The organism is Providencia sp. PROV174 (genome assembly GCF_028480685.1).
In the GTDB taxonomy this organism is placed as follows: Bacteria; Pseudomonadota; Gammaproteobacteria; order Enterobacterales; family Enterobacteriaceae; genus Providencia; species Providencia rettgeri.
In genome coordinates this window covers 1-57,671 of sequence record NZ_JAMPOT010000020.1, presented here as the reverse complement: position 1 = coordinate 57,671, position 57,671 = coordinate 1, and the positions used below count along the sequence as shown (strand labels likewise).

Annotated in this window: 51 protein-coding genes and 1 pseudogene (1 of these 52 running past the window's edge); 24 read left to right on the top strand and 28 right to left on the bottom strand. The window is 42.9% G+C overall.

The features are described from left to right. The 3 genes from PSE60_RS16660 to PSE60_RS16650 all read left to right on the top strand — a co-directional run. A protein-coding gene (locus PSE60_RS16660) for an efflux RND transporter permease subunit (protein ID WP_272666135.1) crosses the window boundary here: on the top strand, window positions 1-2,498 show its 3' portion. It extends 589 nt beyond the left edge of the window; only the last 2,498 of its 3,087 coding nucleotides appear in the window; the start codon falls outside the window, past its left edge; its stop codon occupies window positions 2,496-2,498. Window positions 2,499-2,985: 487 nt separating this feature from the next. Continuing rightward, window positions 2,986-4,158, top strand: a complete 1,173-nt coding sequence (gene emrA, locus PSE60_RS16655) for a multidrug efflux MFS transporter periplasmic adaptor subunit EmrA (RefSeq protein WP_272666133.1) — start codon at window positions 2,986-2,988, stop codon at window positions 4,156-4,158. 16 nt (window positions 4,159-4,174) lie between these two features. Then, a complete protein-coding gene (locus PSE60_RS16650; RefSeq protein ID WP_210838524.1) occupies window positions 4,175-5,698 on the top strand; it encodes a DHA2 family efflux MFS transporter permease subunit in 1,524 nt (507 codons plus the stop codon). A 37-nt stretch (window positions 5,699-5,735) separates the two neighbouring features. Here the strand turns inward: PSE60_RS16650 and paaY are convergent, their stop codons facing one another. From paaY to paaA, 13 genes are all read right to left on the bottom strand, one after another. Further along, window positions 5,736-6,329: a phenylacetic acid degradation protein PaaY gene (gene paaY, locus PSE60_RS16645; RefSeq protein ID WP_210838526.1), complete on the bottom strand. Its 594-nt coding sequence runs from the start codon at window positions 6,327-6,329 to the stop codon at window positions 5,736-5,738. Between the two features lie 21 nt (window positions 6,330-6,350). Continuing rightward, on the bottom strand, window positions 6,351-7,289 hold the full coding sequence (gene paaX / locus PSE60_RS16640) for a phenylacetic acid degradation operon negative regulatory protein PaaX (RefSeq protein ID WP_272666130.1): 939 nt from the start codon (window positions 7,287-7,289) through the stop codon (window positions 6,351-6,353). Between the two features lie 150 nt (window positions 7,290-7,439). Further along, a complete protein-coding gene (gene paaK / locus PSE60_RS16635; protein WP_272666128.1) occupies window positions 7,440-8,750 on the bottom strand; it encodes a phenylacetate--CoA ligase PaaK in 1,311 nt (436 codons plus the stop codon). A 118-nt stretch (window positions 8,751-8,868) separates the two neighbouring features. Next, window positions 8,869-10,071, bottom strand: a complete 1,203-nt coding sequence (gene pcaF / locus PSE60_RS16630; RefSeq protein ID WP_272666127.1) for a 3-oxoadipyl-CoA thiolase — start codon at window positions 10,069-10,071, stop codon at window positions 8,869-8,871. Further along, window positions 10,068-10,508 (bottom strand): hydroxyphenylacetyl-CoA thioesterase PaaI, encoded by a 441-nt coding sequence (paaI, locus tag PSE60_RS16625; protein ID WP_004266152.1) that lies wholly within the window; start codon window positions 10,506-10,508, stop codon window positions 10,068-10,070. Before paaI ends, pcaF begins: the two co-directional genes overlap by 4 nt. Beyond that, entirely contained in the window at window positions 10,505-12,055 is a 1,551-nt protein-coding gene (locus PSE60_RS16620) for a 3-hydroxyacyl-CoA dehydrogenase (RefSeq protein WP_272666126.1), read from the bottom strand. The genes paaI and PSE60_RS16620 overlap by 4 nt, the downstream gene beginning before the upstream one ends. A gap of 2 nt (window positions 12,056-12,057) precedes the next feature. Then, window positions 12,058-12,852 (bottom strand): 2-(1,2-epoxy-1,2-dihydrophenyl)acetyl-CoA isomerase PaaG, encoded by a 795-nt coding sequence (paaG, locus tag PSE60_RS16615; protein ID WP_272666124.1) that lies wholly within the window; start codon window positions 12,850-12,852, stop codon window positions 12,058-12,060. Window positions 12,853-12,854: 2 nt separating this feature from the next. Then, complete coding sequence (paaF, locus tag PSE60_RS16610) at window positions 12,855-13,628, bottom strand: 2,3-dehydroadipyl-CoA hydratase PaaF (protein WP_272666122.1); 774 nt, start codon at window positions 13,626-13,628, stop codon at window positions 12,855-12,857. 8 nt (window positions 13,629-13,636) lie between these two features. After that, a complete protein-coding gene (paaE, locus tag PSE60_RS16605; protein WP_272666119.1) occupies window positions 13,637-14,695 on the bottom strand; it encodes a 1,2-phenylacetyl-CoA epoxidase subunit PaaE in 1,059 nt (352 codons plus the stop codon). 10 nt (window positions 14,696-14,705) lie between these two features. Continuing rightward, a complete protein-coding gene (gene paaD / locus PSE60_RS16600; RefSeq protein WP_210838540.1) occupies window positions 14,706-15,215 on the bottom strand; it encodes a 1,2-phenylacetyl-CoA epoxidase subunit PaaD in 510 nt (169 codons plus the stop codon). Window positions 15,216-15,219: 4 nt separating this feature from the next. Next, a complete protein-coding gene (gene paaC, locus PSE60_RS16595; RefSeq protein WP_272666117.1) occupies window positions 15,220-15,978 on the bottom strand; it encodes a 1,2-phenylacetyl-CoA epoxidase subunit PaaC in 759 nt (252 codons plus the stop codon). Between the two features lie 10 nt (window positions 15,979-15,988). Further along, entirely contained in the window at window positions 15,989-16,276 is a 288-nt protein-coding gene (paaB, locus tag PSE60_RS16590) for a 1,2-phenylacetyl-CoA epoxidase subunit PaaB (protein WP_004262911.1), read from the bottom strand. Window positions 16,277-16,307: 31 nt separating this feature from the next. After that, the gene (paaA, locus tag PSE60_RS16585) at window positions 16,308-17,246 is read right to left on the bottom strand and encodes a 1,2-phenylacetyl-CoA epoxidase subunit PaaA (protein WP_247605394.1); all 939 of its coding nucleotides are present in this window, start codon (window positions 17,244-17,246) and stop codon (window positions 16,308-16,310) included. A 322-nt stretch (window positions 17,247-17,568) separates the two neighbouring features. Here paaA and paaZ point away from each other — a divergent pair, with 322 nt between their 5' ends. Both paaZ and PSE60_RS16575 read left to right on the top strand, forming a co-directional pair. Continuing rightward, entirely contained in the window at window positions 17,569-19,632 is a 2,064-nt protein-coding gene (gene paaZ, locus PSE60_RS16580) for a phenylacetic acid degradation bifunctional protein PaaZ (protein WP_272666115.1), read from the top strand. An 89-nt stretch (window positions 19,633-19,721) separates the two neighbouring features. Further along, window positions 19,722-20,492: pseudogene (locus tag PSE60_RS16575) on the top strand (class I SAM-dependent methyltransferase); the annotation flags it as partial. 34 nt (window positions 20,493-20,526) lie between these two features. Here the strand turns inward: PSE60_RS16575 and PSE60_RS16570 are convergent. From PSE60_RS16570 to proP, 3 genes are all read right to left on the bottom strand, one after another. Continuing rightward, window positions 20,527-20,838, bottom strand: coding sequence for a monooxygenase (locus PSE60_RS16570; protein ID WP_115166374.1), 312 nt, complete (start codon window positions 20,836-20,838; stop codon window positions 20,527-20,529). Window positions 20,839-20,917: 79 nt separating this feature from the next. Next, window positions 20,918-22,360: a deoxyribodipyrimidine photo-lyase gene (gene phrB / locus PSE60_RS16565; RefSeq protein ID WP_272666114.1), complete on the bottom strand. Its 1,443-nt coding sequence runs from the start codon at window positions 22,358-22,360 to the stop codon at window positions 20,918-20,920. 170 nt (window positions 22,361-22,530) lie between these two features. Further along, a complete protein-coding gene (proP, locus tag PSE60_RS16560; RefSeq protein ID WP_004262894.1) occupies window positions 22,531-24,033 on the bottom strand; it encodes a glycine betaine/L-proline transporter ProP in 1,503 nt (500 codons plus the stop codon). A gap of 821 nt (window positions 24,034-24,854) precedes the next feature. Here proP and poxB point away from each other — a divergent pair. Continuing rightward, window positions 24,855-26,579 (top strand): ubiquinone-dependent pyruvate dehydrogenase, encoded by a 1,725-nt coding sequence (gene poxB, locus PSE60_RS16555; protein WP_109912383.1) that lies wholly within the window; start codon window positions 24,855-24,857, stop codon window positions 26,577-26,579. Between the two features lie 57 nt (window positions 26,580-26,636). On the opposite strand, the gene PSE60_RS16550 is transcribed toward poxB, so the two are convergent. Further along, window positions 26,637-27,536, bottom strand: coding sequence for a DNA-3-methyladenine glycosylase family protein (locus PSE60_RS16550; protein WP_272666113.1), 900 nt, complete (start codon window positions 27,534-27,536; stop codon window positions 26,637-26,639). 151 nt (window positions 27,537-27,687) lie between these two features. On the opposite strand from PSE60_RS16550, the gene PSE60_RS16545 reads away from it, so the two are divergent. From PSE60_RS16545 to PSE60_RS16535, 3 genes are read left to right on the top strand one after another with little or no spacing between them, the layout of a single operon-like run. After that, the gene (locus tag PSE60_RS16545; RefSeq protein WP_272666112.1) at window positions 27,688-28,200 is read left to right on the top strand and encodes a DUF2569 domain-containing protein; all 513 of its coding nucleotides are present in this window, start codon (window positions 27,688-27,690) and stop codon (window positions 28,198-28,200) included. A 39-nt stretch (window positions 28,201-28,239) separates the two neighbouring features. Further along, on the top strand, window positions 28,240-28,596 hold the full coding sequence (locus PSE60_RS16540) for a DUF488 domain-containing protein (protein ID WP_272666204.1): 357 nt from the start codon (window positions 28,240-28,242) through the stop codon (window positions 28,594-28,596). 15 nt (window positions 28,597-28,611) lie between these two features. Continuing rightward, complete coding sequence (locus tag PSE60_RS16535; protein WP_272666111.1) at window positions 28,612-29,136, top strand: DUF2569 family protein; 525 nt, start codon at window positions 28,612-28,614, stop codon at window positions 29,134-29,136. Window positions 29,137-29,178: 42 nt separating this feature from the next. On the opposite strand, the gene PSE60_RS16530 is transcribed toward PSE60_RS16535, so the two are convergent. The 7 genes from PSE60_RS16530 to PSE60_RS16500 all read right to left on the bottom strand — a co-directional run bounded on the left by PSE60_RS16530 (window position 29,179) and on the right by PSE60_RS16500 (window position 36,256). Continuing rightward, window positions 29,179-30,750 (bottom strand): ATP-binding cassette domain-containing protein, encoded by a 1,572-nt coding sequence (locus PSE60_RS16530; RefSeq protein WP_272666110.1) that lies wholly within the window; start codon window positions 30,748-30,750, stop codon window positions 29,179-29,181. 334 nt (window positions 30,751-31,084) lie between these two features. Next, window positions 31,085-32,575 carry a glycerol-3-phosphate dehydrogenase gene (gene glpD, locus PSE60_RS16525; RefSeq protein WP_272666108.1) on the bottom strand — a complete coding sequence of 497 codons (1,491 nt, stop codon included), beginning with the start codon at window positions 32,573-32,575 and terminating at the stop codon, window positions 31,085-31,087. A gap of 294 nt (window positions 32,576-32,869) precedes the next feature. Beyond that, the gene (locus PSE60_RS16520) at window positions 32,870-33,628 is read right to left on the bottom strand and encodes a DeoR/GlpR family transcriptional regulator (protein ID WP_004262881.1); all 759 of its coding nucleotides are present in this window, start codon (window positions 33,626-33,628) and stop codon (window positions 32,870-32,872) included. A gap of 28 nt (window positions 33,629-33,656) precedes the next feature. Next, window positions 33,657-34,502, bottom strand: coding sequence for a rhomboid family intramembrane serine protease GlpG (gene glpG / locus PSE60_RS16515; protein WP_004266132.1), 846 nt, complete (start codon window positions 34,500-34,502; stop codon window positions 33,657-33,659). A 16-nt stretch (window positions 34,503-34,518) separates the two neighbouring features. After that, complete coding sequence (glpE, locus tag PSE60_RS16510) at window positions 34,519-34,842, bottom strand: thiosulfate sulfurtransferase GlpE (RefSeq protein ID WP_004266131.1); 324 nt, start codon at window positions 34,840-34,842, stop codon at window positions 34,519-34,521. An 88-nt stretch (window positions 34,843-34,930) separates the two neighbouring features. After that, complete coding sequence (gene nfuA, locus PSE60_RS16505; protein WP_004266130.1) at window positions 34,931-35,509, bottom strand: Fe-S biogenesis protein NfuA; 579 nt, start codon at window positions 35,507-35,509, stop codon at window positions 34,931-34,933. Between the two features lie 63 nt (window positions 35,510-35,572). Continuing rightward, complete coding sequence (locus PSE60_RS16500; protein ID WP_042851463.1) at window positions 35,573-36,256, bottom strand: hypothetical protein; 684 nt, start codon at window positions 36,254-36,256, stop codon at window positions 35,573-35,575. A 54-nt stretch (window positions 36,257-36,310) separates the two neighbouring features. Between PSE60_RS16500 and bioH the strand changes: the two genes are divergently transcribed. Next, on the top strand, window positions 36,311-37,090 hold the full coding sequence (bioH, locus tag PSE60_RS16495) for a pimeloyl-ACP methyl ester esterase BioH (protein WP_272666106.1): 780 nt from the start codon (window positions 36,311-36,313) through the stop codon (window positions 37,088-37,090). A 47-nt stretch (window positions 37,091-37,137) separates the two neighbouring features. Here the strand turns inward: bioH and PSE60_RS16490 are convergent, their stop codons facing one another. The 4 genes from PSE60_RS16490 to PSE60_RS16475 all read right to left on the bottom strand — a co-directional run bounded on the left by PSE60_RS16490 (window position 37,138) and on the right by PSE60_RS16475 (window position 42,637). Further along, window positions 37,138-37,371: a FeoC-like transcriptional regulator gene (locus PSE60_RS16490; protein WP_272666104.1), complete on the bottom strand. Its 234-nt coding sequence runs from the start codon at window positions 37,369-37,371 to the stop codon at window positions 37,138-37,140. A gap of 11 nt (window positions 37,372-37,382) precedes the next feature. Then, window positions 37,383-39,701, bottom strand: coding sequence for a Fe(2+) transporter permease subunit FeoB (feoB, locus tag PSE60_RS16485; protein WP_272666102.1), 2,319 nt, complete (start codon window positions 39,699-39,701; stop codon window positions 37,383-37,385). 29 nt (window positions 39,702-39,730) lie between these two features. Next, the gene (feoA, locus tag PSE60_RS16480; RefSeq protein WP_272666099.1) at window positions 39,731-39,961 is read right to left on the bottom strand and encodes a ferrous iron transporter A; all 231 of its coding nucleotides are present in this window, start codon (window positions 39,959-39,961) and stop codon (window positions 39,731-39,733) included. A gap of 345 nt (window positions 39,962-40,306) precedes the next feature. Further along, on the bottom strand, window positions 40,307-42,637 hold the full coding sequence (locus tag PSE60_RS16475) for a Tex family protein (RefSeq protein ID WP_272666097.1): 2,331 nt from the start codon (window positions 42,635-42,637) through the stop codon (window positions 40,307-40,309). 168 nt (window positions 42,638-42,805) lie between these two features. Between PSE60_RS16475 and greB the strand changes: the two genes are divergently transcribed. The 14 genes from greB (at window position 42,806) to hemN (ending at window position 57,587) form a co-directional block, all read left to right on the top strand. Continuing rightward, on the top strand, window positions 42,806-43,291 hold the full coding sequence (gene greB / locus PSE60_RS16470; RefSeq protein ID WP_109912392.1) for a transcription elongation factor GreB: 486 nt from the start codon (window positions 42,806-42,808) through the stop codon (window positions 43,289-43,291). A gap of 116 nt (window positions 43,292-43,407) precedes the next feature. Continuing rightward, window positions 43,408-44,127 (top strand): osmolarity response regulator transcription factor OmpR, encoded by a 720-nt coding sequence (ompR, locus tag PSE60_RS16465; RefSeq protein WP_004266122.1) that lies wholly within the window; start codon window positions 43,408-43,410, stop codon window positions 44,125-44,127. After that, window positions 44,124-45,455 (top strand): two-component system sensor histidine kinase EnvZ, encoded by a 1,332-nt coding sequence (gene envZ, locus PSE60_RS16460; protein ID WP_210837202.1) that lies wholly within the window; start codon window positions 44,124-44,126, stop codon window positions 45,453-45,455. The genes ompR and envZ overlap by 4 nt, the downstream gene beginning before the upstream one ends. A 542-nt stretch (window positions 45,456-45,997) precedes the next feature. Next, complete coding sequence (gene pstS, locus PSE60_RS16455; RefSeq protein WP_210837204.1) at window positions 45,998-47,047, top strand: phosphate ABC transporter substrate-binding protein PstS; 1,050 nt, start codon at window positions 45,998-46,000, stop codon at window positions 47,045-47,047. Window positions 47,048-47,177: 130 nt separating this feature from the next. Next, complete coding sequence (gene pstC, locus PSE60_RS16450; protein ID WP_004262847.1) at window positions 47,178-48,134, top strand: phosphate ABC transporter permease PstC; 957 nt, start codon at window positions 47,178-47,180, stop codon at window positions 48,132-48,134. Between the two features lies 1 nt (window position 48,135). Then, window positions 48,136-49,017 (top strand): phosphate ABC transporter permease PstA, encoded by an 882-nt coding sequence (pstA, locus tag PSE60_RS16445; RefSeq protein WP_115166380.1) that lies wholly within the window; start codon window positions 48,136-48,138, stop codon window positions 49,015-49,017. Window positions 49,018-49,055: 38 nt separating this feature from the next. Further along, window positions 49,056-49,832, top strand: a complete 777-nt coding sequence (gene pstB, locus PSE60_RS16440) for a phosphate ABC transporter ATP-binding protein PstB (RefSeq protein WP_004262838.1) — start codon at window positions 49,056-49,058, stop codon at window positions 49,830-49,832. Between the two features lie 13 nt (window positions 49,833-49,845). Further along, window positions 49,846-50,559, top strand: a complete 714-nt coding sequence (phoU, locus tag PSE60_RS16435) for a phosphate signaling complex protein PhoU (protein WP_036958602.1) — start codon at window positions 49,846-49,848, stop codon at window positions 50,557-50,559. A gap of 399 nt (window positions 50,560-50,958) precedes the next feature. Beyond that, on the top strand, window positions 50,959-51,798 hold the full coding sequence (locus PSE60_RS16430; protein WP_219245366.1) for an ABC transporter substrate-binding protein: 840 nt from the start codon (window positions 50,959-50,961) through the stop codon (window positions 51,796-51,798). Window positions 51,799-51,908: 110 nt separating this feature from the next. Beyond that, a complete protein-coding gene (locus PSE60_RS16425; RefSeq protein ID WP_272666092.1) occupies window positions 51,909-52,661 on the top strand; it encodes an amino acid ABC transporter permease in 753 nt (250 codons plus the stop codon). A 1-nt stretch (window position 52,662) separates the two neighbouring features. Further along, the gene (locus PSE60_RS16420) at window positions 52,663-53,415 is read left to right on the top strand and encodes an amino acid ABC transporter permease (RefSeq protein ID WP_004266115.1); all 753 of its coding nucleotides are present in this window, start codon (window positions 52,663-52,665) and stop codon (window positions 53,413-53,415) included. 185 nt (window positions 53,416-53,600) lie between these two features. Then, a complete protein-coding gene (locus tag PSE60_RS16415) occupies window positions 53,601-54,935 on the top strand; it encodes an NCS2 family permease (RefSeq protein ID WP_004266114.1) in 1,335 nt (444 codons plus the stop codon). A gap of 430 nt (window positions 54,936-55,365) precedes the next feature. Beyond that, window positions 55,366-55,881, top strand: coding sequence for a Der GTPase-activating protein YihI (gene yihI, locus PSE60_RS16410; protein WP_272666090.1), 516 nt, complete (start codon window positions 55,366-55,368; stop codon window positions 55,879-55,881). Between the two features lie 332 nt (window positions 55,882-56,213). Then, window positions 56,214-57,587: an oxygen-independent coproporphyrinogen III oxidase gene (gene hemN, locus PSE60_RS16405; RefSeq protein ID WP_272666088.1), complete on the top strand. Its 1,374-nt coding sequence runs from the start codon at window positions 56,214-56,216 to the stop codon at window positions 57,585-57,587. Window positions 57,588-57,671: the final 84 nt, after the last annotated feature.

Sequence of the window (57,671 nt, the reverse complement as noted above, 5' to 3'; positions counted from 1 at the left end):
CAATGCAGTTATCGATAGCGAGCATCAATGAAGTATTGAAAAATAATCATCAAAACTCTGCTGGGGGAAATGCGAAATACAATACATTACAACATACCATTCGTGTGTTAGGGGAAAAACAGGCAGTAGATGATATTAAAAACATCATGTTACCCATTAATAACCAAAAATCAGTCAGGTTGGGGGAAATTGCTAATATTTATGATGGCCATAAAAATGTGAAATCTATTTCTCAGCTTAATGGTAAAGAGGTCGTTGGGTTTGCGGTATATCGCGCAAAAGGCTCCAGTGATACTCAGGTGGCACAAGGTGTCGCACACGCATTAGAAAAACTGCAAAAAGCAAATTCAAATGTTGAAATAAGCTTGGTTTCATCAACGGTAAAATACACGGAATCGAGTTTTACGCTAACTATTCAAACCTTACTAGAAGGGGCATTTTTAACGGTTATTATCGTATTTTTCTTTTTGAAAAGCTGGCGAGCCACTTTGGTGGCAGCAGTGGCACTTCCTCTGTCGATATTACCCACCTTTTTTATTTTGCTGTTATTTGATTACAGCTTAAATAGCATCACATTATTGGCTCTGACGTTGGTGATTGGCATCTTAGTGGATGATGCTATTGTTGAAATTGAGAATATCCAAAAATATATTGAACATGGTGAACGGCCGTATCTTGCCGCATTGAAAGCTTCTGATGCAATAGGCTTTGCGATTGTCGCCATTACGCTCACGATTGTTGCGGTATTTTTACCTGTTAGCTTTATTGGTGGCTTTGTGGGGCAATATTTTGTGCCATTTGGTATTACGGTTTCTGCCGCTGTGTTGTCTTCGTTATTGGTGGCAAGATTAGTCACACCATTAATGGCGGCATATGTACTATTGCCACAAAAAGGTGTTCATGAAGGCGTTAAAATGCCAAATTGGATAGCGCGTTATACCCGTTTTTTATTGATGACACTGAAACACCGTAAGTTAGCATCAACGTTAGCGGGGGGCTTTTTGATTGGCTCAGTGGCGATCACCCGTTTTTTACCGGTCGGCTTTATGCCTGATGGGGATATCAGTGTTAGCCAAATTAACATTGAGCTACCACCGGGAACTTCTGTGGAGCAAACACAACAAAAAATTAATGAAATCGCTAAACAGCTAAAAGATAGGCCGGAAATTTTATCGACCTATACGATTGCAGGGATTGCCGATGATTCAGAGGGCGTTGCTCAGCACAAAGGAATGATGATTTTAACCCTCACCGAGCCGAATGAGCGAAAACTTTCCCAAAAGGAGTTTGAACTGGCTATCTCTGAGTGGTTAAGCCAAAAAACGGATGCGCGCTATACCTTCAGCAACAGTAATGGTGGCAAAGAGTTTTCGTTAATGTTTACAGGGAGTGACCCTGAGCAACTCGAAAAGTCGATGCAGAAATTGCGTGATGCAATAGCAAAAATTGACGGATTTAAAAACGTCCAAGTTATGAAACCATTATTACGTAAGGAATTGATTGTTAAGCCTAATGAGGTAGACATTGGTCGAACGGGTGTCAGTGTGGAAGAGATTGCGAACACACTACGTATTGCGACCATGGGGGAGGCTAATTCACGTAGCGCTAAGTTTAATTTGCCGGATAGGCAATTGGCCGTACAAGTGATTTTACCGGAACCTCAGCAACATAATATTGATGTGCTGAATAATTTGTATGTAAGAAGCCAAAATGGCCAAAATGTCCCGATCAAATCTGTCGCTAATATTGACTCCAGTGATGGGCCTTCCCTGATTGAGCGAATAAATCGTCAAAGACAAATGTCGATAGAAGCCAATTTGGAAGGGCTCACACTAGGGGAAGCGTTAGATATTGTGGCACAACTTCCTGAGTATCAACAAATTCCGCGCAGTGTTTCCCAAGTAGAATATGGGGATATGGAATATATGATTGATATGTTTGAACGTTTTGGTACCACGATGGTATTCAGTGTGTTATTGGTTTTCGCCATTTTAATTGTGCTGTTTAAAGATTTTATCCAGCCGATTACCATACTGGTTGCTTTACCCTTTTCGATTGGCGGCGCAATTATTGCTTTAGTGTTATACGGTGCGATGATCGATTTACCTGTCATTATTGGTATTTTAATGTTGATGGGAATTGTGACAAAAAACTCGATTTTGCTGGTGGAATTCATTCTTGAAAAACAACGTTCAGGTATGGCGCGTGAAAAAGCCATTATTGAGGCAGGGCAAGAGCGTGTTCGCCCTATCATTATGACAACCTTTGCCATGATTGCAGGGATGATCCCATTAGTGTTAACCAGCGGTGCAGACGCCGGGTTTCGAGCCCCTATGGCTATTGCTGTGATTGGCGGCTTACTAAGTTCCACTATCCTTAGCTTGTTATTTGTCCCTGTGATTTATAGCTTGATGGATGATTTAAAACATAAATTATTACCTCAGCTTGCCAAATTAACTTCAGTGACACAAGAAGACCGCAATACTAAGCATTGGTAAAGAGATAAAAGCTGGCCGAAAGGCCAGCAGAGATTGTTGATAAAGCGGGATAAAAGCGTAATTTTGCCACTTTGTGTTAAGCCCATATTTAATTGATTAATCGAGAGCTAACTTTACTCGCATGGCTTCAAATTAAAATTAAGAATTACAAATTAATAAATCATAAATATGGTCTAATAAATAGAAATATTTAATCAAAAAAAGAATATCAATAATTGAGTTACGGAATTTTTATCATAATAAATATCATTTTAACTATTTCATTAATTTTTATCGTTAATCTAATTAAGAATGAATTTCATTGTTTTGATAATAAAAATTAATCTAATGCTGAACTCTAATTTCCTTTAATGACTTGTTTTATATCAATGAATTAATTTTTTTGTTGGAATTAATTTAATTGTAAATTATTAACTATTGCTTTATTACATATACTTCGTAAATATAGAGGGAGAATTAATATTGATTTCAGACCTTGAGAGTTATTATGAGTCAAGAAACCCATTCAGAAACACATAATCAAAAAACGACTAATGAAAAACGTAGAACAATATGGATAGTGATAGCCACAATAATTATTATTCTATTATTTGTCGCCTACGGTGTTTATTGGTTTTTAGTTTTACGCTTTCAAGAATATACCGATGATGCTTATGTATCTGGCTTACAGATCCCGATAATTGCGCAAACAACAGGTAATGTCACTCAAGTTAATTTTGAAAATACTGACTTGGTAAAGGCGGGGGATGTATTGGTTGTATTGGATAACACGAATGCGCGGTTGGCATTTGAACAAGCCAAACATGATTTAGCGACCACCGTACGCAAAACCAAAGAACTGTATATCAATGGTGATGAGTATCAAGCGCAAATTCAAAAAAACCGGGTGACACTTGCGCAAGCGCAAAAAGATTATCAACGTCGTGTGGCTTTAGGCCGCAGTGGTACCATTTCGAAGGAAGACCTGCAGCACGCCCAAGAAGCTGTGCAACTTGCGCAAGCGGCTCTGGATATTTCTATTCAACAATATAATGCCAACCGTGCATTGTTGCGTAATACAGAGCTCAAAAAACAACCTGCAATTCAGCAAGCCGCTGATAGCGTACGCAGTGCATGGATAAACTTACAACGTACTGAAATTAAAAGCCCAATGACGGGATATGTTTCACGGCGTAATGTGCAAGTCGGCTCTCAAGTCAGTCCGCAAAGTTCTTTAATGGCGATCGTGCCTGTTCAGCCTGTTTGGGTTGATGCGAACTTCAAAGAAACCCAACTAGAAAAAGTCCGTATTGGACAACCTGTGACCATCAACAGTGATTTTTACGGGGCAGATATTGTTTATAACGGTACCGTAGTTGGGCTCGATATGGGAACCGGTAGTGCTTTCTCATTATTGCCTGCCCAAAATGCGACAGGGAACTGGATTAAAGTCGTACAGCGTTTGCCTGTACGTGTTGAATTAGACCCTGAACAAGTGGCAAAACACCCATTACGCATTGGGTTATCCATGAATGTCACGATAGACATTAAAGATCAAAACGGCCCTGTTTTAGCGGAAGTTCAGCGTACAGCACCTGCATTTGAAAGTGATGTGTTGGTTTTAAAATTAAGTGATGTCGACCACATCATCGACACCATTATCAGCGATAACGCAGACTAGCTTGAAAGGAGCCGTTGTGGCAGATATTCAACCACTTAAGGGTGCAAAACTGGTATGGGCAACCATTGCGTTGTCCCTTGCGACCTTCATGCAGGTGCTTGATTCCACGATTGCTAACGTGGCTATCCCGACTATTGCGGGAAATCTCGGGGTTTCCATGTCACAAGGAACATGGGTAATTACCTCGTTTGGCGTATCGAATGCGATTTCTATTGCGATTTCAGGTTACTTAGCGAAGCGCTTTGGTGAAATCCGTGTTTTCTTATGGGCAACGGCGCTTTTCACCTTATTTTCATTACTTTGTGGCTTTTCAGATAGCCTGGGTATGCTAATTTTATACCGCGTATTGCAAGGTGCCGTCGCAGGGCCGGTGATCCCTCTTTCGCAAAGCCTTATCATGCGTTGCTATCCACCAAAAATGCAAAACATGGCGTTAGCGTTTTGGTCGATGACCATTATTTTAGCCCCAGTATTCGGTCCTATTTTTGGTGGCTATATTAGTGATAATTTCCATTGGGGCTGGATATTCTTTATGAATGTGCCTTTGGGAATTTTTGTCATTATCGTCGGCTCTATTATCTTCAAAGGGATGGAGTCCAAGGTTGTGAAAGTGCCATTCAATGTGATTGGCTTGGCGCTGCTTTCAGTGGGAGTGGGTTGCTTACAAGTTTTGCTCGACAAAGGTAAGGAGCTGGGATGGTTGGCATCTAATGAAATTGTCATCTTAGCCGTTGTTTCAGCTATTGCGTTGGTATTCCTCGTTATTTGGGAACTCACAGATAAAAACCCAATTGTCGAATTATCGTTATTTAAATCGCGCAATTTTACCATTGGAACGATTTCTGTCAGTTTAGCGTATATGGCCTATTTCGGCGCTATTGTCTTGTTGCCGCAACTTTTGCAGGAAGTTTATGGCTATACAGCAACATGGGCTGGGCTCGCATTGGCGCCCATAGGCTTATTGCCAGTGTTGTTTTCGGCTCCAGTGGCAAAATTATCCGATTTTCTCGATATCCGCTGGATAGTGACCTTTAGCTTTGTATTTTATGCGATTTGTTTCTTCTGGCGTGCATATACTTTTGAACCGAGCATGGGCTTTTCTGCTGTAGTTTGGCCACAATTGGTACAAGGAATGGCAGTAGCTTGCTTCTTTATGCCACTGACCACATTAACCCTTTCAGGTTTACCGCCAGAAAAATTGGCTTCGGCATCGAGTTTAGCTAACTTTTTCCGTACGTTAGCGGGGTCAATCGGTACCTCAATTACCACAACGCTGTGGAGCGATAGAGAAGCCGTGCACCATAGCCAGTTAACGGAATTTATTACCGATTATAATCCTGAATCCCTAGGGATGTATCAAGAAATGGCGACTCATGGATTGAGTACCGAACAGACTTCCGGGTTTATTGCTCAGCAAATTACGAGCCAAGGGTTAATTATTGCTGCAAATGAGATTTTCTGGTTGTGTGGTTGGGTGTTTATTGCGCTAATTATTACTGTTTGGTTTGCTAAGCCGCCATTTGGCAGCAAAGCGAAATAATTGGTGGCTGGGGCTAAGTATTTTAGCCCCACCAAGCTTATAGCTGGGATTTAGGAATTACATTCTCAAAACTCAAGACTGGTCGGTTAGTTTCGATTTCTTTGAGTGGCTCGACTTCTTTAAAGGTGTTTAAACAGCGCGTGACTAAGTTTTGATAATCTTTGGTTCCGCTGGTTTTCCAGGCAATTTCTTTTTCTGATAAGGTGCGAAGTACTTTTGCAGGCGTACCCACGATAAGGCTATTATCGGAGAATATCGCTTCGGCTTTGATGAAGGCACAAGCACCGACGATAGAGTTTTCGCCAATAATAGCGCCATCCATAATCACACTGTTCATCCCGACTAAGGCATTACGCTTAATGTGGCAGCCATGTAAGATAGCACCATGGCCGATATGACCATTTTCTTCAATAATGGTGTCAAATTGCGGGAAGCCATGCATGACACAGTTATCCTGCACATTGGCGCCATCTTTAATGATTAAGCGACCAAAGTCCCCACGTAAGCTGGCGTTTGGGCCAATATAAACATTTTTGCCAATAATGACATCACCAATCACCACCGCAGTAGGGTGGACAAAACTTTCAGGGCTGACGACGGGCGTAATACCATCGATTTGATAAAAAGGCATACCGGCTCCTGTAATGTGTGTTTAGGCGGCTATATCTCTGAGCACTCCACCAAAGCGGCGATAATAAGCGCTTGATGGTTGAGGAAGCTCCCCGACAGTGGTTTCGCATTGTTCAGAAACATACTGAGTTGCGGCTTGGTCGATACGTTGATAAATGTTGGTACAAAGATGGCGTGCAATATGACCTTCCCATTGTGTAGGAAGGAGTTCATCAGGTAATAACGGGTCTTTAAGCGTGACACGGCGGTAAAAGTGAATCAGTAGTAAACGTAGCTGAAAACAGTGTTCAGGGGAAATTTGTGCTGCTGTGCTTTCTTTAAGAAGTAACGCGAGAGGCCTAAATAATGATATAAACTGATGATAATGTTCTGAAATATCTTGCAAAGACCAAGCATGAGAAACCAGTTCTTTGAGGTTTTTTTCTGATCGGCTATAGGGGTAATCTGCGTGAAAATAGATGGCATTTTCAGTGGCATTAAGTTCATTGAGTAGTGTCGGTACATCACTTTGTGCGCAACTGGGTGCTGCCATGAGTGACGTATTAAATTGCCCGAAACCGAGCCAGCTCAGTTCCTTTTTTAACCTGATCTTTTCGTCTTTATCCGCTGTTTCAAGGAGTAGTAAATCCCATTTACCATCCCAATCAGGCTGCCCTACGAGGTAAATTTTATTTTCTGCACGGCGAAAGCGACTTTGCCCGCGCTCAGAAATACGGTAATAGCTGCGACGGCCAATTTTTTCGACATCAAGCCAACCTTCTTTCTGTAAGCGGAAAACGGAAGTTCGGACAAAGCGGTCAGTAAAACCCATCGGTTCTAACAGTTTAGTTAAGCTTCCTAGCCACACTTCACCACCACGATGATGCAAAGCATCACCATAGAGTGAGCTAATTAGAGACGTACCACTAATGGGTTGGCTTGCTATTGCATGTTGTATGAACTGGTTAAGTTTATTTTCCATTTATATTTCATCTATAAAATTTATGTATCAGAAGGCTTACTGAATAGTAGACATAAATTTAAAGGTTGTCTTCCATTACCTGTTTTCGCACGATTTCAGAGATTAAGGCATATCAGAGTCGTTCATTCCAATATGCCTTAATAAATTGAATTAAATCGCTATTCTAGTATCAATTACCCGTTCGGCTTTACCTTGAGAACGTGGGATATCACCACAATTTACAATACTAATACGGGTGCTAATACCCACCATCGATTTGATTCGATGCTTTAAATGGTGGCAGATATTACAGCGTTCATCATAAGTGAGCTGTTCAGGGTGTTTGAGCTCAACACGAACAGATAAGTTGTCCATATTGCCTTGGCGACCAATTTCTAATTGGTAATGAGGGGAAAGCTCCTTAAATTGCATGATTTGTTCTTCAATTTGAGAAGGAAACACATTCACGCCACGAATAATCATCATGTCATCGGAACGTCCGGTGATTTTACCAATTCGACGCATGTTACGATTGACCCCCTGCATCAGGTGGGTAAGGTCGCGAGTTCGGTAACGAATCACAGGCATGGCTTCTTTTGTCAGGGTAGTAAACACTAACTCACCATGCTCACCCGCTCCTAATGTTTTTAAGGTATTGGGGGAAATAATTTCTGGATAAAAATGGTCTTCCCAGATAGTTGGGCCACTCTCTCCTGAGTCCGCGCACTCCATAGCGACACCGGGCCCCATCACTTCAGATAAGCCGTAAATATCTAATGCTTTGATACCAAGGCGGGTTTCAATTTCTGTTCTGAGGGATTCAGTCCAAGGTTCAGCACCAAAGACACCCAATCTAAGTGAGCACTTACTAGCGTCTCCACCCATGATTTTTTCTAGCTCATCAATAATACTCAAGCAGTAAGAGGGTGTTACCATGATCACATCGGGTTTGAAATCAGCGATCAGTTGTGCTTGTTTTTCAGTTTGCCCGCCTGACATAGGAATGACTGCGGCTCCTAGGCGTTCTGCACCATAGTGGGCGCCTAGCCCTCCGGTGAATAAACCATAGCCGTAAGCAACGTGGACTTTATCGCCTCGGACAGTGCCTGCAGAACGTAAACTACGCGCAATCAGGTCAGCCCAGTTATCGATGTCTCGTTGGGTGTAACCGACCACAGTTGGGCGCCCAGTTGTTCCTGAAGAGGCATGAATACGGATGATTTGGTCCATTGGCACGGCAAAGGTGCTAAATGGGTAGTTTTCACGTAAATCCTGTTTGGTCGTGTAAGGGAATTTTTCGATATCACTCAGTTGTTTGAAATCGTCAGGGTGGACCCCTGCATCATCGAATTTTTTGTGATACATGGGGACATTTTCATAGGCGTGAGTGAGTGTCCACTTCATTCGAGAGTACTGTAAAGACTCGATTTCATCCCGCGATGCAAATTCAATTGGGTCGACGCTATCTTGTATATTGCTCATAATTGCCTGTCCTCATAATTATTATGGTTACCAGTTCACGCTAATGTATGACGTTCCTGGTATTTGCCTGAGCAGGTGTTGGGTTTTCAGGCTGTTTTTATTTGTATTAAGACGTTGTTCATACTCGTTCAATAATCATTGCTATCCCTTGGCCAACCCCGATACACATGGTGCATAATGCATAACGACCTTGTCTGCGGTGTAGCTCATTGATAGCGGCAATAACAAGCCTTGCTCCACTCATTCCAAGTGGATGGCCTAGCGAAATTGCCCCACCGTTAGGGTTGACGTGTGAGGCATCATCAGATAAACCAAGTCCCCTTAAAACGGCAAGTGCTTGTGCGGCAAAGGCTTCGTTTAGTTCAATAACATCCATTTGTTCGATGGTGAGCCCTGCCATTTTTAATACTTTTTGCGAGGCAGGAAGTGGACCGATCCCCATCAACCTTGGCTCAACGCCACAAGTGGCTGTAGCGATGATACGAGCCCGTGGTGTTAACCCTTGTTGTTTGGCGATGGTGTCAGATGCGATAATCAGTGCGGCAGCTCCGTCATTAACGCCGGAAGCATTACCTGCTGTAACAGTCCCGTTATCGCGAAATGGTGTTTTTAGCTTTTGTAGTTGTTCAAATGTCGTTTCTGCTCTTGGATGCTCATCTTCGCTGACGATGTATTCTTTTTTACGTTGTTTAACCGTTACAGGGATGATTTCTTGCGCAAAAATACCGTTAACTTTGGCAGTTTCAGTGCGTTGTTGGCTACGTAATGCAAAAGCATCTTGGTCTTCACGGCTAATTTGGTAAGTTTCTGCCACATTTTCTGCAGTTTCTGGCATCGAATCTGTGGAAAATTGTTGTTCCATCAGTGGGTTGATAAACCGCCAGCCAATAGTGGTATCAAATACTTGCGCTTGACGTGAGAATGCAGATTCTTGTTTGCCCATCACAAATGGCGCTCGGCTCATGGACTCGACGCCTCCGGCAATCATAAGTCCAGACTCCCCAGCTTTAATACTTCTCGCCGCTAATGCAATGGCATCAAGCCCAGAACCACATAAGCGGTTGATGGTGGTACCAGAAACGGAAACAGGGAGCCCAGATAACAGCCCCGCCATACGTGCAACATTACGGTTGTCTTCTCCTGCTTGATTTGCGCAACCTAAAATGATGTCGTCAGTTAATGACCAATCGAGTTGCGGATGCCTTTCCATTAAGGCTTTTAATGGAACAGTGGCAAGGTCATCAGGACGCAATGATGATAAAGCGCCACCGTAGCGGCCAATTGGAGTACGGACACCATCACAAATAAACGCATCTATCATGATTGTTCCCCTGTTAAACGATGGCCTAACCGATGAGAACGACCGTGGAACAGCGCAAGCGTTTTGCCATCTTGGTTAGTTATCTCGACTTCATATAAACCGTTACGTTTACCTTGGTGCTTCATCGTGGCAGTCGCGGTAAGCAGGTCACCCTCAAAACCGGGACGAATAAAATCAATGGAGCACATGGAAGCAACGGCAGCATGCCCTTGGCTATTACAGGCGTAGGCAAACGCGGTGTCGGCAAGGCTAAATAATTGCCCTCCGTGGCAGGTTTTATGGCCATTAAGCATCTGTGCTGTGATTGGCATTTTCAATTGCGCAAAGCCCTCCTCGACTTTTTCAATGGACATCCCCATCGCTTTTGCGCATGCATCATCACGGTACATAATGTGAGCTGATTGCTGAGCCAGCGTAATGTTTGGCAATGAAATCATGGTAGCTCCTTGAAAGTTAAAGATTGATAACCTGCGGCTAATTGCCTTAAAAGTGGGTTTGGCCGATAACGGCTGTCGCCATAAAACTGAGCCAAATTTTCAAGTACTGATAGCACACGTTGCCAGCCTAGCTGCATGCCCCAAGCGAGTGGACCTTTAGGGTAATTCACGCCAAAACACATGGCATTATCGGTATCTAACGCCGTTGCGATTCCCTTATTGACGATATCTAACGCTTCATTGCATAACATCGCGACTGTCCTCATGGTTAACAGCGCTGGGTAGTCTGGTAATACAATTACGTGTTTACCTAATGATTGAAAAAACGCGATAGCTTGTTGGTTTTGTTGCGCATTATTTTGCGATGCACAGCTTAACGTGATGGTTGTTGCGGCAAGGTAATTTACCGATAAGTCAAAATGCACGACGGCTTGTTTTTGTGTTTGCGCATGTAACGATACCAATTCACCATTCGTTAACATAATAATAACGTCATTAACAATAAGTGTCGGGGATTGATCAGAATGTTGTGTTAATCCTTCGAGAGAGATCCCATTTTCAGTTAAAAGCTGCGCGAACTCAGGAAATATCTGCCAATCGCCATACGCTTTTATATTTTGGGGCTGGTCAAGATGAATTTTTTCTGCAACAGAAGGTAAAGGCTGAGATTTATTATCATCATAATGATAAAACCCTTGCTTCGATTTACGGCCTAAATGGCCTGCTTGGACTAGTTCCAATTGCATTAATGAGGTTTGAAAGCGTGGGTCATAACCGAAGGCCTGAAATACTGATTCAGTCACCGCATAGTTTACATCATGGCCAATTAAATCAGTTAGTTGTAATGGTCCCATGGCAAAACCACCAGCGTCACGTATTGCGCTGTCTAATGTGGCAGGAGACGCAATCTGTTCTTCAAGGGCGCGCATTGCTTCGGCGTAGAAAGGCCGAGCCACTCGGTTGACAATAAAACCGGGGGTGGAACGGCAAATCACGGGGACTTTTCCACATGATAAAGTCAGGGCTTTTAACTGTTCAATGACGGTGTTAGATGTTTCTAACCCTCGAACGATTTCAACTAATTTCATCACGGGGGCAGGGTTAAAGAAGTGCAGACCCGCAAGGCGCTCGGGGTGTGTTAATTGCCGCCCAATAGCGGTAATTGATAATGAAGATGTATTACTGGCAAATAGCGTATTTTTGCTGCAAATCGCTTCTAATTCACTAAAAATTGCCTGTTTTATTTCCAGCTTTTCAGCAACGGCCTCAATGATTAATTGCGCATCGGACAGTGCCGAGAGGCTTTTTACCACTGCGATTTTGGCGATAATTGCCTCAGTGGCCTCTGGTTTTGCTTTCCCTTGCTCAACACGTTTGCGTAAACGTTGGGTCATTGTTGATAAACTACGGCTTAATACGTCTTGGTTCACATCAAATAGTAAGACAGATAGCCCCGCTGTTGCTGCCACTTGCGCAATGCCAATTCCCATGGTTCCAGCGCCAATCACCGCGATGGTGTTGATAGTCTGATTCAAAGGTAATGTCATGGTTAGCATCCTTTGAACTGGGGTTCACGTTTATTTAAAAAAGCATTGACCCCTTCGCGATAATCTTCACTTCGACCGCCAAGGCGCTGTAAGTCACGCTCAAGGTTGAGTTGCTCATCGAGAGTATTGGTTGCCGCGGCATAAATGGCTTTTTTGATAAGCCCTAAGCCATAAGTCGGTTGGGTTGCAAGGTGTTGTGCGAGCTGTTGAGTGGTATTAATGAGTTCATCATTTTCAGTGACCTGCCAAATCATTCCCCACTGTAATGCTTGCTCCGCACTTATTTTATCGCCTAATAATGCCATCCCCATTGCCCGTGCATGGCCTGCTAATTGAGGTAAAAACCAGCTTCCTCCTGAGTCAGGAACCAAGCCAAGGCGGCAAAAAGATTGAATAAAACTGGCATTTTTTGCGGCAATGACAATATCGCCTGCGAGTGCAATGGCGGCGCCTGCACCTGCGGCCACACCATTGACCGCGCAAATAATCGGTTTCGGTAATGCGGTTAGGCGGCGGATCAAGGGGTTATAGTAAGTTTCAACGGAGAATCCGAGATCAGGAGCGTCACTGCCCACGCTCACATTGCGATCATTCAGATCTTGTCCGGCACAAAATCCACGGCCTGCACCGGTGATCACTAAACAGCGTACGGTTTCATCGCGTTCCGCTATTTTGATAGCTTCACTGAGCTGGCAATGCATTTCATCATTAAAGCTATTCAGCCTATCAGGGCGGTTGAGAGTGACGGTGAGAACCCCATTTTCTAACGTAGTGAGGATCATTGCTTCATTATTCATGATTATTGTCCTGTAAATTGAGGTTTTCGTTTTTCGAAGAATGCCTCGATCCCTTCACGTCGATCGTTGGTACCCGCTAAAGTCACAAAATATTGGCGCTCAAGTTGTAACCCCTCGGTAAGATGGTTTTCTTGAGAATGCACCAGTGATGCTTTTGCGGCTTGTACGGCTAAAGGCGCATGCATTGCGATGTGCTCTGCCAGTTTTTGGGCGCGTTCTAGCACCAATTCATCCACACAAATTTCACTGATTAACCCTGCTTGCAACGCATGTTTAGCACTGATTGGTTCACCCGTTAGTACCATTTGCATAGCGAGGGATTTGCCCACGGCACGAATTAAACGTTGTGTCCCCCCCGCTCCGGGCATTAAACCCAGAGTAATTTCGGGTAAACCGAAACGAGCTGATTCACCGGCAATAATGATGTCGCTGGCGAGTAATAATTCAAAACCTGCACCCAGTGCATAACCATTTGCAGCACTAATGATGGGTTTTGATATCATGGATAACCTGCGCCAAACTTGGGGGCGTTTATCGGTGATCGCATTAGCAACGGTTTGTTGCTGTAGTTCTTTAAGATCAGCGCCTGCGGCGAAAAAACGCGGATTTCCGGTGACCACAATCGCACCAATTTCATCATTGATTTGTGCTTGCTCGAGGTGCTGAACCAGCAACTCTAAACAGGCGGTACTCAGGGCATTACGCACTTCTGGGCGGTTTAACGTCAGCGTCAAAACCCGGTTATGTTGTTGTGATAAAATCCAATGGTTTTCCATTAAAGTTCCTACACGTCAAAGTCTAAAACAACGCCATCGCCTTTTGGCCATGCTTGGCAGCTAAGAATGTACCCTGCAGCGATTTGGTCGGGCTCAAGGCTGTAATTGACCCCCATTTCCACTTCACCAGAGCGCAATTTACATTTGCAGGTTGCGCAAACGCCGCCTTTGCAGGCGTAGGGTAAATCTGCGCCTTGGCGCAGTGCGGCATCCAAAATACTGTCGTCTTGGCTATCCATGGCGATGTCCATGGTTCTACCATCAAGGTGAATGCTGACTTGGCGTGTTTCGCTAGTCATGGCGATTGCAGGTTTGAATTTAGTGCCTGAAGTATTGAAGCGCTCGGTGTGAACATATTCTTTAGGCATGCCATAACCGACTAAAGTGTCGTGAACCTCATCCATCATGCTGTCGGGCCCACAAATAAATGCCCGATCAAATTGTTTAAAATTCAATAAGGTGTTATTTAAGGCACTGAGTTGTTGTTGGCTGACTCTACCGCTGAGTAGTTCGCTATCTTGCTGTTCTTGGCTGAACAGGTAGAGAACTTGGAAACGCGTTGCAAAACGATTTTTTAGGTCTGAGATGCTTTCTTTAAACATCACTGAGCGGCTATTTCGATTACCATAAATCAGCACAAAACTGCTTTTTGGCTCAGTTTGTAATGTGGCTTTAATGATAGATAGCAATGGCGTGATCCCAGAGCCAGCCGCGACGGCAAGGTAATGTGCGTGGGTATCTGCTGCGGGTTGATAACCAAATTGCCCCTGTGGAACCATCACATCAAGGCTATCACCAACTTGTAATTCTTGATTAACGAAATTAGAGAAACGCCCTTCGTAAATCGCTTTCACCCCAATTTTTAGCGTGTTTTCATCCGGTGAGCTGCAAATGGAATAACAGCGGCGTAGGTTTTCACCATTGATAGCAGCTTTTAATGTCAGGTGTTGCCCTGGACGGTAATGATATTGCTCTCGTAATGCATCGGGTACATTAAAAGTAATGGCGACAGCATCAGGGGTGTCACGTTCAATGGCAGCAATACTTAAACGATGAAATACAGTCATATGGGTGCCCCTAAATACATTTAAAGTAATCAAACGGCTCTAAGCATTCAGTGCATCGATACAATGCCTTACATGCAGTGGAACCAAATTCACTAATTTTTTCAGTCTGCTCGCTGTCACAACGTGGGCAACGAACCGCACCTTTGTGTTCTGGGTGCTCGCAGGACGTACCTTGCGGTGGTGCGATACCAAATTCACGCAAGCGTCTTTTCGCATCTTGGTTCATCCAATCCGTTGTCCAAGCGGGTGTTAACAGAATTTCGATGTCGATGTTTGGAAAACCGGCATGACCGAGAACAGTTTTGATTTCATTGATTAAAAATTCAGTTGCTGGGCAACCTGAATAAGTAGGTGTAAAAATAACTTTCCAGCCCTGAGCTGCCGGTAGCACATTGCGGATCATGCCAAGATCAGTAATAGAGAGTGCGGGTAGTTCAGGATCGGGTATTTGGTGGAGCTGTTGCCAGATCTGGTGAACCTGGGGCGATTGGAGCTCGCGATGTTGCAGTCTCTGTTCCATAACATCACCACTGACAGTTTGGGTAAGCACGTTGCACAAACTGCAATTGTGTTAATAACAAACCCAAGTGCTCGGTATGGCTGCCTTGCTTGCCGCCTAAGCGATATGCTTTTTTCTCTGGCACAGCGAGGGTTGCTTCAGTGAATGTTTCGTTAATGGTGTTTAACCATGCGGCTTGTAAAGAACGTGGGTCAACAGCGATACCTGATTCACTAAGTGCAATTTCAACGTCATCAGCATGGAAAAGTTCACCAGTAAAACGCCATAACTCATTGACTGAATGTTGAATTCGTTGATGGCTTTCTTCACTGCCATCCCCTAAACGGATTATCCAGCCACGGCTAAAACGTAAGTGATAAACGGCTTCTTTGAGGGATTTCTCAGCGATTGCCGACAGTTGTTTATCACCGCTGTGAATTAGCGCTTCATATAATGGAACATGATAAGCATCCATAAAGAATTGGCGTACTAAAGTGTCATCAAAGCCATTGTTGGGTTGTTCAACTAATAATAAATTGCTGAACTCTCGTTCATCGCGCAAAAAGGCAAGGGTGTCTTCATCGCATTCAGGCCCTTTTAATTGCGCGGCATAGTTTAAAAAGTTACGCGCTTGCCCTAGCAAATCTAAGCCGATATTGGATAGCGCAAGGTCAATTTCGAGTTCAGGAGCATGGCCGCACCATTCGCACAGGCGCTGCGCTAAAATTAAGGGGGTATCGCCAAGGCGTAGTGTGTAATCGTGGAGCTGTTCTTGTTGGTTCATGGCAAGCCCCTTACATGTTTTTGATACCATCAGGAATGGTATAGAAGGTTGGGTGACGATAGACCTTGGTATCCGCAGGGTCGAAAAATGTGCTTTTATCTTCAGGCTGTGAGGCAATTAAATGTGCGGCTTTCACCACCCAAATTGAGCAGCCTTCACTGCGCCTTGTGTACGCATCGCGGGCATTTTCCAGCGCCATTTGGTCATCAGCCGCATGTAAACTGCCAACATGGCGATGCGCAAGCCCTTGCTTACTACGGACAAAAACTTCATATAAAGGCCAATCTTGATTGCTCATGGTGTTTTCCTTTTTGTAAAATGGTCAGTGATTAAGCCGCTGTTTTAACGGATTTTTGCTTGCGGCTATGTGCCATTGCACCTTCACGTACCCATGCGCCGTCTTCCCACCCTTTGCGCTTTGCACTAAGGCGTTCGTGATTACAAATGCCATTGCCTTTAATCACCTGATAAAACTCTTCCCAGTCGATTTCGCCAAAACGGTAATGGCCAAGGTCTTCATCCCAAACTAGATCAGGGTCAGGGATCGTCATACCTAACGCTTCTACTTGCGGAACGGTGTTATCAACAAATTTTTGCCGCAGCTCATCATTACTGAAGCGCTTGATTTTCCAAGCCATGCTTTGAGCGCTGTGTGGGGAGTCCGAATCATTTGGACCGAACATCGTGAGAACGGGCCACCAAAAGCGGTTTATCGCATCTTGCAGCATGGCTTTTTGCTCATCGGTGCCTTGCGCAAGCGCCATCACCGCTTCATAACCCTGGCGTTGGTGAAAACTTTCTTCTTTACAGATTTTCACCATCGCTCTGGCGTAGGGACCATATGAGGCACGGCACAGTGCTACTTGGTTCACTATTGCCGCACCATCGACAAGCCATCCAACCACACCTACATCTGCCCAACTTAATGTCGGGTAGTTAAAAATGGAGGAATATTTCATTTTTTCATCAAGTAACTTTTGGTAGATATCTTGACGAGAGCAACCGAGAGTTTCGGCCGCGCTATACAGGTATAAACCATGGCCTGCTTCATCTTGAATCTTGGCCAGTAAAATTGCTTTACGACGCAATGTCGGTGCTCGTGTAAGCCAATTCGCTTCTGGTAGCATGCCGACGACTTCTGAATGGGCATGTTGGCCAATTTGGCGGATAAGGTTTTGCCGATACGCATCGGGCATCCAATCCTTGGGCTCGATGGAAATATCGGCTTCGATTTTGGCTTCGAAGTTAGCCTGATTTTGCTCGCTCATTGATTTTTCCATTAAGTGATTCGTTAATGTTTGTTTGCGTGAAAATAATGAATCATATATATTTAACATCAATGCTAGAAACTGTTAACAAAAAGATCAATGTTCATTAACCTTGTTTTGCGAGTGGCTTCACAATCAATAAATTAAATATCAATCAAAACAATGAGTTAAAATTAATGTTTTTTGTGTGGTTTTAATGGGAATTGGCATTTTATATAAAATTGTTCTTAATTTGTTAAATTTAAATTAGCTTCTATGCTTATTTTTATGATACATATTTGTTATCTAATTTGAATTGGTGTTTTTATTTCTGGAGAGGAATATGCAGCATTTAACAAGTTACATTATGGGTAAATGGGTACAAGGTGAGGGCGAAGGGCGAAAAATTCACCATGCGCTAACGAATGAAACCTTATATACGGTGACGACTGAAGGGCTGCCGTTAGCTGAAAGTTTGCAATATGGTCGCCAAGTGGGAGGCGAAGTATTGTCAGCGATGACATTTCAGCAGCGTGGGCAAATGCTCAAAGCACTCGCAAAATACCTACTGGAGCATAAAGCCCAGTTATATGCGATTTCGGCACAAACGGGTGCAACTAAAGCGGATAGCTGGGTGGATATCGAAGGGGGAATTGCCACACTATTTTCTTATTCGGGGCTCGCTAACCGTGAGCTGCCAGATGACACTATTTGGCCAGAAGATGAAATGATCCCGTTATCAAAACAAGGGCAATTTATTGGTCATCATATTTTAACGTCTCGCCGTGGCGTTGCCCTACACATTAATGCATTTAACTTCCCTTGTTGGGGAATGTTAGAAAAATTGGCGCCCACATGGCTTGCTGGCATGCCAGCCATCATCAAACCCGCAACCGCCTCAGCACAGTTAACACAGGCGATGGTGAAGCTAATGGTTGATAGCGGTTTAGTGCCTGATGGCGCTATACAGTTGGTTTGCGGCGGTGTTGGCGATATGTTTGAACACCTTGATTTTGAAGATGTTGTGACTTTTACGGGGTCGGCGAGTACAGGGCAAAAGCTGAAATCGCATCCACGTATCACGGCTAAATCAGTCCCTTTCACGATGGAAGCGGACTCATTAAACTGTGCAATTTTAGGTGATGACGTCCAGCCAGATCAGCCTGAATTTGCTTTATTTATTAAAGAAGTCGTTCGAGAAATGACCGCAAAAGCAGGCCAAAAATGTACCGCGATCCGTCGTATTATTGTGCCGAAAAACCTGCTCGAAAACGTGAAGCGGGCATTATTGAAACGCTTATCCGCTACAACTGTGGGTGACCCTGCGGTTGAAGGGGTCAGAATGGGGGCATTGATTAACTTAGAACAGCGCCAAGACGTACAAGATAAAGTGAATTATTTACGTGATCATGGCTGTGATGTTCTATGTGGTGGGCAATTTGAAAAGCTGGATGTTATTGGCGGAGATAGCCAGCACGGGGCGTTCTATCCGCCAACGTTGTTGTATTGTGCAGAGCCTTTTATATCTACAGCGGTGCATGAAATTGAAGCTTTTGGTCCTGTCGCCACATTAATGAGCTATGACAATATCGAACAGGCGGTGCAGTTAGCCATTTTAGGCGGAGGAAGCCTTGCGGGGACGTTAGTCACTGCTGACGCACAAGTCGCACAAGCGGTCATTCGTGCGAGTGCGCGGGCACATGGGCGAATGTTAATTTTAAATGAAGCGTCAGCTGCGGAGTCCACAGGACATGGTTCACCGCTCCCATTACTGGTACACGGTGGCCCAGGCCGAGCAGGTGGTGGCGAAGAGCTCGGCGGGTTGAGAGCAGTGAAACACTATATGCAGCGTACGGCTATTCAAGGTAGCCCTTCTATGCTAACGGCAATTACTAAGCAATGGATCCGCGGTGCAGATACCATCGCTGATGTGGTTCATCCTTTCCGCAAACATTTTGAAGACTTAGCAATTGGCGACACGTTACTGACCGCAAGGCGTACCGTTACAGAAGCAGATATTGCTAATTTTGCTTGTCTCAGCGGTGATAATTTTTATGTTCACGTTGATAAAATTGGTGCGGCACAGTCGTTATTTGGTGAACGGATTGCGCACGGCTATTTTGTCGTTTCAGCCGCAGCAGGGCTATTTGTTGATGCAGGGGTTGGGCCCGTGATCGCCAATTATGGCATGGAAAGTTTGCGTTTTATTGAACCCGTGAAAATCGGTGACACAATACAAGTTCGCCTAACGTGTAAGAAAAAGATCAAAAAAACGCAAAAACTCGCTGAAGATAAGCCGAATGGCGTTGTTGAATGGGATGTGCAAGTGTTTAATCAGGACAACACCGTTGTGGCGTTGTACAGTATTTTAACACTAGTGGAGCGTCGTGTTGGTGATTTTCATTAATCACTATGCAGCGTGAATTAATTATTGAGCTAATAGGTGCTTTTTCAATCATTTTCTGTTGTGATGAGTGACCAGCAACAGAATGTAGGGAAACAAAGATGAAAACGCACCACCAAGCGGTTTATCAACAATTTGACCAGCAAGCCAATTCGTATTTAACCAGCCAAGTACATGCACAAGGTGAAGATCTACTTGTTTTGCAACAATTGCTACAAGGTTGTCAGGATGAAGATGTGCTTGACCTTGGCTGTGGTGCAGGGCATGTCAGCTTTCATGCAGCACCGTTGGTGAAGTCAGTGACGGCTTATGATTTGTCGGACTCAATGCTCAACGTTGTGGCTAACAATGCACAAGAACGTGAATTAAATAATATCACCACCTGCAAAGGGACCGCGGAGTCTCTACCGTTTGGTGATCATTGTTTTGACCGAGTGATTAGCCGTTACTCAGCACACCATTGGCACGATGTGGAACAAGCACTACGTGAGGTGCGCCGAGTGCTCAAACCGGGTGGAAAAGGCATCTTTATTGATGTGGTATCACCGGGACATCCATTATTGGATATTTACTTACAAACGGTCGAAGTGCTTCGGGATACCTCACATATTCGTGATTATTCTGCTGGAGAATGGTCTGGCATGTTTAATAGTGCGGGGCTATTTGTTCGTCGGGTGCAAAGTTTCCGTTTAGCATTGGAATTTACCAGTTGGGTTGAACGGATGCGGACACCACAGCCATTCGTCGAAGCTATCCGTCACTATCAAGGAACATTAAGTGATGAGGTAAAAAGCCACTTTGCAGTACAAGCAGATGGCTCATTTACCTCAGATGTGATGTTGTTTGAATTTCAGTGCCAATAACTATTTATTGCGCTAAAAATTGTTGTGACAAAAATTATTGTGCTAAAAACTGCGCTTGGTTCAATTGGCTAAGCGCGTTATTTACTGCAAAAATCGCACCGCGAACATCAGGAATACCAAAGGATTTTAATCGTGCGCTGTGCTTGGTGAGATAAGCTTGTGCGTCAGTTTCTGAAGCAAACAGATACACACCACCTGCCATTTGCGTTTGTGGGTTTTCAGTCCAAATCTTCCAAATAAAGCCCGGCTCTTGGTTAATTGATTCCGCTAAATCATTCATTGCGGATATCATCTCATCGCCCCATGGCCCCTGATACGGAAAATCAACTTGTAAAATAACGCTCATATCTGCTCCTTATGATTGAAGCGCTATAGTAACCCTTAAAGCAAATAATAACTTTGCTATTCATCGTATTTCAAACGACTTATTGCTTCAAACTATTACGTTTACCTGCCTCAAATGCAGCTAGAGTCGCTAACCGAGCTTGTTTATGGTCAACAATGGGCTCTGGGTAATTAAGCGCTGTGTTGCTGATTACAGCCCATTCATGTGGCGTATGAATATATTTGTCGGGCACTTGCTGCAATTCGGGTAACCAATGGCGAATAAAAGCCCCTTGTGCGTCAAACTTCTTCCCTTGAGTGGTTGGATTAAAGATACGAAACCAAGGGGAGGCATCAACGCCTGTTGAGGCTGACCACTGCCAACCGCCGTTGTTCGCGGCTAAGCTGCCATCAAGCAGTTGGCTCATAAAGTATTTTTCACCTTTGCGCCAATCAATCAGTAAGTCTTTGACTAAAAAACTGGCCACAATCATTCGTAGACGGTTATGCATCCAACCCGTTGTATTCAGTTGGCGCATAGCCGCATCCACAATAGGATAACCCGTTTGTCCTGTTTTCCATGCTGCAAAATCGGTCGAAGAATCATTCCAGTGAATATGTTGTGTCCATTCAATAAATGGTTGGTGGCGGCTTAGACGTGGAAATGCGACTAAAAGATGTGAATAAAATTCACGCCAGACTAATTCATTTAACCAAGAGAACGCCCCACTATCAGGGTAATCTAACACTTGGGGATTCTCTGCTTGTAATCGGTTGAAGCATTGGCGAGGGGATAGCACCCCCACCGCGAGGTAAGGTGATAATTGGCTGGTACCATCAATAGAGGGAATATCTCTATCGTTTTGATAATCGATGACTTTTGGGGAGCAAAACTGCCTGAGTCGCGTTAAAGCCGATTTTTCACCAGCAGGAAATTGCTGGGAGTCTTCAATTGGCTGATGCGGAAATAACGGTGAAGCCCTATCAATGTTGATAGGGGCCGCTCGTTTTTCTGGGGCACGCAGTGAACGGCAATCTGTCACGGTGAGCTGGGTGAGGAAGGCTCGGCGAAAGGGAGTATAGACTTGATACATCTCCCTTTTTTGGGTAGTCACAGAGCCCGGTGGCAGTAATAAATAGTCATCGAAAGCATGGATATGCAACCCATGAGGTTGATTGATTAACCACTCGTCTCGTTGTTTTTCGTTCCACTCATATTGCCGATTAAAAAACAAGGCATCAGCCTGTTGTGCCTTTGCGTAATCGAGTACCCATTGTGCTGCGTCGGCAAAATCAGCCACAGTTTGACAAACCAGTGGAATACCAAGCTCAGCGAGTGAATTTTGTAGCTCAGCAAGGTTTTGGTGAATGAATGAGATTTGCCGCTCAGCTATATCATGTTGTTGCCACTGCTTAGGGGTTGCAGTAAAAAGCGCAATGACTTTCGCATCTGGGTCTGCACAGGCGGAGGAAAGCGCTTTGTTATCGGTGACCCGTAGATCATTACGAAACCAGATAAGATGACAAACGTGTTTGGCTGCCATTACCTCCCTCCTTGGTTGATATTTTTGTTGGAATCAAAACAATAGGTTTTGAAAATAAACTAGGAAAATCAATTTATTGATTTTCGGCTGATAACACAAAGCGGGAAAAACCACGCTTTTATCCCGCTTTGTCAACAACCTGAAAGGGCCAGTAAACGGCCCTTTCATATTTAATCTAATTTAGGATGCTGATTGATTAAGGATTGGCGTTTTTTCTCAAGCTCAGCAATTTGTTGGTCAATATCTTCAACTTTCTGCTCAATATTGTCAAAGTGCTCGCTAAGAATTTCTTTTGCCTCGGCTTTATCTGATGCAGCAGGTGTTGCCCCACGTAATGGTTTATTCGCCGTTTCTGGCATTCTGATACCCGTATATAAACCAATTAAAGCAATCACGATTAAGTAATACGCTGGCATATATAAGTCAGTAGTTGATTCGACCAACCATGCCGCAACAGTCGGTGTCGCACCGGCAATTAACACTGAAATATTAAAGGCAATAGCTAACGCACTGTAACGAATATGAGTTGGGAAAATCGCGGGTAAAATAGATGCCATAACCCCAGTAAAACAGTTCAGCAATACGGCTAGAATTAATAAACCTAGGAAAATTAAGCCTACAGAGCCACTGTTTATTAACATAAATGCGGGATATGCCAATAAAATTAAACCTACGCTACCTGTAATGACAAATGGGCGACGACCAATTTTATCACTGGTTAAACCGATAATCGGCTGAACAAATAACATACCAATCATAATTGCAATAATAATTAGCACACCATGGTCAGTAGAGTAATTCAGGTTGTGTGATAAGTAACTTGGCATGTAGGTCAGCAACATATAGTAAGTCACGTTGGTTGCGATAACCAAGCCAACACAAATCATCAAGCTTTTCCAATACTTAGTCGCTACTTCACGCACTGAGATTTTTGGTGGATTTTGAATATTGGCTTTATCTTGTTTCTCTAACGATTCAACATGTTGTTGGAACGCAGGGGTTTCTTCCAGTGAATGACGTAGATATAACCCGATGATCCCTAACGGTAATGCTAAGAAGAATGGAATTCTCCAGCCCCAATCGTGGAAGTTGGCTTCTCCGACAATGCTTGATATCAGGACAACGACACCCGCACCTAAAACAAAGCCAGCGATAGATCCAAAGTCTAACCAACTTCCCATAAAGCCACGTTTACGGTCTGGTGAGTACTCAGCAACAAAGATTGCCGCACCGGAATATTCACCACCTACCGAGAAACCTTGAGCTAACTTAGCAATTAATAACAGAATGGGTGCCCAGATACCGATGCTCTCATAGGATGGAATCAGACCAATACAGAAGGTACTGACTGCCATGATAATAATCGTCATCGAAAGGACTTTTTGACGGCCGTATTTGTCGCCTAAGATACCAAAAACGACACCGCCTAATGGCCTAACTAAGAAAGGCACAGAGAAAGTGGCTAATGCGGCAATCATCTGTACGCTCGGTGATGCGTCCGGAAAGAAAACCTGACCTAGAACATAGGCTAAGAAACCGTATACCCCAAAATCAAACCATTCCATCGCATTACCCAGCGAAGCCGCGGTAATTGCTTTTTTAAGTTTACCGTCATCAATAATAGTAATATCACTAATATTTAACGGTTTTTCTTTTTTCTTCTTGAATCTCATGAAACCATCCTCTTATTTTAATTTCAATAACCGAAACAACAGCATTTAAGATGTGGGTTTTCATACATCGGTAAAATATCAAACCTTATTATTTAGAATAGACGCTGTTTACGTAATAGATAAGTTTTTAGTGTTTTTATGTCGCGCTGAAATAACAGGCTAAAATAGGTGCGTAATGGGTAGAATAATGAGAGCGTTTGTCTTTTGAATACAGCAAAAAAGCCACCTTGAGTTAAAAAATACAGTACTAATACTACATTAATATCGAACAAATGTAAAATACAGGTGTTTTATACTAATACATATGCCTTGGTAGGATTTTGTGTTAGTAATATAACGATTGAACTGAATAATTGAAAAAATAGAGACTCATGAAAGGGGGAGTGAAAATAAATTGTTTTAAATCAATTTAATACATTTTTCTTGGTAAATTTTAGTCTGTCATAAATATATAAGATTAGCGATTTAATATGACTGAAATAATGGTGTTGTTGTGATGAATAATATATGAAGGTAACGCCATCCTTTTACGATGCTCTTGTTTTGCTTAAGCCATTAATAACTCGCCTATTTATTTATCTTGTTGCTATCCTCTTCTTTTGATAATAACGGTGGATTATGCTGTTCTGTTTTATATTTAATTTGATGAGTAGGAATGAGGAATTTACTTAGTTACAATCAATCTATTGTCGATATTGGGTTTGATATAAGCGAGTATGACAAAGTTCTATTTTGAATGTTGTTATGCATCTAAAAATACCTTTTATATTTTGCACTGCAAGATATCAAGGGTATCACATCCGACTTAAAAGAGTGCCATTATGAAAAAACAGAGTGTTGCATCCTATATTGCAAAAGTACTTGATAATGCAGGTGTTAAACGTATTTGGGGCGTTACAGGAGACTCGTTAAATGGCTTAACCGACAGCTTGCGTCGTCAAGGTGCTATTGAGTGGCTAGGAACTCGTCATGAGGAAGTAGCTGCCTTTGCTGCGGGTTCAGAAGCTCAGCTAACCGGTAATTTAGCCGTATGTGCAGGCTCTTGTGGGCCAGGAAATATGCACCTTATTAATGGGTTGTATGATTGTCACCGTAATCGCGTACCTGTGCTGGCAATTGCTGCTCATATCCCATCCAGTGAAATTGGTAGTAATTATTTCCAAGAAACTCACCCAACTGAATTATTCCGTGAATGCAGCCATTATTGTGAGATGGTCTCTAACCCAGAGCAAATTCCACAAGTCCTTGGCATCGCTATGCGTAAAGCAATTTTGAATAAAGGGGTATCGGTGGTCGTAATACCGGGGGATATTGCGCTAAAAGATGCGCCAGAGTCAGCGAAAGAAACATGGTATCAGCCACAAGCACCACTTATTATGCCTCAGCGGAGTGAAATTGAAAAACTTGCCGAACTGCTGAATCAATCTAAGAACATCACGTTATTCTGCGGTAATGGCTGCGCAGGCGCACATGATGAAGTGGTTAAGCTAGCAGAAACACTAAAAGCACCGGTAGTACACGCGTTGCGTGGTAAAGAACATATTGAATGGAATAACCCATACAGTGTTGGAATGACAGGCTTGATAGGTTTTTCATCGGGTTACCACGCGATGATGAACGCAGATACAGTTGTTTTGTTAGGAACACAATTTCCATACCGTCCTTTCTATCCAAGCGAAGCTAAAATTATTCAGGTTGATATTAATGCAGGTAGTTTGGGTTCTCATTGCCATATAGATATGGGTCTGATTGGTGATATCAAAGCAACATTGGACGCATTACAGCCACATTTAGAGGCTAAACAGGATACAAAACACCTTGATGGTGCTTTAAAACATTATGCAGAGGCTAGAAAAGGGTTAGATGATCTCGCTAAACCAGGTCATGAGGGATTAATACATCCACAGTATCTGGCAACAAAAATTAGTGAATTAGCCGCAGATGACGCGATTTTCACCTGTGACGTAGGAACCCCGACAGTATGGGCCGCGCGTTACTTGAAAATGAACGGTAAGCGCCGTTTAATCGGCTCCTTTAACCATGGGTCAATGGCGAATGCGATGCCACAAGCTATTGGTGCACAAGCCGTTGATAAAAAACGCCAAGTGGTTGCAATGTGTGGAGATGGCGGTTTCAGTATGCTAATGGGGGATTTTATCTCTCTTTCTCAAATGCAATTGCCAGTAAAAATTATCATTCATAACAATGGCGTGCTTGGTTTTGTGGCCATGGAAATGAAAGTGGCAGGTTTCTTGACAGCGGGAACGGATTTACAGAACCCTAACTTTGCAGCGATTGCGAATGCTGCGGGTATCAAAGGCATCCGTGTTGAAAAAAGTGAAGATTTAGATGGCGCATTAAAAGAGGCTTTTGCCCATGATGGGCCAGTGGTGGTTGATGTCTTGACGGCCAAACAAGAGTTGTCTATGCCGCCAGAAATTGCAGCACAAGAAGCAAAAGGCTTTAGTCTATATATGTTAAAAGCGATTATGAGTGGTCGCGGTGATGAAGTCGTTCAATTAGTGAAAACGAACTGGCTACGTTAAGTCATTATTGTGAATAGCGGGAAAGCCCAATTCAGACGGATTGGGCTTTTTTATTCATCAATATCCTGCGGCTGACTGACTACGCCACAAATGGGCGGCAACCAGTGCACGCCATGGGGAGAATTGCTCCAACCATTTTTCCGTTTCTTTGGCGGTGGGTTGTTCTGATTTCGCGAGCAATGTTTGCAGATTACGTCTTACCGCCACATCCCCATGTAAAGAACCATCTAAGTAATTGAATCCTCGTAGTAAAGCATAGCTTACAGTCCAAGGGCCAATACCTTTGATTTGTAATAATTGCTCAGTTATTTGATTTGCATTGGAGTGGGTAACCTGCTGTGATAAATCAATTTGTTGATTTTCGATGGCTTCACAAAGGGCTCTGAGGGCGATAATTTTACCGTTTGAAAAGCCCGTTTGTCGCAGTGTTTCGTCATCAACTAACTTGACTTGTGGAGTGTCGGGGAAACACCAAATACCTGAAATGTGCTGAATTCCCACAGCTTGGATAAAGCGCCGACGGATGGCGATAGCCGCATGAACACTAATTTGTTGGCCAATAATAGCCCAAACTAACGCTTCAAATGCGCTGGCAGATTGATAAATCCTTAATCCTCTTTGTTTTCCAATGAGTTGACCAAGTACTGGAGTTTCAAGGTAGTGTTTTTCGAACTCATCAATATTCTGTTTTAAACCGAGTACATGCTGTGCCAGCGTTAATAGGTCTGGTTCATTGATAATGACAGATGGGGAGTCAATTGCTAATGAAATCGTTGCGTGTTGTTTTTGAAGCTCCAATGTCATTTTTGTTGCATGTTGTTGCCATATTATGCCTTTGTTTAATGTGTTTTCTTCCACGATTTCCGCGACATTGTGTTGATCTCTCAGATGAAAGGCAAAAAAATCATCATAAAGGTAATTGGTAGGGAGAGTTAGCTGTGCGGTAAATATTTGCATAATGATGGCCTTGTCAGATTTTTCTTTATTCACAATATTATTGTGAATTAGCGCATTTAGTTACTCATTTTTTACAGAGCAGATATGTTATCTTGTACAGGGTTATTTATTTTGTACTGATATTATTTATCCATTTAATAAGGAAGTGTAAATGAAAACTGAGAGTCACAGTTCATCTCATGGCACTTCGGTACCATCATCACAACCAAGGCAAGAATTAACGGGCATTGGTGGATGGCTTATTTTACCCATGTTAGGGATAGTATTGTCTTTGATTATTTTGCCTTTTTCTATTTATGAGCAAAATGTTCAAGTGATTGAATATTGGATTGAATTAACAGACCCACAATCAAGCTCATTTATTCCATTATTTAAAGAGCTCATCTACTTTGAGGTTTTAGGTAACGTTATTTTATACGCGACCTTGCTTTTTCTAAGTTATGTCTTTTTTACAAAGAAAAAACTCACAATTAAAATTTATATTTTTTTCCAGATCTTTTCGTTAGTTTTGACGGTTACGGATATTATACTTGCAAGTATTTTATTGGATTTAGAAGTTGAAGCCTCGGATATCAAAGATATTTTTCGGGCGCTAATTGCTTGTGCAATTTGGATACCGTATTTTTTAGTTTCAAGGCGAGTTAAAAATACCTTTGTAAATTAACAAATAAAATTTTGTGATTTTTTATTGGGTAGGTAAATGATGATTAAATGCAAACGAGTTTATGACCCTGTTGACGATAACGATGGCTACCGTGTGCTTATTGATAGACTGTGGCCAAGAGGAATAAAAAAAACAGATTTACAACACGACTCTTGGAATAAAGATGTTGCACCTTCTAATGAACTGCGTAAATGGTTTCATCAGAACACAGATCAGTTTGCACAATTTATCGAACGATATCAGCAGGAACTTAATAACACAACGGCTTGGCAGGCGTTGGTCTCTCAGGCAAAACAAGGTGATTTAACACTGTTATACAGTGCTAAAAATACAGAACATAATCAAGCAATTGTACTCAAAGCATTTCTTGAAGATAAAATGCAAAGTAAAAGGTAAATAAAGGTTATCGGAATGGATATTCAGCAATCAACCACGCAAACAGAGCCAGCAATAATATCACCGGTGGCTCAACCAGCGGTTAAAAAGCCGTTACAGGGGATTAGTGGGTGGTTAATTTTACCAATTATCGGGCTGTTTTATATGTTGTACAAAACAGTCATGATGTTATTGCAAGAAATTTCACAAGTTCAAATCGCATGGCCATTGGCAACTCAAGCGGATTCTGATTTTTATATTCCTGGTTTTGCGACAGGTTTCTATCTCTTGCAACTAGGTTATGGTGTTTTGATTGCTCTATTTCTTTGGACATTTATCGCCGCAGTTAAATGGAAAAAACAAGCGAAGTGGCTATTCATCATCACCATGGTGTTATTTACTTTAATGGTATTGGTTGCTCGTTTTATATTCCCATATATATTTGGATTAGAAATTAATCACTCAAATATCATTGCCGCCATAAATGGTAGCTTCTATTGTGTGTTATGGATCCCCTACTTTTTAGTTTCTCATCGCGTCAAAAATACGTTTATCCATTAAAGTATCTGGCCACTCCTTATTAGGTAGTGGCCTAACATACGGTTATTTATCCGAAAGATTTAGAGTGTGGGTTATATTGCAGTTTGCAATAAAGGCGTCATCGTGAGAAACCAGTAATAGTGTTCCTTGGTAGTCTTGCAATAGCGCTTCAAGTAGTTGTTTTGAATCTAAGTCTAAATGGTTATCGGGCTCGTCGAGTAATAAAATTGCGGGTGGATTCGGGCTATGTGTGAGTGCCAATAGCGTCGCTTTTAGCTGTTCTCCACCACTGAGCTGCTGTAGTGGTAACAATGACTTATCTCCTCGTATCCGTAACATGCCTAATTGCGTGCGCCACTGTTCTACAGTAAATACAGGTTGGTATTGATAAAGTGCTTCAGCGACAGGCAATGTTTTATCGAGTAAATTGAGGTGTTGATCTAAATAGCAAAATTCACCGCTTAGGCGGCACTCTCCTGAAGATGATGGCAACAGGCCTGCAAGCACTTTAAGTAGCGTTGATTTACCGCAACCATTATACCCTTGAATATGCCAGTGCTCTCCACTGTATACAGTGAATGAGAGTGGTGATGAATAACCGTAAGGCAAACGCAAGTCAGAAGCGAAAATTGTGACTTTATTTCCTTCATTTTGATAGTTAATCATCATTTTTTGCGGCTTGATATGACGAGCTTTTTCTTGGTTATCCTGTTGCTGGTTTTGTAGATTATCCATCACTCGTTGGTGCCGCTCTGCGACATTTGATTGCCTTTTCTCCGCACGATTTTTTTGCATATCAAGCAGCAGTAAGGATTGCGATCCACCATAGCGAATTTTTTCACCCTGTTTCTTGCGTTGAGCGGCTTTTTGTAATGTGGCTTGCTGTTGTTTTTTCTCTTGGTGAATACGTTTTTCTAAGCGTTCACCTTGTGCGTCAATTGCAGCGATTTCCAAGGTTTTTTGGGTATCATATAACGTATAATTTCCCCCATATTCATGTAAGCCTTTTTCCGTTAACTCAAAAATGGTATCCATTTCTCCTAATAGGGTTCTGTTGTGAGAAATAACGAGACAGCCAGCTCGATGTTCAGTGAGCTTTTGACTGAGCCATTGCCGACTTTGTGTATCTAAATGGTTATCTGGTTCATCAAGTAGCAAAAAGTGGTCTTGGTGAAGAAATGCACGACAAAGGGCTAGGCGAGTACGTTCACCCCCACTTAAATGGGCAATGGGGGCTTCCATTGAGATAGCGAGCCCTGCTGAGTCCAATAGACTTTGCCATTGTGAGGGTAAATGCCATTGATCTTCCGTGAGTTCAAAATCAGCTAAAGAGCCATTTCCCGCCTCAATACGTAAGAATGCGCGATAAAGCTCGGTTATACCTAAAGCATCGACAAGCGTTTCTCCCGTTAGTCGCGTTAATTGCTCGACATAGATAAAGGGAAGGTTCCAATGTACATTCCCTTGCGTAGGGGATAATTGGTCAGCAAGAATACGCATCAAGACGGATTTTCCTTTGCCATTATGGCCAATTAGGGCATTTTTTTGGCATGACAGCGTCCCGCTTAACGGGGGAAAAAGGGCGGTTTGGTTAAATTCAATATTGAGCTGTGAAAAGTGACAAGCAATCGTCATATGCACCTCCAAAATAATGAGGACAGACAACGTCGTTGACTTATCAAGAAGCGTCGATGAAAGCGGTTGCCTGCCAGGAACAGAAAAATGAATACCAAAAGGGTATTGGAAAATATTTTCTGGCAGTGCTTAGTTCATCGTGAGGCGTACCTGCGAAGTTGGGTGAGAGATAAATTCGTATACATTATAAACAGGTCAAATTGATTTGTGCAACTTATCGTGATTATTTTTCTGAAAGTCGGGCTAACAATTTAATAATAGAAAAAGCCAGTCAATAATAGCGACTGGCTTTTTCCATTAACAACGAGATTTTATAACAACGAGATTTTTACGATTATACAGAGGTATTCTCTGACAACCATTGAGCAATGCGCTGCTTTTCTTCTTCATTCAGCCACATACCCAATTTAGTGCGACGCCAAATGGCATCATCTAACTCTGTTACCCACTCATGTTTGACTAAGTAACGTAATTCCGCTTCGTAGACATTCGCAGAGAATGCTTCACCGAGGTCGCTGAGTGAATTCGCACCTTCAAGGATTAACTTACTGTTGCTACCGTAGGTTCTGGCAAAACGTAGCGCTAAGCCTTCAGGAAGCCATTGATAATGTTGACGCAACACGCGTGCATAACCATCACGGTCACAACCTTCGATATCACCACCCGGTAATTGGCCATTTTTGGTCCATGGGCTGCCAGCAGTTGGATAGTAAGTCGCTAACTTATTCACAGCGGCTTCCGCTAACTTACGATAAGTCGTTAATTTACCACCAAATACAGACAACAATGGCGCTTGGCCTTGCTCATCGTGAATATCCAATGTGTAATCACGAGTGATGGCTTGTGGTGAGTCTGACTCATCGTCGCACAGTGGGCGAACACCTGAATAGTCCCAAACAATATCACTCACGGTTAACTGTTTTTTGAAGTGGTCGTTATACACTTTCAGTAAATAGTTAACTTCGTTTTCATCAATTTTGACGTCTTTCGGGTCGCCTTTATATTCTACGTCAGTCGTACCGATGATAGAAAACTCATCCATCCACGGAATAACAAATACAATACGGTTATCTTCATTTTGTAAGATGTACGCTTGTGGCTCATCATGTGCACGTGGAACGACAATGTGGCTACCTTTGATTAGGCGAATACCATAAGGTGATTTTAATTTCAGGCCATCATCAAAGAACTCTTTTACCCAAGGTCCAGTAGCATTAACTAGCCCTTTCGCTTTCCATGTATGCGTTTCACCCGTACGTAAGTCTTGAGCCTCAACAACCCATAAGCCGTTTTCACGGTAGGCGCGAGTCACTTTTGTGCGAGTACGAACCTCACCATTCTTACGTACCACTTCTTGAGCGTTTAATACAACTAAACGCGCATCATCAACCCAACAATCGGAATATTCAAAACCTTTCGTTAATTCAGGTTTGAGTACAGAGTTTTGGTTGAATTTCAGACTTTTACTGCTTGGTAAGCTGACACGTTTACCTAAATGGTCATATAAAAATAGGCCAATACGGATCATCCAAGCTGGACGTAAATGAGGTTGATGAGGTAAACGGAAGCGCATTGGGAAGGCGATATGTGGTGCTAATCGTAATAGCACTTCACGTTCAGCCAATGCTTCGCTCACTAATCTAAATTCATAATGCTCTAAATAACGTAAGCCACCGTGAATGAGTTTAGAACTCGCAGATGAAGTCGCACTTGCCAAGTCTTGAGCTTCGAGCAGTAATACCGATAATCCACGACCTGCAGCATCTGCTGCAATACCAGCGCCGTTGATCCCGCCGCCGATGACAATCAAGTCTTTAGTTTCCATGCATCCCCCTGAGATGTTCGAAACACTTTCAATAATGTTCGTTTTCGCTCATTTGATTGTAGTCAAAATAGATAGTGATGCCAACTATTATTAATGAAAAAAATAACAACTGCGTGATATTGGTAACAATTTTTTTTCAATACCCACACATAAAATATTGTTATTCACAATGGAAAAAAGAAAGTTTCGCGCGAAAAAGAAAAAAACAATGGCAAGACGGGGAAGACTAAAATAGGGAAGGGTCAAAGCAGTATGATGGCAGCAGGCGCTACCATCATTAAGATAATCATTTGATTAACAAAGCTCTAATTGAACATTATGTTGCTCAATGACTTTCAAAATGCTGTCTGGTGGCTGTTTATCAGTAAATAAGTAGTCAATCAGGTTCATATTGCCCAAATTAACCATCGCGTTACGACCAAATTTAGAATGGTCGGTGACGAGCATGACACAGCGTGAGTTCTCAATAATCGCGCGTTTGGTACGAACTTCATGGTAATCGAACTCAAGTAATGAGCCATCCATATCAATACCACTGATACCCAAAATACCGTAATCTAGCCTAAATTGAGAAATAAAATCGAGGGTCGCTTCCCCGACAATACCGCCATCTCTTGAGCGAACTTCACCCCCTGCTAAAATTAGGCGGAAGTCTTCTTTTGGCATCAGTAATGTGGCGACATTAAGGTTATTGGTCACCACGCGTAGGTTTTTGTGATTAACCAATGCATGAGCAACGGCTTCGGGAGTGGTACCAATATCTATAAATAATGTTGCACCGTCAGGAATTTGGCTTGCAACATGTTGTGCGATACGCGCTTTTTCATCTGACCACATGATTTTACGGTCATTATAAGCTGCATTCACGGAACTTGAAGGCAGTGCTGCGCCACCGTGGTGCCGCTGAATTTTATTTTGTTCAGCGAGGTCATTGAGGTCTCGACGGATTGTTTGAGGGCTTACCTCAAAGTGTTCGACGAGTTCTTCAGTACTGACATATCCCTGAAGACGCACAAGCTCAACTATTGCATCATGTCTCTGGGTTTGTTTCACAGCGTTAGCCTCTAATTATTAAAATGTTTTATCTGGAGCTCTGGTGTTTAAAACTGTGCCTATTATCCCATACTCCCATCAATAAGCCGATAATTAACCCTGAAGTATGTGCGGCATTGGCAATATGCATACCTAAAACATCGAAGTAACCGAAAAAAAGCCAGATAATGGAGAATATCATTAACCCTCGAGGAACGCTGATGCCACTTTCAGGCCGACGTTCACCCGTTAACCATACATAGCTGACAAGGGCATAGACGACACCAGATAAGCCACCAAAGTTGTTTTCACTAAATAGCGACTGCCCCCAGTTACTAAACAGCGCAGAGACCAGTAAGATAGTGAATAATTTACCCGTTCCGAGCTTTCGCTCAACTTGCCCAGCCAGAAACCACCATAGCGCAAGGTTGAAACCAATGTGTGATAGCGAAAAGTGCACCAATGCAGGGCTAAACCAACGCCAAAGTTCAGTTTGTTGGTCGCCAATAGGCCATGCTAAATAGCGTAGAACTTCTCGGGCATCGGTCATTTCTACCCAAAGATATACAACAATCGACAATAAAATAACAGCGATAGTTAAAGGGCCAGATTGTTCTTTAAGGTAGCCCCAGGTCAGGTAGTTACGATATTGAAACTGGGTATCTGCGCTTCCCGTGTGCCAACTGGCTTCTAGGTAGCGGGGGTGATTTGGATCTTGTAAAAAAATATCTAATTCTTTCTGGGTTTGAGATTGAAATTGCTCATCTTCTAGCCAAAGCTCAAAGACGGCTTGTTCCTGTGATGGCTTTATTATTAAGTGGATATTTTTGCTAGCCATATAGTCAACAAAGGCTTGTGCCATTCTAGGATTAGCAAAAGAGGTGATGTGGATCATGAATGCGTTTTCTCATCTAGAGAGCCGTAACGGCTTGTGGATATTCCCTTAACCATGCTTCAAATCCACCATTGATGCTATATACAGATTCAAAGCCAATGTTGATCAGATACTGTGCTGCACCTTGGCTACTGTGCCCATGGTAACACATCACCATAACAGGTTGTTCGTAATCTGTTTGTTCTAGAAATTGGCTCAGTGACTCATTGGTGAGGTGATAGGCGCCACTAGCATGGCCTGCGCGGAAACTTTGTGGGTCTCGTACATCTACCAGTATGGCAGTACCGTCCACCCAATGTTGGTAGGCTTGCTCTGGTGTTAGTGTTTCAAAATGGTCCATAAAATACCGAATACAGTAGGTAACAACCGATAAAAGGTTAAATGAGAGGCACCCGTAAAAAACGAGTGCCAAATATTCGTGGTATTGATTAGTAGAAAGAGTGCTCGCCACGTTGGTGTTCAGTCAGGTCTTTAACGCCTTTTAGCTCACCTTCAAACATTTTGAGAAGTTCTTTTTCGATACCTTCTTTAAGGGTGACATCAACCATTGAACAACCGTTACAGCCGCCACCAAATTGCAGAATTGCAAAGCCTTCATCAGTGATTTCCATCAGGGAAACACGGCCACCGTGGCTGGCAAGTTGTGGGTTAATTTGTGACTGTAAAACATACTCAACACGTTCAATTAATGGTGCGTCATCAGAGACTTTACGCATTTTTGCGTTCGGAGCTTTTAATGTCAGTTGTGAGCCCAGTTGGTCGGTAACGAAGTCAATCTCGGCATCATCCAAGAATGGTGCGCTAATTTCATCAACATAAGCAGATAATTTCTCGAACTTTAGTTCTTTATCTGTTGCTTCAACGGCACCCGGAGGGCAGTATGACACACCGCACTCTGCGGTTGGTGTGCCTGGGTTGATAACAAAAACACGGATTTGAGTTCCTGGCTCTTGATTTTCCAACAATTTGGCAAAATGAGCCTGTGCTGCTTCAGTAATATTAATCATAATCATTTGCTCAATAATAGTTGACTGCTTTAGTTGGTTATAATACGCCCATTTACCCCTTTCCTACAAGGTGCGACACAGTGACCATGCATCAACAGTATGTACACCCGCACAAATCAACAATTGTGCTGCGGTATTCATGGTGGAACCTGTTGTAATAACATCATCAAGAACAGCAACATGTAGGTTTGAAACCGAGTTGTTTAAGGTAAATGCTCCCTTTAGGTTATTTCGGCGATACTCACGTTTTAGTGTAATCTGTGCCAGTGTAGCACGACTACGTGATAATGAATTTTGCGAATAGGGGATATTTAACCATCTGGATAAATTTTCGCCTATTAATGCCATATGGTCAAATCCTCTCCACCACAGACGGCGGCGATGCAGTGGAATGGTGATGATTAAGTCCGGTTTTTGCCATTTTTGTTGGCGGTAACCCGTGAGCCAAAATAACGCAAAAATTCGTGCTAGAGTAAAAGCAAGTTGAGATTGTTTTTGAAATTTAAAACGATGGATTAACAAGCGTAAAGCGCCTTGGTACGGGGTCACAGTGATAATTCTCTGCCATGCGGGAGGGTTTTTTAGGCAGCGCCCGCACTCCATGGTAGGCTGCTCACAGGGTAAAGCGCAGCGTAAACAGCAGGTTGGCATTTTAGGCAGCCCTTTGAGGCAAAAATGACAAACACCCTGATGAGTTAATTTTAGTGATTGGTGACATAGCCAGCAGCCCCCCTCCATTGTTAGCATAGTAGCGTCCCGTTAAAACGAATTGACAAATAAATGAATGAAGAGAGTGTAACGATGGCAAAGTTATATTGGCAGACCGTTGGTGAAGGTAAACAAGATCTTGTGTTGCTGCACGGATGGGGACTGAACGCACAAGTCTGGCAAACAATTATTCCGCGAATCGCTTCGCACTTTCGGGTTCATTTAGTTGACTTGCCGGGTTATGGACGTAGCCAAGGTTTCTCTCCCATGAATATTCAAACGATGGCGAATATTTTATGGGAACAAGCACCTAAAAACGCGATTTGGCTCGGTTGGTCACTTGGCGGGCTAGTTGCAAGCCGTGCTACGCTTGACCACCCTTATGAAGTCAAAGGGTTAATTACCGTTGCTTCTTCTCCATGCTTTAAAGCAGAAGAAAACGGTTGGGCAGGGATCCGGCCAGAGGTTTTATTAGGTTTCGAGCAGCAACTTTCGGCTGATTTTCATCGTACCGTTGAGCGTTTTTTAGCATTGCAGACATTAGGGACAGAAAGTGCAAGAAACGATGCTAGAACCTTGAAATCCGTGGTACTTGAACAACCTATTCCAACGGTTGAAACGTTAAATGCCGGGCTTGAATCATTGCGTACCGAAGATTTGCGCGATGAATTAAAACAGTTACCCATTCCTTTCTTGCGCATTTATGGTTATCTCGATGGCTTGGTACCGCGCAAAATAGTGCCCATTTTAGATGAGCTTTACCCTAATTCACCATCTGTTATTATGCGCAATAGCGCCCATGCACCCTTTATTTCCCATCCTGATGAGTTTTGCGAATACCTGTTGGATTTTCAAAGTCGTATCGAGGAATAAATAAAAAATCAGCCTAACTTGTGGCTGATTTTTTTGTGGTGTCGCTATTATTTGATTTTATACACAAAATGAGCGCAATCAGTGCTTTCTGGGCAGCCTTTGCAACTACTGCCCGTTAAACAAGCACTGATATCGACTTGTTCAATTTTCTCTAAGCTGACGAGTTTCTCAACCATCGCTTGAATTAATGGAACCGGTGTATTTAGTTGCTCACTGAGTAGCGCGATGTCAGCTTGCCCATATAAGGCGATTAAATCTCTTATTTGCAGCAAGCTAGTCATCGTTTTATTCCTTAGTGGCAAGCATCACTTGAACAGCCAGAACATTGCTCAGCAGTTTTGCTCTTGATGTTCAGGGTTACACGGCTACGCATGCGGCGTAAGAATATGAATAAGGCAAGGTTGAACAGGACAACCGCGGCAATGGTAATTAAACTGCTTTGTGGGTGCTCGCTGAATGTGGCAACTTGGTAAAACAGAGCCGCGAGGCTATAAGCCACATTCAAGCCCCACAGAATGGAGAAACTCATCCAACTTTTATTGGTTTCACGTGCGATAGCACCCATCACCGAGACGCAAGGCACATACAGTAAGACGAAGATTAGGTAGCTATAGGCAGCAATTCCTGAACCAAATTTCGCTGCCATAGTTCCCATTGAACCGGACTCCATTTCTCCATCACCTTTACTGGCTTCGATAGGGTTTGATAACGCGCTTAAAGTAAAGGTTTCTTTTAAGCTATCCCAGGTTTCAGAAACCGCATCTTCCAGTTCTTCCCATAAGTTGAAAGATTCAGCATCGAACGGCTCAGAAGTAATGGCTTCAGCGGTATACAGAGTATTCAGCGTCCCCACGACCACTTCTTTCGCCATCGCGCCGGTAATTAACCCCACGGTCGCTTGCCAGTTATCTGCATGCACACCAATCGGCTGTAACGCAGGGGTAATAACTTTACTGACAGAAGCGAGTGCAGAGTCATTAATATTATCAACAGGCTTACCAGAGAAAGAGAAACTATTTAATGCACCAATAAAGATACTGGCAACAACGATAACTTTACCCGCTCGTACTACGAAGCCTTTTAGGCGTTGCCATGTTTGAATCAGCAGTGTTTTGATGTGTGGTACATGGTAAACCGGAAGCTCCATAATAAACGGAGAGGCCTCGCCACGCATAAGGGTATGTTTTAGTAATAACCCAGTCAAAATAGCGACAACAATCCCTAAAATATAGAGAGAAAAGACCACACTTGCCCCATTTTTGCCAAAGAAAGCGGCAGCAAAGACGGCGAAAATGGCCAGCCTTGCACCACAAGACATAAACGGTGCCATTAGTACCGTAATGAGCCTTTCACGTGGTGCATCTAGCGTGCGTGCACCCATAATTGATGGTACGTTACAGCCAAAGCCGACAATCAACGGTACGAAGGATTTACCTGGTAAACCTAGCGCCTGCATGAGGCGGTCCATCACGAAAGCGGCTCGTGCCATATAACCCGAGTCTTCCAGTATTGAAAGAAACAGGTACATCATCCCGATTTGTGGTACTAACGGTAATACTGTATTAATACCACCGCCGACACCTTGGGCAAGGAAAATAGTGAGCCAATCAGGGAAGCTGAAATAGGCACCAACCCACTGAATACCATGAATAAATATCGCCTCAGAAGCACCTTCAAAGAAAGGCTGCAATGCCCCACCAATGTTAATGGCTAAGACAAACATCAGGTACATCACAAATAAGAAAATAGGGACACCGAGCCAACGGCTCAGAATAAATCTATCCAGTGATTGGGTCAGCCTGTTAGGTTCAGCGGCGCTATTGTTAATCGCGGCATGACAAATTGTGGCAATAGATTGATAACGTGCGTCAGCGATGAGTAGTTCAGGCTCTTCGTTTAAGCCTTCTTTCAGTGTTTGGCGTATCGCCAGTAATTGCCCTTCAGATATTTCTGCGCGTTGGCGGCTATAAATATCCCCTTCGAGAATTTGTAATGCTAACCAGCGGCGTTGCTGGTGGCTAAATTGTTGTGCTGAAATTTGCTCAGATAATGAATCCACTGCTTGTAATAACTCGGATGGATATTCCACAAGGGCTTGTTGGCTATTTTGTGGGTGTGTATCAATGGCTTTTTTCAGTTTATCGATACCAGTTGCTCGAGTTGAAACCATTGGGATCACAGGGCAACCGAGCTGTTTTTCTAATTCAGCAATATTAATATCAATATGTTGGCTTTGAGCAATATCCAACATATTCAAGGCGACAATACATGGAACGCCTAACTCAACTAATTGTAATGTCAGATAGAGGTTACGCTCTAAATTAGACGCATCGACAACATTAATGAGCATGTCTGCCTCACCACTTAAAATAAAGTAGCAGGCGATTTGTTCGTCGAGAGAGGTTTGTTCAGAAATGGTAGTCAGAGAGTAGGTGCCGGGTAGGTCAACAAGCTCGATTTTATGGTCATCGGTATGGAAGCGACCCACTTTGCGTTCAACAGTGACCCCAGCCCAGTTACCGACCCGCTGCCTTGACCCTGTAAGCTGGTTAAATAGGGTCGTTTTGCCTGCATTGGGATTACCAATTAAGCCGATAGTTAATCGTTTCATAGTGTTTGCCAATAATAAAAAAGAAATACTTAAACGGTGGTCGTTTCATCTAGATTGAGTAGGGCAAGATCCTTTTTACGCAGCACTAAGCTGACGCGGTGAGTTTCTATTTGTACAGGATCGCCAAAAGGCGCCAAGCGCACCACTTTAAAGACAGAACCCGGAAGTAAACCGAGTGAGAGTAGTTTTTGTCGGTATGCAGGACTGATTTCTGGAGAGAAACCGAGTATTTTGTAACTGCATTGAGGAAGTATTGCCATAGTGTCTTCCTAATCATTTAATTCATAATGATATCGATGACAATGTTAAAGATTATAATTGCTCAGGTAATAAGACCGCCAAACAAAAATAAATCTAATTAACAATGAGAATCATAATCATCCACCTTTTGTTATATTTAGCCTCTTTTTTCGTCAATTTGACTTGATATGGATCAACGAAGCATTGAGTTTGCGGTGTTTCGTCAGCAAAAGTAATGGCGGAGTAAACACGGGGAAGAGGGTGGAATAATGTTCAATATACTGGTTGGGATAACTAATTACAGCGATTAATTATGGATATAGGTATCACAATAAGTACATTGTGATACCTATCCTATTAAAAAATTAGCGCTTCTTGCCAAATGCAGCAGCAAGGGCATCACTCATGGCACTATTCCCAGAAGATGCATTGTTTTGACGTGAATTACCTCTTGGTTGAGGAGCTTTACGTGTATTTTTGTCCTGTTCTGGGGCTGCACGGCGAGGTGCACTGTTAGAATCACCGGCTTGCTCATCTAAACGCATCGTTAACGCAATGCGTTTGCGCGCAATATCCACATCTAACACTTTGACTTTTACAATGTCACCGGCTTTTACCACTTTGTGTGGGTCTTCGACATAACTATTTGAAAGTGAAGAAATGTGAACTAAACCGTCTTGGTGAACACCAATATCCACAAAAGCACCGAAGTTGGTCACATTGGTAACCGCACCTTCTAAAATCATGCCAGGAGTCAGGTCCTTCATGGTTTCTACGCCTTCCGCGAAGGTCGCTGTTTTAAACTCAGGACGTGGGTCACGGCCCGGTTTTTCCAGCTCTTTAATGATGTCAGTGACGGTTGGAACCCCAAATTGCTCCGTGGTGAAGTCGCGTGGACTCAAAGCATTAAGTACCTGTGAATTACCCATAATTTCTTTGAGTGGCTGGCGGACAGACTCAAGAATTTTTTCGACAATTGGATAAGCTTCAGGATGAACAGTAGAAGCATCTAACGGGTTTTCACCATTGGTGATACGTAAGAAGCCAGCACATTGCTCAAAAGCTTTTGGCCCAAGACGTGCAACTTTGAGTAACTGTTTTCTATCGCTAAACTGGCCATTTTGGTCGCGCCAGTCCACCACGTTTTGCGCAATCATTTTGCTTAAACCAGCAACCCGAGTCAGTAAGGCAACAGAAGCGGTGTTCAAGTCAACTCCAACCGAGTTTACGCAGTCTTCGACTACGGCATCTAATTTACGTGCTAATTGCGTTTGGCTGACATCATGCTGATATTGGCCAACCCCTATGGATTTAGGGTCAATTTTCACCAATTCAGCTAGCGGGTCTTGTAGGCGGCGGGCAATTGATACGGCACCACGTAAAGACACATCTAAGCTTGGAAACTCGAGCGCTGCAAGTTCAGAGGCGGAATACACAGAAGCACCAGCTTCGCTGACAATCACTTTCTGTGCCGTGACTTCTGGATACTGTTTTTGTACTTCAGCAAAGAAACGTTCCGTTTCGCGAGAAGCAGTCCCGTTACCTATCGCCACTAACTCGACATTGTGTTTTTGGCAAAGCGCCGCAACGATGGTGGCCGCTTTTGCGGCTTGCCCGGTATGCGGATAAATTGTATCAGTCGCAATTAATTTCCCTGTCGCATCCACGACAGCAACTTTCACGCCAGTACGTAGACCTGGGTCTAATCCCATGGTGGCACGCATTCCTGCAGGTGCCGCCATCAGTAAGTCACTGAGGTTACGAGCAAATACGTTAATGGCTTCTTCTTCGGCCTTTTCACGCAGTGAGCTCATCACTTCTGTTTCTAAGTGCAGTAATACTTTGACACGCCATGTCCAACTGATCACTGCCTTACGCCATTGGTCAGCCGGAGCATTATTTAAACGAATATTTAAGTGACGAGTAATAATTTCTTCGCAGTAACTTTCTTTGGGTGGTTCATCAAACTGAGGATCACAGTTTAATGAAAGCTGTAAAATTCCTTCGTTACGGCCACGGAACATCGCAAGAGCTCGGTGAGAAGGAACCTGAGCAACAGGTTCGTGATGTTCAAAGTAGTCGTTAAATTTCACCCCTTCTTCTTGCTTACCTTCTGCAACAACAGAAACAAGGTGGGAATTTTTCCAAATATAGTCGCGAACTTTCGCTAAAAGAGCCGCATCTTCGGCGAAGCGTTCCATAAGGATATAGCGAGCGCCATCTAAAGCGGCTTTGACATCAGCAACACCTTTGTCTGCATCGATATAGGTTTTTGCGAGTTCATCAGGTGACTGACTAGGGTCGTTCCACAGGGTGTCGGCTAAAGGCTCAAGTCCTGCTTCGATAGCAATTTGCCCACGGGTACGACGTTTCGGTTTATACGGAAGATACAGGTCTTCAAGCTCGGTTTTATTAAGCGTAGTATCAATAGCGGAGGCAAGCTCTGGTGTCAATTTACCTTGCTCTTCTATCGACTTAAGAATGGTTTGTTTACGGTCATTTAATTCGCGCAAGTACCCTAAACGGCTTTCTAGCTGGCGAAGCTGAGTATCGTCCAACCCTCCGGTAACCTCTTTACGGTAACGCGCAATAAACGGGACAGTATTTCCTTCATCTAACAATGTGATGGCAGAAAAAACCTGTTTCGGCTGGGCTTGCAGTTCCGCTGCAATAATTTGGCTTAGAGTTTCATTCATGTCGAATTTAAATACCTACTGAAAGAACAGTTAAAAAATTTACTGCACTGTTATACTTGGTGAGAACGAGAATTTCCAGACTGAATTTGAGCCTATTGGTAGGAAAGTCTCAGATTATGTTCTATAAAATATTATAATTATGGCTCCACTAGCTAATATTTGAAGGTTATGACTAAAAGTCTTTTAATTACACGTGAAGGTTGGGATGCATTAGATAAAGAGCTGAAGTACCTGTGGAAGGAAGAGCGCCCTCGGGTTACTCAATCTGTTTCAGAGGCCGCTGCTCAAGGGGATCGCTCAGAAAATGCAGAATATATTTATGGTAAAAAAAGGTTGCGTGAAATTGATAGGCGTATCCGTTTTTTATCCAAAAGATTGGATCAGTTAAGGATTATCGAGCCTGATCCTCGCCAAGAAGGCCGTGTCTTTTTTGGCGCATGGGTTAAACTAGAAGATGAAAATGAAAATATCAGAATATTCCGTATCGTTGGTGCGGATGAATTCAACCCTACAAAACAATGGATTTCAATAGACTCTCCAGTAGCACGAGCCTTGATAGGCAAACAGGTTGATGATGAAATAACAGTAAATACGCCAGGAGGGCAGGTGACTTATTTTGTGTTAGAGATAAGCTACCACCCACTAACCACCTGAAGTGTAAAATGATTCATTAAATTCTATGTTAGTGGTAAATTAGTGAGCATTAATATTGTTTTACTTACATTCATTAAAAAAATAATTTGAAAGATGCACATCTTGAGGGCTACAAAATGCAGGAAAGTTATAAGGTTCTTGTCGTCGATGATGATATGCGTTTACGTGCACTGCTGGAACGTTACCTCACTGAGCAGGGTTTTCAGGTAAGGAGTGCTGCAAATGCTGAACAGATGGACAGAATCCTGACAAGGGAATCTATTCATTTGATCGTCTTAGATTTAATGCTACCGGGTGAAGATGGTCTATCGATTTGCCGTCGCTTACGTAGTCAAAATAACCCAATTCCTATTATTATGGTGACAGCGAAAGGTGAAGAAGTTGATCGTATCGTTGGCTTAGAAATCGGTGCAGATGACTATATTCCAAAACCTTTTAATCCACGGGAATTGCTAGCTCGTATTCGTGCGGTATTACGTCGTCAAGCTAATGAATTACCGGGTGCGCCATCTCAAGATGATGCAATAATTACTTTCGGTAAATTTAAATTAAATCTTGGAACACGAGAAATGTTCCAAGGTGATGAAAATATGCCATTAACCAGCGGCGAATTCGCGGTGTTAAAAGTGTTGGTTTCTTATCCAAGGGAACCGTTGTCTCGTGATAAGTTAATGAGCTTAGCGCGAGGCCGTGAATACAGTGCGATGGAACGTTCTATTGATGTTCAAATCTCACGTTTGCGTCGTATGGTTGAAGAAGACCCAGCACATCCTCGTTATATTCAGACGGTTTGGGGCTTGGGCTATGTGTTTGTTCCGGATGGAAGTAAAGCATGAAGCGACTGAGGTTCTCAAGGCGTAGTACATTTTCTCGCTCGTTATTTTTATTTGTAGCCTTACTGTTTGCGAGCCTCGTAACCAGTTATATGGTTGTGTTGAATTTTGTTGTGATGCCTAGCTTACAACAATTCAATAAGGTATTGGCATACGAAGTAAGAACATTAATGACAGAGAAAATGGTTCTACAAGATGGAACCTCAGTGCGGGTATCTCCCGCGTTGCGTAAGAAAATCTACAATGAATTAGGGATTACCTTTTATGCACATTCAGCGGCAATGGAAGAAGGGCTGAACTGGGCAAAAGAGTATGATTTTCTAAGCGAACATATGTCCGAATATATTGGTGGCAAGGCGAGTGTTCATCTCGAACTAGGCCGAGAGTATCCCATTCTATGGCTAACGTCTTATCTCGCACCTGATATCTGGGTGCGAGTTCCTCTGACTGAAATTGGTCAAAATCAGTTCTCCCTGGTTTTTCGCTATACCTTAACGATTTTTCTCACCATTTTTGCCGGGGTATGGCTGTATATACGCTACCAAAACAAGCCGTTGCTTGAATTGGAGTATCATGCAGGTGAAGTTGGTAAAGGGGTAATTTTACCCCCAATGCAAGAAAAAGGCGCCACAGAGGTTAGAGCCGCCATCCGTTCTTTTAATCACATGGCTGCAGGAATTAAAACTTTAGAAAACGATCGAACTGTCTTAATGGCAGGGGTAAGTCACGACCTCAGAACTCCCTTAACCCGTATTCGTTTAGCGACAGAAATGATGAGCCCAGAAGATAGCTATCTGGCAGAATCTATTAATAAAGATATTGAAGAGTGTGATGCGATTATCGGTCAATTCATGTCCTACCTGAAAACGGGCCAAGAAATGGATATGGAATTCTGTGACCTTAACGCTATCTTAATGGAAGCAGTGAACTCAGAAAGTAATGTCATCGGTGAAATTGAAACTGCACTCGAGCCCGGTTCAATGATTGTTAATGGTAATCCATTAGCGATCAAACGCGCTATTACAAACATGATAGTTAATGCATACCGCTATGGAAATGGCTGGATTAAGGTCAGTAGTGGTAAAACGGAAGATTTTGTTTGGTTTCAAGTTGAAGACGATGGCGCAGGTATCAAAGAAGAAGACATTCACCGTTTGTTCCAGCCATTTGTACAAGGTGAGAAAGCGCGTAGTAATACAGGAACAGGCCTAGGTCTAGCGATTATTCGCCGAATTGTCGATGCTCACGAAGGGAGCATTGAGATTCATAAAAGTGAGCGTGGTGGGTTTGCGATTAGGGCTCTTCTCCCTCTTAAAGAGAAAGAAGACTAAATACTCTTCACACTTTGCGCCGCAGCGTTGTTGGCTGCGCTCGGCTACTCGGGTCACATACTTGTGTATGCTCCCCGATATATCCTCTCTGGCCGCCTAGCTGCAACACAAATTGTTTTGAGTATTATTTATATCAAGTAGGAAAAGATGCTCTCTTTTTTGCACTTACCTACAACTTGAACTATTTAGAGCTATCCTTTTACTCTTCACACTTTGCGCCGCAGCGTTGTTGGCTGCAACCAAATTGTTTTGAGTATTACTTTATAGTTGCAGGATAAAAATATTTTTCGCTTTTATGACAGTCTGTCATTTTTCTTTTTGACGTCAGCTTTGGAACTATAAAATTTTAATTGTTTGAATTTTAAGATTTAAAATTATATTTTTCTTAATTTTTACTTCCTCCTCAATGAAAAAATAATCAATTGTCATAAAACTGTCATAAAAACGACATGTTGTCGTAACTAAATTGTCCTATTTTTCCTACCGTGACATACACCCAACAATTTTATACTTGATTGTTTCTATACATCCCCGGAGGGATTATGAAAATGACGCGTACCACCTTAGCAAGCGTAATGGCAGCAACTTTATCTCTGACTGCAATGTCTTCTTTTGCTGCTACCAGCCTGACCGGAGCTGGCGCGACCTTTCCTGCTCCTGTTTATGCGAAGTGGGCAGACTCTTATCAGAAAGAAACAGGTAATAAAGTAAACTATCAGGGGATTGGCTCTTCTGGTGGTGTCAAACAAATTAATGCAAAAACAGTTGATTTCGGAGCATCTGACGCCCCATTAACTGATGAAAAACTCAAAGAAGATGGCTTGTTCCAGTTCCCTACTGTTATCGGTGGTGTGGTACTGGCAGTGAATATAAAAGGCATCGAATCAGGGCAATTAACCTTAGACGGTAACACACTAGGTGATATCTACTTAGGTAAAATTAAAAAATGGAATGACCCAGCGATTGCTAAATTAAACCCTAACATTAACTTACCTGACCAAGGTATCGCAGTTGTAAGACGTTCTGACGGTTCCGGTACAACATTCGTATTTACTAGCTACCTCGCTAAAGTGAGCGCAAGCTGGAAATCAGGTGTTGGGGTCGGTTCAACAGTTAACTGGCCAGGTGATAGTAACAGTGTTGGCGGTAAAGGTAATGACGGCGTAGCCGCTTTCGTACAACGCTTGCCTGGTTCTATCGGTTATGTTGAATATGCATACGCAAAACAGAACAACCTTGCGTATACTAAATTAATCTCCGCGGACGGCGAAGCGGTTTCACCAACGGGTGAAAGTTTCAGCGCAGCAGCGAAGAAAGTGGACTGGTCTAAATCTTTTGCTCAAGATTTAACAAACCGTGATGGTGCGAATGCATGGCCGATTACTTCAACCACATTCATCTTAGTTCACAAGCAGCAAGCGAATGCGGAAAAAGGCAAAGCGGTTCTAGACTTCTTCAACTGGGCTTATGATAAAGGTGGTAAACAAGCGGAAGCATTAGATTACGCAATTTTACCTCAAGAAGTAGTGACGGCAGTACGTGCGGCATGGAAAACAGAAGTTAAAGATAGCCAAGGTAAAGCATTATTCTAGGTGAACTTAGGTTTTCTAAGTGCACTTAGGGTTGGAAATGGCGGGTAAGTGCTGAGGAACAGAGCTTACCCGCTCATCGTTGTAACGCAATCCTGTAGAAAAGAGCAGGAATGAAATGAGAACAAAGCGCATGGCCGAGAAAACAACGGCATTTAGAGCTCCCAGCAAATCAGGTGATGTGATTTTTAGTGCACTGGTAAAGATTGCCGCGCTCATCACTTTGTTAATGCTCGGAGGCATTATTATTTCCCTTATTTTTGCATCTTGGCCAAGTATGCAGAAGTTTGGGTTTTCGTTTTTGTGGACCAAAGAGTGGGATGCTCCGGCGGAAGAATTCGGTGCTCTTGTGCCTATTTATGGCACTATCGTTACATCGTTAATTGCTCTGATTATCGCAGTACCCGTTAGTTTTGGTATAGCACTATTCCTAACCGAGCTGGCTCCCAATTGGCTAAAACGTCCTCTTGGTATCGCGATTGAACTCCTTGCTGCTATCCCAAGTATCGTTTATGGGATGTGGGGGTTATTTGTCTTTGCACCTCTGTTTGCAGAGTATTTCCAAGAACCAGTTGGTAATGTGATGTCGAGTGTACCGATTGTCGGTGAACTATTTTCAGGGCCCGCATTCGGAATCGGTATTTTAGCCGCAGGGATTATCCTCGCGATTATGATTATTCCTTATATTGCATCAGTGATGCGCGATGTATTTGAACAAACTCCTGTGATGATGAAAGAGTCAGCCTATGGGATTGGCTGTACGACATGGGAAGTGATTTGGAATATCGTGCTGCCGTATACCCGCAATGGGGTAATCGGTGGAGTGATGTTAGGTCTTGGCCGTGCATTGGGTGAAACCATGGCGGTTACTTTCGTGATTGGTAATACTTACCAACTTGATAGCGCATCACTGTTTATGCCTGGAAACAGTATCACCTCGGCACTGGCAAATGAATTTGCGGAAGCGGAGAGCGGCTTACATACCTCGGCCTTGATGGAACTTGGACTAATCCTGTTTGTTATCACTTTTATTGTGTTAGCAATTTCCAAGTTAATGGTCATGCGTCTTGCGAAAAATGAGGGCCGTTAAAATGTCGATATCTCAACCTATCGCAGTGAATGAAAAAGAGCGAGCTCGTCGTCAAGCGTGGCGTCGCCAAGTTAACAGAATGGCTCTATTTATCTCAATGTTAACGATGGCTTTCGGTTTGTTCTGGTTAGTGTGGATTTTGTTTTCTACAGTCACTAAAGGGATTGATGGCATGTCCCTCAATCTGTTTACTGAAATGACTCCACCACCTAATACGGAAGGTGGCGGGTTGGCAAATGCCATCGTAGGCAGCGGTTTATTAATCTTATGGGCGACAGTTATCGGTACGCCTTTAGGGATTTTAGCGGGAATTTATTTAGCAGAATATGGCCGTAAGTCATGGTTAGCTTCAGTCACCCGCTTTATTAATGACATTTTATTATCAGCTCCGTCTATCGTTGTAGGGTTGTTTGTGTACACCATTGTGGTTGCTCAAATGCAGCACTTCTCGGGTTGGGCTGGGGTCGTAGCACTTGCATTGCTGCAAATTCCAATTGTTATCCGAACTACTGAAAATATGTTGAAATTAGTTCCGGATAGCTTGCGTGAGGCCGCTTATGCACTTGGCACACCAAAATGGAAAATGATTTTATCTATTACGCTAAAAGCGTCTGTGTCAGGGATTATCACTGGGATCTTGCTTGCAATTGCGCGTATTGCAGGGGAAACCGCACCACTTCTGTTTACTTCACTGTCAAATCAGTTCTGGAGTACAGATATGAGCGAGCCAATTGCCAACTTACCAGTGACAATCTTCAAATTTGCAATGAGCCCATTCTCTGAATGGCAAGAGCTTGCATGGGCTGGGGTTCTGTTAATTACCCTATGTGTCCTGCTGATTAACATCATTGCACGTGTTGTGTTCGCACAGAAAAAACACTAAGCGCCAGATAAATAAAGATTTAGAGAGAAAAGCAAACCATGATTAATGCAAACGATATTGCAAATAGTAAAATTAAAGTACGTGACCTCAATTTCTATTATGGCAAGTTTCACGCACTGAAAAATATCTCTTTAGACATTGAAAAAAATAAAGTGACTGCATTTATCGGCCCATCAGGCTGTGGTAAATCGACGTTATTACGCACTTTCAATAAAATGTATGAATTGTATGGCGAGCAGCGCGCAGAAGGTGAAATTTTACTGGATGGCCAAAACATCCTGACTGATAAGCAAGATATTGCGTTATTGCGTGCGAAAGTCGGAATGGTTTTCCAAAAACCAACACCATTCCCGATGTCTATTTATGACAACATTGCATTTGGTGTGCGTTTATTTGAGAAGTTATCCCGTGTGGAAATGGATGAGCGCGTGCAGTGGGCGTTAACAAAGGCGGCATTATGGAATGAAACCAAAGATAAGTTACACCAAAGTGGTTATAGCTTGTCGGGTGGCCAGCAACAGCGTCTCTGTATTGCTCGTGGTATTGCTATTCGGCCTGAGGTTTTATTGCTAGATGAACCCTGTTCCGCTCTAGACCCTATTTCAACTGGTCGAATTGAAGAACTGATTAGTGAATTAAAATCAGAATACACCGTGGTGATTGTTACCCACAATATGCAACAAGCAGCACGCTGTTCTGACTATACGGCTTTCATGTATTTAGGGGAGTTAGTCGAGTTTAACCATACCGACAAAATGTTTACTACCCCAGAAATGAAGCAAACTGAAGATTATATTACTGGCCGCTACGGTTGATATGGAGCCGACGATGGATACGCTGAATCACAACAAACATATATCGGGGCAGTTCAATGCTGAACTGGAACATATCCATACTGAATTGATGACGATGGGAGGACTGGTCGAAGAGCAGCTTACCAAAGCCATTACGGCCATGCATAATCAGGATGAAGCCCTAGCACGTGAAGTTATCGAAAATGACCATAAAGTCAATATGATGGAAGTGGCCATTGATGAAGAATGCGTTAAAATCATTGCGAAGCGTCAACCAACAGCGAGTGATTTGCGCCTCATTATGGCGATTTCAAAAACGATTGCTGAGCTGGAAAGAATCGGTGATGTTGCGGACAAAATCTGTCAAACTGCATTGGAAAAATTTTCTCATCAACACCAGCCCTTGCTAGTGAGTTTGGAATCATTAGGCCGTCATACAGTACAAATGCTACATGATGTATTAGATGCGTTTGCTCGAATGGATCTTGAAGAAGCGATTCGTATCTACCGTGAAGATGAGAAAGTTGACCAAGAGTATGAGGGCATCGTACGCCAATTGATGACTTATATGATGGAAGACCCGCGGACGATCCCAAGTGTATTAACAGCACTGTTCTGTGCTCGTTCAATTGAGCGCATTGGTGACCGTTGCCAAAATATCTGCGAGTTTATTTTCTACTATGTGAAGGGGCAGGATTTCCGTCATGTGGGGGGAGATAGTCTTGAGAAGATGTTGACGAATAAATAATTACTCGAATACTCGTCATATTTCGTGCTGTGGCGGTGTTGGCTTCGCTCGGCTACTCGGGTCACATACTGATGTATGCTCCCCGAGATATCCTTGCTTGCCGCCTAGCCACAACACGAACTATTTAGAGTATTAATGTATGAGGTTAATTCATTCGATGATCTGTTTATTATGATGAATACACTAACACGTTCTTCTACCGACTTTCTTCTTGCTCGATAAGAGTCTATTGATGGTTTAACCATGTTTGGGGCACTTTGTTATTAAGGTGGCCCTTTTTTGTTTTTATCAATATTCCATTTAGTTATAAATATATTATTTAATATTATTTCAAGTGCTAAGAAATAGTTGATAGCGTGTGATGGTCGATTTACAAAAATTTACCGTCAGGGGTGTTCAATGAAAGCTCGTATTCTAACGACTGTTTTACTTACAGGTTTAGCGCTGACAGCGAATGTCGCTAGCGCAGATAAATTAGATGATATCAAACAAGCGGGTGTGATCCGTATTTCTGTGTTTGATAGTAATCCACCATTTGGTTTTATTGACCCACAAACTAAAAAATTAGCGGGTTATGATGTGGATATCGCACAAGAAATTGCAGATAGCTTAGGGGTAAAACTTGAGCTTCGTCCCACTAACCCAGCAAACCGTATCCCACTTCTGACTTCGGGCAAAGTTGACCTGATTGGCGCTAATTTCACCATTACAGATGAACGCGCAAAACAAGTTGATTTTTCTATCCCTGATTTTGCGACAGGCCAAAAATTTATTGCCCGTAAAGGCGTATTAAAAACGCCTGACGATATCAAACCACTACGTATTGGTGCAGATAAAGGCACTGTGCAGGAAGTGACTTTACGTGAACGTTTCCCTGATACAAAGGTGATTTCTTATGACGATACCCCGCAAGCATTCGCTGCACTGCGTAATGGCAACGTCCAAGCTATCACTCAAGATGATGCAAAACTGGTTGGCTTGTTAGGAAATTTACCTGAGAAAGTTAAAGTTGATTTCGAAATTTCCCCATTTAGCCTAACCAAAGAGTACCAAGCATTGGCGGCAAGCAAAGGCGAAACCCGTTTAGTTGAAAACGTCAACGAAACATTGTTGAAACTGGAAAAAGACGGTAAAGCCGAGGTAATTTATAACCGTTGGTTTGGGCCAGATACTAAAGCTGCACAGCCACGTGGGGACTTTAAATTTGCGCCACTGAGTGAGCAACAGCCTCAGTCTTAACGGGTAGCGGTAAATACTCAGTGATATGAAGCCCTGCACTCTGTGCGGGGTTCTTGGTTATAAGGGATGTGTTTTTAATCACAGGCTGTGAAGGCAATAGGTCGTGAACAATGTTTGAAAAATTTCTGAGTGGTGATTTTTGGTCTGCCCATTTATTGGCACCCGAGTATCTAGAATGGTTTGGCTACGGTTTTTTGATCACCGTTTGGATCTCGATTTGTACCATTGTTGCAGCCACTGCATTGGGTTTTATAGTTGCATCAGCAAAGGATAGTCAAATTACTCCTGTGCGTTGGGTCGTGGGCATCTACATCTCTATTTTTAGAAATACGCCTTTGTTGGTGCAGTTATTCTTTTGGTATTTTGCTTCCGGTGAGATTTTACCCTCTGCGGCAATGGAATGGCTAAATACTCCCCATGAAATCCATTTACTTGGAATAACCGTGGGTTGGCCATCATTTGAATTCTTAGCAGGTTTTATTGGTTTGACCCTGTATACCGTTCCTTTTATTGCTGAAGAAATTCGCGCTGGGATCCGTGGTGTTCGTCAAGGGCAAAAATATGCCGCGTTTGCTTTAGGATTAACGTCGTGGCAGGCCATGAAATTGGTGGTATTACCGCAAGCCGTTAAAATCGCCATGCCTCCGTTACTGGGCCAATATATGAATGTGGTGAAAAACTCATCGTTAACGATGGCAATCGGTGTCGCAGAACTGTCTTATGTCTCCCGCCAGGTTGATAGCCAGACACTGCAAACCTTTACTGCCTTTGGGGTGGCGACGGTATTGTATATTGCCATTATTGCGGTAATGGAGGGCTGGGGCCAGTGGCGCCAGCAGCGTAATTTGGCTCAGGGGGTATAAGATGGATTTTTCAGTTATTGAGCAGAACTGGCAATATTTATTATTCGGTACTTTCCCTGATGGACCGCTTGAAGGCGCAGCGCTGACGCTAGTCATTAGCTTACTTGCCGGTGCGGCTTCCATTGTACTAGGGACATTGGGCGGAATAGCCTTAGCCATGCTGCGAGGCTTCTGGGTTAACCTATTCGCTGCAGTTTTAGGTTTTTTTCGTGCAATTCCTGTCATTATGTTGATTTTTTGGACCTATTTCCTGCTGCCAATCTTATTGGGTATGGAAATTCCGGGTATTGCAACGGTAGTATGTGCATTGGCATTGATTACCTCCGCATATTTGGCTCATGCTGTGAAAGCGGGCATTTTAGCAATAGGAGCAGGGCAGTGGCAGGCAGGTTTATCCTTGGGGTTTAGCCGCTGGCAGGTATTATGGAATATCGTGTTACCACAAGCCTTACGTATGATGGTGCCGTCATTTATTAACCAGTGGGTAGCATTAATTAAAGATACCTCATTAGCCTATGTTGTTGGTGTTGCGGAGCTTTCTTTCTTAGCAACCCAAGTGAACAACCGTGAAATGGTCTATCCTCTCGAAGTTTTCTTATTCGTTGCATTTATTTATTTTGTGATGTGTTTTGCAGTAGAAATTATTGCGAATAGAGTGGCGAAAAAGCTCAGTGCACAGCATCAACCCCAGAAACTGGCTGCGAAACATCGTTTGTTGTTTTGGCGTCGACAAAAATTGTTAGCACTTTCCTAAATCAAAAGTGGTGGTGAAATACCCACCATTTTTTCACTCCACTATTTTGGTTTTTATTATTATTTCATCTTGGCGTATCAGTTAGTTAGGACATTTTTGCCCCTTATAGTTTACGCAATCGTTTTCTTTTGTGATTTTTAATTGTAGTATAGGGCGAAAAAAACTTTTTTTGGGCGCAATATCTAATGAGTAATCAATCTTCTAGCTCGGCACAACCGCAGGGCTTGTTTCAGCGTGTTTTTAAATTGCAAGAGCACGGCACGACAGCACGGACAGAAGTTGTTGCAGGCTTCACGACCTTCCTGACGATGGTATATATCGTCTTTGTTAACCCTCAAATACTCTCAGTTGCAGGCATGGACATCAAAGCCGTGTTTGTTACCACCTGTTTGATTGCGGCAATTGGTAGCATTTTAATGGGGCTACTGGCAAATTTACCGATTGCTGTTGCACCTGCGATGGGCTTGAATGCCTTTTTTGCTTTTGTTGTTGTAGGGGCGATGGGGTATTCATGGGAAGTCGCTATGGGCGCCGTATTTTGGGGGGCTGTCGGCTTATTTATTCTGACACTATTCCGCATACGTTATTGGATTATCGCCAATATTCCTTTGAGTCTTCGTGTCGGGATCACCAGTGGTATCGGCCTATTTATTGCGATGATGGGGCTGAAAAACTCCGGCATTATTGTGGCTAACCCAGACACGTTAGTCTCTATCGGTAACTTGACTCACCATAATGTTTGGCTGGGAGCTCTCGGATTCTTTATTATTGCAATCTTAGCGGCACGTAATATTCATGCCGCGGTATTAGTTTCTATTGCGGTGACCACCTTGATTGGCCTAGCTCTGGGGGATGTAAAATATTCTGGGATATTCTCAATGCCGCCAAGTATCACGAGTGTCGTGGGGCAGGTTGATTTCTCTGGCTCTTTAGATTTAGCGTTGTCCGGTGTGATTTTTGCCTTCATGTTAGTCAATTTGTTTGACTCATCAGGTACCATGATTGGGGTGACTGACAAAGCGGGTATCACCAATGAACGCGGGACTTTCCCTCGAATGAAACAAGCTTTATATGTAGACAGCTTGAGTTCTGTCGCAGGTTCAGCGATGGGAACGTCTTCAGTTACTGCATATATTGAAAGTTCTTCAGGTGTTTCTGTTGGTGGGCGTACAGGTTTAACCGCGATTGTCGTTGGTGTTTTATTCCTATTGACTATGTTTATCTCACCTCTTGCAGGCATGGTGCCAGCTTATGCAACTGCAGGGGCCTTGATTTACGTGGGCGTGCTGATGACTTCAAGCCTAACGCGCGTGAAATGGGATGACTTAACTGAGTCTGTACCCGCATTTATTACCGCAGTGATGATGCCATTTAGTTTCTCGATTACTGAAGGTATTGCGTTGGGCTTTATTGCTTACTGTGCAATGAAAATTGGTACCGGACGCTGGCGTGATCTGGGTCTGTGTGTGATTTTAGTCGCGGCGATGTTCCTACTCAAAATGATTCTAGTCGACGCCTAATATTCGTCATATTTCAAGCTGTGGCGTTGTTGCCTACACTTGGTTACTCGGGTCACATACTTGTGTATGCTCCCCGAGATAACCTCGTCTGGCGCCTAGCCACAACTTGAATTATTTAGAATATTGCTCAAGATGACTCTCTATTTTCTGTCCTCAGACGATACAGCTATTTAGAGCATTAGAACGTTTAGGCAACTAAGTGATCATTTTCTGTAGGTAAAGCTATTTAGAAGATTAATACCCCCTCATATGGCTCTTCCTTTTTGTTGCTTGCATGCAACACAAATTATTTAAGGTATAATCATTAAAGTACTGTTGCGAAGGCAGGGTGGAATAAAAAATCCGCTGAAATTGCAAACTAGTGCTTTCCCCCTTTATGGGATCCTGCTAGATTTCGCAGCAGAAACTGACTTTATCAAGGTATCAGACCATGAATGCACCAAAAAAAACGGCTGCGAAGCCAAAGAAAAAATACCGTAAAACAAAAGAAGAGATAAATGCGGAAGGCCGTGAGCGTAAGCGTGAGAAAAAACATCGCGGTCATAAGTCTGGCAGCCGTTATGTAGAACAGGCTTCTAATAAGCAAAACGGTGGGCAAAACGCTTCAACCGACCCCCGTTTAGGCAGCAAAAAGCCAGTGCCTTTAGTTGTGGATGAAAAACAGGTCACGAAACCTGTGGTTGAGAAAAAACAGCCGGCGGTTAAAGAAAAACTGGCGCCAGAAAAAGAGCTTGAAATGCTGGAAAGCGATGACCGTTTAGATGGCATTTTGGCACGCCTAGAAGATGGCGAAACCATCACGGCGCAAGAACAAGAATATGTTGATACTTGTTTAGATCGTATCGATGAGCTGATGAATATTCTCGGTATTGAATATAGCGAAGAAGAAGAGGAAGAAGACGAAGAAAAACTTGATGACATTATGCGCATCTTAAAAAGTAAATAATTTCGTTTAAAAGATCCCTCGCGCTAGCGGGGGGTTTGGCTATTTTTTTCGCTAACTCACTTTTCTTTGATGTTGCATCAAGTCTCTTCTCTCTAACATATTTATACTCGTCATATATAAAGCTGCAGCGTTGTTGACTATGTTCATTCGCACTAGTCATATACTTATGTATACTCCTAGCGACTCATTCACTTGTCGCCTAGCTGCAACTCGAAATATTTAGAGTCTATAATGCTTATGCAGGTTATAAAATTTTCACTCTTATCGAATAACAAATTAAATAGAGTGAAGTCATCGTTATAGTTTGAGCTTTTGGTCAATTGAGGAATGTTATGTCAGAGCAAAATATTGTTTGGGATCTTTCTCTCATTCAAAAATACAATTATTCAGGGCCACGTTATACTTCGTATCCCACCGCCTTGGAATTTAATCAAGAGTATGATGAGAATGCGTTTGTTCAAGCAACGCAGCGTTATCCTGATCGCCCTTTATCGCTCTATGTTCATATTCCTTTTTGCCATAAACTTTGTTATTTCTGTGGCTGTAATAAACTAGTGACACGCCAAAAACATAAAGCCGATGAATATCTTCAAGTAATTGAAAAGGAAATTATTCAGCGCGCAGCGTTATTAAAAAACCGCATCGTGACGCAAATGCATTGGGGCGGTGGAACTCCAACTTATCTCGATAAAGCTCAAGTCAGCCATTTGGTTGGTTTATTGAAAAAACACTTTAATTTTGCAGATGACGTGGAAATGTCGATTGAAGTCGACCCGCGTGAAATTGAACTGGATATGATAGACCATTTGCGCCATGAAGGGTTTAATCGCCTAAGCATGGGAGTGCAGGATTTTAATAAAGAAGTTCAGGAACTGGTTAACCGAGAACAGGACGAAGATTTTATTTTTGCGCTAATTAAACGCGCCAAAGAGATGGGTTTTACCTCGACAAGTATTGATTTGATTTATGGTTTACCTAAACAAACACCTGAAAGTTTTGCATTTACCCTAAAGAAAGTGGCTGAATTATCACCAGATCGCTTAAGCGTGTTCAATTATGCACACTTACCTAGTTTATTTGCGGCGCAGCGTAAAATTAAAGACGCTGATTTACCAAGTGCGGAGCAAAAACTCGATATTCTGCAAGACACAATTGCGACTCTCACCAGAGATGGCTATCAATTTATTGGTATGGACCACTTTGCTCGCCCTGAGGATGAACTTGCCGTGGCACAACGGGAAGGCATTCTGCACCGTAATTTTCAAGGTTATACCACCCAAGGAGATTGTGATTTACTGGGGTTAGGGGTTTCTGCGATCAGTATGTTAGGCGATAACTACGCACAAAATCAGAAAGATTTGAAAACTTATTATGCGCAAGTTGAAGAGCAAGGTCATGCGCTGTGGCGTGGACTCGCCTTAACCGATGATGATTGTCTACGCCGTGATGTCATCAAAACCTTAATCTGTAACTTCCAATTGGATTTTGCCCAAATTGAAGCAATCTATCCAATTGATTTTAAATTTTATTTTAAAGAAGATTTAGAACTATTGAAACCAATGGCAGAAGATGGGCTGGTCGAAATAACAGACAAAGGTATTAAAGTGACACCACAAGGACGTTTACTTATTCGTAATATTTGTATGTGTTTTGATGTGTATTTGCGTAGTCAGATGAGGCAGCGGCAGTTTTCCCGCGTCATCTAAATGCTCTTCATATTTCGTCCTGTCGCGTTGTTGTCTTCATTCAGCCACACGGGTCACATACTTAGTGTATGCTCCCCGCGCGGT

Coding starts and splice junctions, on each gene's coding strand:
- emrA (WP_272666133.1), top strand. CDS start 2,986: ATGAGTCAAGAAACCCATTCAGAAACACATAATCAAAAAACGACTAAT.
- paaY (WP_210838526.1), bottom strand. CDS start 6,329: ATGCCTTTTTATCAAATCGATGGTATTACGCCCGTCGTCAGCCCTGAA.
- paaX (WP_272666130.1), bottom strand. CDS start 7,289: ATGGAAAATAAACTTAACCAGTTCATACAACATGCAATAGCAAGCCAA.
- paaK (WP_272666128.1), bottom strand. CDS start 8,750: ATGAGCAATATACAAGATAGCGTCGACCCAATTGAATTTGCATCGCGG.
- pcaF (WP_272666127.1), bottom strand. CDS start 10,071: ATGATAGATGCGTTTATTTGTGATGGTGTCCGTACTCCAATTGGCCGC.
- paaI (WP_004266152.1), bottom strand. CDS start 10,508: ATGATTTCATTGCCAAACATTACGCTGGCTCAGCAATCAGCTCACATT.
- PSE60_RS16620 (WP_272666126.1), bottom strand. CDS start 12,055: ATGACATTACCTTTGAATCAGACTATCAACACCATCGCGGTGATTGGC.
- paaG (WP_272666124.1), bottom strand. CDS start 12,852: ATGAATAATGAAGCAATGATCCTCACTACGTTAGAAAATGGGGTTCTC.
- paaF (WP_272666122.1), bottom strand. CDS start 13,628: ATGGAAAACCATTGGATTTTATCACAACAACATAACCGGGTTTTGACG.
- paaE (WP_272666119.1), bottom strand. CDS start 14,695: ATGACTGTATTTCATCGTTTAAGTATTGCTGCCATTGAACGTGACACC.
- paaD (WP_210838540.1), bottom strand. CDS start 15,215: ATGGAACAGAGACTGCAACATCGCGAGCTCCAATCGCCCCAGGTTCAC.
- paaC (WP_272666117.1), bottom strand. CDS start 15,978: ATGAACCAACAAGAACAGCTCCACGATTACACACTACGCCTTGGCGAT.
- paaB (WP_004262911.1), bottom strand. CDS start 16,276: ATGAGCAATCAAGATTGGCCTTTATATGAAGTTTTTGTCCGTAGTAAG.
- paaA (WP_247605394.1), bottom strand. CDS start 17,246: ATGAGCGAGCAAAATCAGGCTAACTTCGAAGCCAAAATCGAAGCCGAT.
- paaZ (WP_272666115.1), top strand. CDS start 17,569: ATGCAGCATTTAACAAGTTACATTATGGGTAAATGGGTACAAGGTGAG.
- PSE60_RS16570 (WP_115166374.1), bottom strand. CDS start 20,838: ATGAGCGTTATTTTACAAGTTGATTTTCCGTATCAGGGGCCATGGGGC.
- phrB (WP_272666114.1), bottom strand. CDS start 22,360: ATGGCAGCCAAACACGTTTGTCATCTTATCTGGTTTCGTAATGATCTA.
- proP (WP_004262894.1), bottom strand. CDS start 24,033: ATGAGATTCAAGAAGAAAAAAGAAAAACCGTTAAATATTAGTGATATT.
- poxB (WP_109912383.1), top strand. CDS start 24,855: ATGAAAAAACAGAGTGTTGCATCCTATATTGCAAAAGTACTTGATAAT.
- PSE60_RS16550 (WP_272666113.1), bottom strand. CDS start 27,536: ATGCAAATATTTACCGCACAGCTAACTCTCCCTACCAATTACCTTTAT.
- PSE60_RS16545 (WP_272666112.1), top strand. CDS start 27,688: ATGAAAACTGAGAGTCACAGTTCATCTCATGGCACTTCGGTACCATCA.
- PSE60_RS16540 (WP_272666204.1), top strand. CDS start 28,240: ATGATTAAATGCAAACGAGTTTATGACCCTGTTGACGATAACGATGGC.
- PSE60_RS16535 (WP_272666111.1), top strand. CDS start 28,612: ATGGATATTCAGCAATCAACCACGCAAACAGAGCCAGCAATAATATCA.
- PSE60_RS16530 (WP_272666110.1), bottom strand. CDS start 30,750: ATGACGATTGCTTGTCACTTTTCACAGCTCAATATTGAATTTAACCAA.
- glpD (WP_272666108.1), bottom strand. CDS start 32,575: ATGGAAACTAAAGACTTGATTGTCATCGGCGGCGGGATCAACGGCGCT.
- glpG (WP_004266132.1), bottom strand. CDS start 34,502: ATGATCCACATCACCTCTTTTGCTAATCCTAGAATGGCACAAGCCTTT.
- glpE (WP_004266131.1), bottom strand. CDS start 34,842: ATGGACCATTTTGAAACACTAACACCAGAGCAAGCCTACCAACATTGG.
- nfuA (WP_004266130.1), bottom strand. CDS start 35,509: ATGATTAATATTACTGAAGCAGCACAGGCTCATTTTGCCAAATTGTTG.
- PSE60_RS16500 (WP_042851463.1), bottom strand. CDS start 36,256: ATGCTAACAATGGAGGGGGGCTGCTGGCTATGTCACCAATCACTAAAA.
- bioH (WP_272666106.1), top strand. CDS start 36,311: ATGGCAAAGTTATATTGGCAGACCGTTGGTGAAGGTAAACAAGATCTT.
- PSE60_RS16490 (WP_272666104.1), bottom strand. CDS start 37,371: ATGACTAGCTTGCTGCAAATAAGAGATTTAATCGCCTTATATGGGCAA.
- feoB (WP_272666102.1), bottom strand. CDS start 39,701: ATGAAACGATTAACTATCGGCTTAATTGGTAATCCCAATGCAGGCAAA.
- feoA (WP_272666099.1), bottom strand. CDS start 39,961: ATGGCAATACTTCCTCAATGCAGTTACAAAATACTCGGTTTCTCTCCA.
- PSE60_RS16475 (WP_272666097.1), bottom strand. CDS start 42,637: ATGAATGAAACTCTAAGCCAAATTATTGCAGCGGAACTGCAAGCCCAG.
- greB (WP_109912392.1), top strand. CDS start 42,806: ATGACTAAAAGTCTTTTAATTACACGTGAAGGTTGGGATGCATTAGAT.
- ompR (WP_004266122.1), top strand. CDS start 43,408: ATGCAGGAAAGTTATAAGGTTCTTGTCGTCGATGATGATATGCGTTTA.
- envZ (WP_210837202.1), top strand. CDS start 44,124: ATGAAGCGACTGAGGTTCTCAAGGCGTAGTACATTTTCTCGCTCGTTA.
- pstS (WP_210837204.1), top strand. CDS start 45,998: ATGAAAATGACGCGTACCACCTTAGCAAGCGTAATGGCAGCAACTTTA.
- pstC (WP_004262847.1), top strand. CDS start 47,178: ATGGCCGAGAAAACAACGGCATTTAGAGCTCCCAGCAAATCAGGTGAT.
- pstA (WP_115166380.1), top strand. CDS start 48,136: ATGTCGATATCTCAACCTATCGCAGTGAATGAAAAAGAGCGAGCTCGT.
- pstB (WP_004262838.1), top strand. CDS start 49,056: ATGATTAATGCAAACGATATTGCAAATAGTAAAATTAAAGTACGTGAC.
- phoU (WP_036958602.1), top strand. CDS start 49,846: ATGGATACGCTGAATCACAACAAACATATATCGGGGCAGTTCAATGCT.
- PSE60_RS16430 (WP_219245366.1), top strand. CDS start 50,959: ATGAAAGCTCGTATTCTAACGACTGTTTTACTTACAGGTTTAGCGCTG.
- PSE60_RS16425 (WP_272666092.1), top strand. CDS start 51,909: ATGTTTGAAAAATTTCTGAGTGGTGATTTTTGGTCTGCCCATTTATTG.
- PSE60_RS16420 (WP_004266115.1), top strand. CDS start 52,663: ATGGATTTTTCAGTTATTGAGCAGAACTGGCAATATTTATTATTCGGT.
- PSE60_RS16415 (WP_004266114.1), top strand. CDS start 53,601: ATGAGTAATCAATCTTCTAGCTCGGCACAACCGCAGGGCTTGTTTCAG.
- yihI (WP_272666090.1), top strand. CDS start 55,366: ATGAATGCACCAAAAAAAACGGCTGCGAAGCCAAAGAAAAAATACCGT.
- hemN (WP_272666088.1), top strand. CDS start 56,214: ATGTCAGAGCAAAATATTGTTTGGGATCTTTCTCTCATTCAAAAATAC.